The 57,671-nt window shown below is 41.1% G+C and carries 48 protein-coding genes (1 of these 48 cut by a window edge); 22 read left to right on the top strand and 26 right to left on the bottom strand.

Annotated features, from left to right (window positions below):
- On the top strand, nt 1–230 hold the final stretch of the coding sequence (locus MTF67_RS15105; protein WP_248519992.1) for a zinc-dependent metalloprotease. Its footprint begins 2,278 nt before the window's first position; the window shows 230 of its 2,508 coding nt (coding positions 2,279–2,508); the start codon falls outside the window, past its left edge; it ends in the stop codon at nt 228–230.
- 65 nt (nt 231–295) lie between these two features.
- Here MTF67_RS15105 and MTF67_RS15100 read toward each other — a convergent pair whose 3' ends face one another.
- Nucleotides 296–1,084, bottom strand: coding sequence for a PhzF family phenazine biosynthesis protein (locus tag MTF67_RS15100; RefSeq protein WP_248519991.1), 789 nt, complete (start codon nt 1,082–1,084; stop codon nt 296–298).
- Between the two features lie 75 nt (nt 1,085–1,159).
- Nucleotides 1,160–1,774: a SemiSWEET family transporter gene (locus MTF67_RS15095; protein ID WP_008126909.1), complete on the bottom strand. Its 615-nt coding sequence runs from the start codon at nt 1,772–1,774 to the stop codon at nt 1,160–1,162.
- A gap of 284 nt (nt 1,775–2,058) precedes the next feature.
- Between MTF67_RS15095 and MTF67_RS15090 the strand changes: the two genes are divergently transcribed.
- Both MTF67_RS15090 and MTF67_RS15085 read left to right on the top strand, forming a co-directional pair.
- The gene (locus MTF67_RS15090) at nt 2,059–3,192 is read left to right on the top strand and encodes a PepSY-associated TM helix domain-containing protein (protein ID WP_248519990.1); all 1,134 of its coding nucleotides are present in this window, start codon (nt 2,059–2,061) and stop codon (nt 3,190–3,192) included.
- A gap of 48 nt (nt 3,193–3,240) precedes the next feature.
- Complete coding sequence (locus MTF67_RS15085; protein ID WP_006792510.1) at nt 3,241–4,392, top strand: hypothetical protein; 1,152 nt, start codon at nt 3,241–3,243, stop codon at nt 4,390–4,392.
- Nucleotides 4,393–4,458: 66 nt separating this feature from the next.
- Here the strand turns inward: MTF67_RS15085 and MTF67_RS15080 are convergent, their stop codons facing one another.
- The 4 genes from MTF67_RS15080 to MTF67_RS15065 form a co-directional block, all read right to left on the bottom strand.
- Nucleotides 4,459–7,284, bottom strand: coding sequence for a hypothetical protein (locus MTF67_RS15080; protein ID WP_248519989.1), 2,826 nt, complete (start codon nt 7,282–7,284; stop codon nt 4,459–4,461).
- Nucleotides 7,285–7,410: 126 nt separating this feature from the next.
- Nucleotides 7,411–8,970: a PH domain-containing protein gene (locus MTF67_RS15075; RefSeq protein ID WP_248519988.1), complete on the bottom strand. Its 1,560-nt coding sequence runs from the start codon at nt 8,968–8,970 to the stop codon at nt 7,411–7,413.
- Complete coding sequence (locus MTF67_RS15070; protein WP_248519987.1) at nt 8,963–9,496, bottom strand: PH domain-containing protein; 534 nt, start codon at nt 9,494–9,496, stop codon at nt 8,963–8,965. Before MTF67_RS15070 ends, MTF67_RS15075 begins: the two co-directional genes overlap by 8 nt.
- Nucleotides 9,497–9,558: 62 nt before the next feature.
- Complete coding sequence (locus MTF67_RS15065) at nt 9,559–10,410, bottom strand: D-hexose-6-phosphate mutarotase (RefSeq protein WP_248519986.1); 852 nt, start codon at nt 10,408–10,410, stop codon at nt 9,559–9,561.
- Nucleotides 10,411–10,838: 428 nt separating this feature from the next.
- Here MTF67_RS15065 and MTF67_RS15060 point away from each other — a divergent pair, with 428 nt between their 5' ends.
- From MTF67_RS15060 to MTF67_RS15025, 8 genes are all read left to right on the top strand, one after another.
- Entirely contained in the window at nt 10,839–11,321 is a 483-nt protein-coding gene (locus MTF67_RS15060) for a MarR family transcriptional regulator (RefSeq protein WP_008131907.1), read from the top strand.
- 106 nt (nt 11,322–11,427) lie between these two features.
- Nucleotides 11,428–12,741 (top strand): porin, encoded by a 1,314-nt coding sequence (locus tag MTF67_RS15055; protein WP_248519985.1) that lies wholly within the window; start codon nt 11,428–11,430, stop codon nt 12,739–12,741.
- 132 nt (nt 12,742–12,873) lie between these two features.
- Complete coding sequence (locus MTF67_RS15050) at nt 12,874–13,269, top strand: YbaN family protein (RefSeq protein ID WP_006792518.1); 396 nt, start codon at nt 12,874–12,876, stop codon at nt 13,267–13,269.
- A 134-nt stretch (nt 13,270–13,403) separates the two neighbouring features.
- The gene (locus MTF67_RS15045) at nt 13,404–14,036 is read left to right on the top strand and encodes a PepSY-associated TM helix domain-containing protein (RefSeq protein ID WP_248519984.1); all 633 of its coding nucleotides are present in this window, start codon (nt 13,404–13,406) and stop codon (nt 14,034–14,036) included.
- Complete coding sequence (locus tag MTF67_RS15040; RefSeq protein WP_006792520.1) at nt 14,036–14,545, top strand: DUF2271 domain-containing protein; 510 nt, start codon at nt 14,036–14,038, stop codon at nt 14,543–14,545. The genes MTF67_RS15045 and MTF67_RS15040 overlap by 1 nt, the downstream gene beginning before the upstream one ends.
- 35 nt (nt 14,546–14,580) lie before the next feature.
- Entirely contained in the window at nt 14,581–15,426 is an 846-nt protein-coding gene (locus tag MTF67_RS15035) for a DUF4198 domain-containing protein (protein WP_248519983.1), read from the top strand.
- Between the two features lie 292 nt (nt 15,427–15,718).
- The gene (locus MTF67_RS15030) at nt 15,719–18,250 is read left to right on the top strand and encodes a TonB-dependent receptor (protein WP_248519982.1); all 2,532 of its coding nucleotides are present in this window, start codon (nt 15,719–15,721) and stop codon (nt 18,248–18,250) included.
- Between the two features lie 205 nt (nt 18,251–18,455).
- Nucleotides 18,456–19,349: a DUF4097 domain-containing protein gene (locus MTF67_RS15025; RefSeq protein ID WP_248519981.1), complete on the top strand. Its 894-nt coding sequence runs from the start codon at nt 18,456–18,458 to the stop codon at nt 19,347–19,349.
- Between the two features lie 86 nt (nt 19,350–19,435).
- Here MTF67_RS15025 and MTF67_RS15020 read toward each other — a convergent pair whose 3' ends face one another.
- The 3 genes from MTF67_RS15020 to MTF67_RS15010 are packed head-to-tail and all read right to left on the bottom strand — an operon-like array spanning nt 19,436 to nt 23,622.
- Nucleotides 19,436–20,536 carry a lipocalin-like domain-containing protein gene (locus MTF67_RS15020; protein ID WP_248519980.1) on the bottom strand — a complete coding sequence of 367 codons (1,101 nt, stop codon included), beginning with the start codon at nt 20,534–20,536 and terminating at the stop codon, nt 19,436–19,438.
- Between the two features lie 7 nt (nt 20,537–20,543).
- Entirely contained in the window at nt 20,544–22,973 is a 2,430-nt protein-coding gene (locus MTF67_RS15015) for an FtsX-like permease family protein (RefSeq protein WP_248519979.1), read from the bottom strand.
- Nucleotides 22,966–23,622 (bottom strand): ATP-binding cassette domain-containing protein, encoded by a 657-nt coding sequence (locus tag MTF67_RS15010; RefSeq protein WP_248519978.1) that lies wholly within the window; start codon nt 23,620–23,622, stop codon nt 22,966–22,968. Before MTF67_RS15010 ends, MTF67_RS15015 begins: the two co-directional genes overlap by 8 nt.
- Nucleotides 23,623–23,872: 250 nt before the next feature.
- Between MTF67_RS15010 and MTF67_RS15005 the strand changes: the two genes are divergently transcribed.
- Together MTF67_RS15005 and MTF67_RS15000 are read left to right on the top strand one after the other, a co-directional pair.
- Nucleotides 23,873–26,269, top strand: a complete 2,397-nt coding sequence (locus MTF67_RS15005; protein ID WP_248519977.1) for a PKD domain-containing protein — start codon at nt 23,873–23,875, stop codon at nt 26,267–26,269.
- Between the two features lie 119 nt (nt 26,270–26,388).
- Nucleotides 26,389–28,278 carry a monovalent cation:proton antiporter-2 (CPA2) family protein gene (locus tag MTF67_RS15000; protein WP_248519976.1) on the top strand — a complete coding sequence of 630 codons (1,890 nt, stop codon included), beginning with the start codon at nt 26,389–26,391 and terminating at the stop codon, nt 28,276–28,278.
- 97 nt (nt 28,279–28,375) lie between these two features.
- Here MTF67_RS15000 and MTF67_RS14995 read toward each other — a convergent pair whose 3' ends face one another.
- The 11 genes from MTF67_RS14995 to MTF67_RS14945 form a co-directional block, all read right to left on the bottom strand.
- Nucleotides 28,376–28,747, bottom strand: a complete 372-nt coding sequence (locus tag MTF67_RS14995; RefSeq protein WP_008131888.1) for a hypothetical protein — start codon at nt 28,745–28,747, stop codon at nt 28,376–28,378.
- Nucleotides 28,748–28,761: 14 nt separating this feature from the next.
- Complete coding sequence (locus MTF67_RS14990; protein WP_248519975.1) at nt 28,762–29,283, bottom strand: YcxB family protein; 522 nt, start codon at nt 29,281–29,283, stop codon at nt 28,762–28,764.
- A gap of 64 nt (nt 29,284–29,347) precedes the next feature.
- Nucleotides 29,348–30,088 (bottom strand): hypothetical protein, encoded by a 741-nt coding sequence (locus tag MTF67_RS14985; RefSeq protein WP_248519974.1) that lies wholly within the window; start codon nt 30,086–30,088, stop codon nt 29,348–29,350.
- The gene (locus tag MTF67_RS14980; protein ID WP_243532122.1) at nt 30,073–30,423 is read right to left on the bottom strand and encodes a hypothetical protein; all 351 of its coding nucleotides are present in this window, start codon (nt 30,421–30,423) and stop codon (nt 30,073–30,075) included. Before MTF67_RS14980 ends, MTF67_RS14985 begins: the two co-directional genes overlap by 16 nt.
- 836 nt (nt 30,424–31,259) lie before the next feature.
- Entirely contained in the window at nt 31,260–31,988 is a 729-nt protein-coding gene (locus MTF67_RS14975) for a hypothetical protein (protein ID WP_248519973.1), read from the bottom strand.
- A gap of 112 nt (nt 31,989–32,100) precedes the next feature.
- On the bottom strand, nt 32,101–33,891 hold the full coding sequence (locus MTF67_RS14970; RefSeq protein ID WP_248519972.1) for an alkaline phosphatase: 1,791 nt from the start codon (nt 33,889–33,891) through the stop codon (nt 32,101–32,103).
- 11 nt (nt 33,892–33,902) lie between these two features.
- Nucleotides 33,903–35,486: an alkaline phosphatase gene (locus tag MTF67_RS14965; protein WP_248519971.1), complete on the bottom strand. Its 1,584-nt coding sequence runs from the start codon at nt 35,484–35,486 to the stop codon at nt 33,903–33,905.
- 207 nt (nt 35,487–35,693) lie between these two features.
- Nucleotides 35,694–38,135 carry a TonB-dependent receptor gene (locus MTF67_RS14960; RefSeq protein WP_248519970.1) on the bottom strand — a complete coding sequence of 814 codons (2,442 nt, stop codon included), beginning with the start codon at nt 38,133–38,135 and terminating at the stop codon, nt 35,694–35,696.
- 213 nt (nt 38,136–38,348) lie between these two features.
- The gene (locus MTF67_RS14955; protein WP_039038161.1) at nt 38,349–40,088 is read right to left on the bottom strand and encodes a solute:sodium symporter family transporter; all 1,740 of its coding nucleotides are present in this window, start codon (nt 40,086–40,088) and stop codon (nt 38,349–38,351) included.
- A gap of 89 nt (nt 40,089–40,177) precedes the next feature.
- Nucleotides 40,178–42,238 (bottom strand): alpha-xylosidase, encoded by a 2,061-nt coding sequence (locus tag MTF67_RS14950; RefSeq protein ID WP_248519969.1) that lies wholly within the window; start codon nt 42,236–42,238, stop codon nt 40,178–40,180.
- Nucleotides 42,239–42,344: 106 nt separating this feature from the next.
- Nucleotides 42,345–43,112 carry a sulfite exporter TauE/SafE family protein gene (locus MTF67_RS14945; RefSeq protein WP_248519968.1) on the bottom strand — a complete coding sequence of 256 codons (768 nt, stop codon included), beginning with the start codon at nt 43,110–43,112 and terminating at the stop codon, nt 42,345–42,347.
- A gap of 170 nt (nt 43,113–43,282) precedes the next feature.
- On the opposite strand from MTF67_RS14945, the gene MTF67_RS14940 reads away from it, so the two are divergent.
- From MTF67_RS14940 to MTF67_RS14905, 8 genes are all read left to right on the top strand, one after another.
- On the top strand, nt 43,283–44,032 hold the full coding sequence (locus MTF67_RS14940; RefSeq protein WP_010557877.1) for a GntR family transcriptional regulator: 750 nt from the start codon (nt 43,283–43,285) through the stop codon (nt 44,030–44,032).
- A gap of 191 nt (nt 44,033–44,223) precedes the next feature.
- Nucleotides 44,224–45,186 (top strand): aldo/keto reductase, encoded by a 963-nt coding sequence (locus MTF67_RS14935; RefSeq protein WP_248519967.1) that lies wholly within the window; start codon nt 44,224–44,226, stop codon nt 45,184–45,186.
- Between the two features lie 9 nt (nt 45,187–45,195).
- Nucleotides 45,196–46,191 carry a TauD/TfdA family dioxygenase gene (locus MTF67_RS14930; protein WP_248519966.1) on the top strand — a complete coding sequence of 332 codons (996 nt, stop codon included), beginning with the start codon at nt 45,196–45,198 and terminating at the stop codon, nt 46,189–46,191.
- The gene (locus tag MTF67_RS14925) at nt 46,191–47,195 is read left to right on the top strand and encodes a YeiH family protein (RefSeq protein ID WP_248519965.1); all 1,005 of its coding nucleotides are present in this window, start codon (nt 46,191–46,193) and stop codon (nt 47,193–47,195) included. Before MTF67_RS14930 ends, MTF67_RS14925 begins: the two co-directional genes overlap by 1 nt.
- A 292-nt stretch (nt 47,196–47,487) precedes the next feature.
- Nucleotides 47,488–47,697 (top strand): cold-shock protein, encoded by a 210-nt coding sequence (locus tag MTF67_RS14920; protein WP_006792548.1) that lies wholly within the window; start codon nt 47,488–47,490, stop codon nt 47,695–47,697.
- 187 nt (nt 47,698–47,884) lie between these two features.
- Complete coding sequence (locus tag MTF67_RS14915) at nt 47,885–48,094, top strand: cold-shock protein (protein WP_006792549.1); 210 nt, start codon at nt 47,885–47,887, stop codon at nt 48,092–48,094.
- Nucleotides 48,095–48,255: 161 nt separating this feature from the next.
- Nucleotides 48,256–48,501 (top strand): DUF3297 family protein, encoded by a 246-nt coding sequence (locus MTF67_RS14910; RefSeq protein ID WP_006792550.1) that lies wholly within the window; start codon nt 48,256–48,258, stop codon nt 48,499–48,501.
- A gap of 166 nt (nt 48,502–48,667) precedes the next feature.
- On the top strand, nt 48,668–49,570 hold the full coding sequence (locus MTF67_RS14905; RefSeq protein ID WP_248519964.1) for a homocysteine S-methyltransferase family protein: 903 nt from the start codon (nt 48,668–48,670) through the stop codon (nt 49,568–49,570).
- A 168-nt stretch (nt 49,571–49,738) separates the two neighbouring features.
- Here MTF67_RS14905 and MTF67_RS14900 read toward each other — a convergent pair whose 3' ends face one another.
- The 5 genes from MTF67_RS14900 to MTF67_RS14880 form a co-directional block, all read right to left on the bottom strand.
- Nucleotides 49,739–50,590 carry an alpha/beta hydrolase-fold protein gene (locus MTF67_RS14900; protein WP_248519963.1) on the bottom strand — a complete coding sequence of 284 codons (852 nt, stop codon included), beginning with the start codon at nt 50,588–50,590 and terminating at the stop codon, nt 49,739–49,741.
- Nucleotides 50,591–50,694: 104 nt separating this feature from the next.
- Nucleotides 50,695–52,002, bottom strand: a complete 1,308-nt coding sequence (locus tag MTF67_RS14895; protein WP_248519962.1) for a DEAD/DEAH box helicase — start codon at nt 52,000–52,002, stop codon at nt 50,695–50,697.
- Between the two features lie 148 nt (nt 52,003–52,150).
- A complete protein-coding gene (locus MTF67_RS14890) occupies nt 52,151–53,341 on the bottom strand; it encodes an alpha/beta hydrolase-fold protein (protein ID WP_248519961.1) in 1,191 nt (396 codons plus the stop codon).
- A gap of 112 nt (nt 53,342–53,453) precedes the next feature.
- Nucleotides 53,454–55,274, bottom strand: coding sequence for a glutamine--fructose-6-phosphate transaminase (isomerizing) (glmS, locus tag MTF67_RS14885; RefSeq protein WP_121638181.1), 1,821 nt, complete (start codon nt 55,272–55,274; stop codon nt 53,454–53,456).
- A 46-nt stretch (nt 55,275–55,320) separates the two neighbouring features.
- Nucleotides 55,321–56,085 carry a DeoR family transcriptional regulator gene (locus MTF67_RS14880; RefSeq protein WP_248519960.1) on the bottom strand — a complete coding sequence of 255 codons (765 nt, stop codon included), beginning with the start codon at nt 56,083–56,085 and terminating at the stop codon, nt 55,321–55,323.
- A gap of 154 nt (nt 56,086–56,239) precedes the next feature.
- Between MTF67_RS14880 and MTF67_RS14875 the strand changes: the two genes are divergently transcribed.
- Nucleotides 56,240–56,767, top strand: a complete 528-nt coding sequence (locus MTF67_RS14875; RefSeq protein WP_248519959.1) for a sugar O-acetyltransferase — start codon at nt 56,240–56,242, stop codon at nt 56,765–56,767.
- Between the two features lie 55 nt (nt 56,768–56,822).
- Here the strand turns inward: MTF67_RS14875 and MTF67_RS14870 are convergent.
- Nucleotides 56,823–57,671, bottom strand: an 849-nt coding sequence (locus MTF67_RS14870) for a tetratricopeptide repeat protein (protein ID WP_248519958.1), incomplete at its 5' end; no start/stop codon positions are given.

Raw genomic sequence — 57,671 nt, 5'->3', positions numbered from 1 at the left:
ACGCAGAGGCCAGCTCAATCAGTCACAATTTACAAATTGAATATGTAAACCAACTGATTGCAATTGCAGGTTTAGGCAAACCAAGCAAATTCGATAACCTCGCTAAAACAGCCGCGCTTTATCAGTTAACCGAAATAGCGGATACAAGCCTGTCATGGGGCGCAGATACTGCAGCCAAAGCCCATAAAAAGTATATTGATCGCTTAATTGCAAAAGCACTAGAAGCGTAAATAGTTGTAACAAAAAAAGGCCACATTGATTGTGGCCTTTTTTATAAACTTAATTCCTATCACCATTAAAGGTAAATTGTGCCTTTTAAATACCTAACAGCATGGCCTGTTAAAGTTACCGTTGACTCCCCAACATCGCACTGTATATGACCACCTCGGCTAGATGCCTGATAGGCAGTTAATTGTGTCTTCTCTAACAGTTTTGCCCAATATGGAGCAAGCCCTGTATGAATAGAGCCCGTGACATAATCTTCATCGCCACCGCTGGCAGGCCAAAAATAACGAGAAACAAAATCGTATTCATCACTAGGCGCAGTGGCAACTACATCGTGTGGCGCTAGCGTTTTTAAGAGTGCCGAGTCGGTATTTAAGCTCTTTACTTGCTTAGCCGATTCATAAACAGCAAAGTAAGCTTGACGATTTTTAAGTACCTTAATAGGTTGTATAGACAAGCCATTTAACAGTACCTGTGGCGGGTTTTTAACCTCTACAGGTGCTTGTTTAGGGAATGTCATAGCAAAGCTGCCATCGCTGTTTTTATTTACAATCAGCTCACCCACTGCATCAGCGATAAAGCGAATTTGCGATACATTATGTTCTTCACATAATACATACGCAGCAGCCAAAGTGGCATGGCCACAAAAGTCTATTTCCATTAAAGGTGAAAACCAACGAATAGCAAAACGCCCATCGGTTTGCCTACAGGTAAACGCAGTTTCAGATACGTTGTTTTCAGCGCCTATGTTTAGCATTAGGTCATCATCCAACCACGACTCAAGTGGGATAACAGCTGCATAATTGCCTTTAAATAAAGCGTGTGTAAACGCATCAATTTGGTGAATAGTTAATTGCATTAGTTTGCACTGGGTTATTTTTCATAAGTTAAAAATGCCACAATTAACTTAATTAAACACTACACTTTTTTATAATTAAGCCATTACTGGTCGCATTTTATAATATTGCATACAACCAAACTGCACGGCATTAGTCAGCAACAACATGATAAACATAAGTAAGTGTGAAGTACTTGGTGTGGTATTTGTTAACTCAACAACTAAGCCACAAATGCCCGCTATGAACTGCAAACTAAAATAACGAGCACTTAAATTACTTACATCACCTGTGCGCAGCGTTTTGTAGGTTTGTGGCATTACGCGCACTGAGCTCATCACCAATCCTACATAGGTAAGTGCGTTGAGCACCCATGCGGTATCAAAGTTTGGACTTAATAACAGCGAAAACGGCATAAGCGAAAAGCCAAGCATAAGCACTAACTGAAGCCGTTCTTGCTTTGCGGCGTTGTAACGGGCAAAAAAGTACAAGATCAAGCCGCTTAATACGCCTGTTACAAAAAAAGGTAAAGCAATAAAGTATCGCTCAAAATAAATGTTATACGTTATGAAATAGAGACTCTGTGCGACTCCAAATGTCATCATCAGCAAAGATAAACCAGAAACACTTCTGTTTTTTCTAATTTTATTTAGCAATGGTAAAAAGCTAAAAAGTAAAATAAATGAAGACAAAATAGGCAAATAGTGCGCCAAAACAACCTCGCTGTTACATAACGGTTACTTTAATTACTTAATAAAAACATTTATTAAACATCTGTTTTAAAAGGCTTTTACTGTGAGCGCGGCATTGTAGAGTGAAGTTAATTTAACTCAACTAAACAGCAAAAACCCTTTTTAGTAACTGGAAACTTATATTTACAAAATATGTTATGTAATGTGCACAGTTTATCAGTTTTCCGAATTCTTGTACTGCCACTATTAAATACAAATAACAATTGATATCATTTACATATAAATAATTTAGATAACAATAACCCATGAGAAAAACACTTTTCAAAATTCATAGCTGGATTGCTCTCATTGCAATTATTCCATTAATTGTAATAAGTATTACTGGCAGTGTGCTTGTATTTAAAAGCGAGATAGATGGCTTACTTATGCCCGAAAGTCATTTTGTGATTAGCACTCAACCTGAACGTTTGAATATGGATGAGTTAATTTCCATCACTCAGAACGCTTATCCTGAGTATGTCATTGGTAGCTGGGAAATTTTTAACGACGATACTGCTGATCGGGTTTACTTAATCGAGCGCGAGTCGCAAGTTTGGTATAAATTTCATTTAAATCAATATACTGGTGATATTTTATCAACTCCCGTGGGAACGAGCCATTATTTTACAGATTGGTTTTTAGAACTCCATTACACCTTTTTACTCAATGATTTAAAAAGCTTACCAGGCCAAACAGGCACCGTTTTGGGGTTCTTTTTTGCTTTATTTTTATTGGTGCTTGGAATAACCGGCCTTATTATTTACCGAAAGTTTTGGCAACGCCTATTTACCGTGCGTTGGCGCGCAACATTACAAATCGTATTAAGTGATATTCATAAAATGACTGGTGTTATTGGCTCACCTATTTTAATTGTTTTAGCTATAACCGGTGGTTATTTTAATGGTGCCGTTTGGTATCACGAAGTACTTGAACATGTTGAAGAAGAACATTATGCCCTAACCAAAAACCTGTATAGCAAAAATGTTTCCTTCCAAGATATTTTAGATGACAGCAAGCAACAAATAGCCACGTTCAACAGCACTTACTTGGTTATGCCATTAGAACCTGACGACAACATTACTGTATTTGGTGAAGTAAATTCTAATAACCCACTGGCAAGTGAATACGCTAATACCGTTTCGTATAACAAAATCACTGGTGAGCATATTGCCAATTGGGATATACGCCAAGTAGGTCTTGGCTGGAAAGTGCTAGACAGCTTTCGTAAGCTTCATTTTGGTTACTTTGCTGGCCTAATAAGTAAAATACTTTGGAGTTTTATAGGCCTAAGCCCACTATGGCTAAGCGCTACTGGCTTTTATTTATGGTTCACACGCCGCAAACGTAAAAAACAATCGCAAAAAAATCGTCATAATAAACAACGAACAATAACCGCTTGATTAAAAAGTCACCCCAATGTAATGTTAAAAATCACATTGAGGTGGCTTATGAAATCTATAGTATTAGTTACATTATTTTTGGTATTTTTAAGTGCATGTAAAAGCACTCCAACAACGCCTACAGTAGAGCAACCCCAGCTTACTGCGCTTATTAATCACACCCGCTTTAAACAAATAGACACTCCCAGCGAGTTGAGTATTTTTGAATTGCCAAACGCCGAAAAAAAACGCTTTTTAGCTTATGCCGACCAGCAGCAACTAAATGGTGTTAGAACCGATCGTATTATTTACAACTATTTAGAAAACCAACTTAGCGATTTTAGTTACCATGGTGACACATTAACTTCTTCGCAAACTCTTACTCGCGCACACGGCAACTGTATTAGTTTAGCGGTTCTTACACAAAGTTATGCAAATGCGCTGGGGCTAGAAACAAGCTTTCAAGAAGTTACTAGTGAACCTGTGTACGCAAAAGAAAGTGGAATGGTCTATGTAGCTAATCATTTCAGAACCATGGTATATGCACCAAAAGTTGAGAAAAAAGAGAACGTTATTCAAGTTTTTCGCCCAGGTACCCTGATTGATTATTTTCCTACACGCGGTAGTTTTTATTCTGGCAGCGCCAGCTACAACGACTTAGTTGCGAAGTTTTATGGCAACTTAGCAGCTAAAGCATTTGCTGAAGAAAATCTTAACGCTGCTTATTCTTTTATTTTACAAGCCAATAAATTTACCCCGAATGATCCTGAGCTTTTTAACATGGCGGGTATGTTACATCGCCGTGCGGGAGATTTAAAAAACGCAGAAGTAATTTACGAAACAGCAATAAACAATAATTTATCGAGCGTCAATTTAGTTAATAACTATCAACTATTAGCTAAACAACTTGGTAAAACTGTACTTGTAGAGCAACTAACCAGCCAATTAAATTACAAAGAAAGAGATCCTTATGAACTGCTTGCTCTAGCAAAAAACGAATTACAAACCGGTTATATTAATCGAGCAAAAGACCACTTAGAGCTCGCTTTATTTAAAGCCCCCTATATCTCTGAGCTATACCTAGAGCTTGCTAAAGTTCGCTACCAGCAAGGTAAAACTGAGCGTTCAAAGCGACTTCTCAAAAAAGCAATTGAATACGAACGAGACGATAAAAAGTTAGACGTATATCAAGCCAAATTGTTGTCGCTACAATATAAATAGCAGGCTAAATTGAACTGTGGTTAATCGATTTACTACCCACAGTTCAACTAAGCTCATTAAATTTATTTAAAGCGAATAATAAAAGCTCAGCCATGCACGCATTTCATCATCAAAGCTGCTGCCCTCAACACGCGACACCCCCACATTAAATGTTAAATCGTTAACACCCGCAGGTCCCATGCCAAAGCTAAAATCACCTTGGTATTTTAAACCGTAACTTTGTGCGTAAACGCTACCATCTAATTGATGTTGAGTGTAATACAGCCACGGCATACCTTCTTTATATGCAACTCCGCCGCCATACCCTTGGTAACGCTCGGCAGTTGCACTATAAAAAGGCAGATCAGCAGCAAGCACAAATTCGCTATTGTAGTGTTGGTTTATAAGGTTTGAGTTAAACCCGCCTAGCGCAAGGCGTGCATCGTCTCGCTGCTTTTGTGTAAAGTTAATGTACAAAGGAGCGTAATACACCTTCCCAAATACGCTCGCATCGAGATCATAACCTTGCCAATTGTTTTCACTTTTACCTTCGTACCAACGGGCATTAATACGCTGTCCTATAGCAAACGTTTGGCGGTCATATTGCCAACTTTGAGCAAAACCGACACGCGTCCAACGAGTATGGCTTTGTTTGTAATCAGTATAGTTATAAGCAAGCTCAGGGGTTAAGCTTAATTGGCCAAACTTAAGTGGATAGCTCATTGCTACAAACCCACCAAGAGCATCTATTTCGTTATTTAAATTGCTTGGGCTTAAAGCTTGATATTGGCGTGAGGTATCTAAGTTGTAGTCATACAAAGCGAGTTTAAACTTAACATCAAGCGCATTGTATTTAGCGTTTACAAACCCGCCATGTAATGCATCATCGTTTAAGTCAATGCTATAACCGGCTTGCAGGTCTAGCTGCTTTAATAAATCACTGCTTTTAATACCCATACTTAATAAGCTGGTCGATGCAGAATAATACTGAGAACCCAACGCAAAGGTTGCATGCTGATCAAATATTGCATAATCGCGCTGTTCGCCAGCCTCTTGCGCGTATACTTTAGCCTCTGGCAATGTGTGCTCATTAACCATTAATAGCGGGGCTTTGCTATTAGCAGCTAAATCGGTCACCGTCGTTTTAATACTGGTATTCGCTAGGCTTTTTATATCAGGGCCGTCGGCATTAATCGATAAATAAAGCAGCGTTTCATCTTGCATTTCAATGGGGTGAGCAACCGCTTCTTGCCCATGTGTTAAACGCTTTAAGGTATTACTGGCTATATGGTAATTATAAATATCAGTCGCTTTATTTAATCCCGCAACAAAATAGATTGATTCGCCATTGTCACTAAAACTAGGTTGGGTTAAATATTGATACCCGTTTGGCATAGGTACAGGCTGGCTAATACCACCATCAACATCTTGTATATACATTTGCCAGTTTTCGTTTAAAGAAGCTGATAAATAAACTAATTTTTTATTATCGGGGCTAAGCGTGGGGTAATCGTATGCAGTATTTAAGCTTTTTTTGAACAACGGCGTTATGGTGCCGGTATTAATATCTACCTTTACTAATTCAGAATAGCCATCACGTATTTGCTCTGCATACAAAGTGTCACCGTCGCTTGTTGCACTAAAGCGTCTTAGCCCTGCAAACTCGGTTAGCTTTTCTACGTTGCCGGTTTCAATATTATAGCTAAATATATCAGACACCCGATTATAAATACCCGACTCTTCAGTACTATAAGCATTAAAATACAGTGTCGTGCTATTTACCCATTGCGGGTTGGCTATACCTGCCCGGTTTATTTGATTAAGTATTTGTTTTTGTTCACGCTTAAACACGCTCGGTGGCGTATCTGGTATATCGAGTGGGTCTTGCTTAATTAACTCATTTTGTGCCTTTTCAAAGCTCTCCATCGCTTTGGTGTTATCTTCGGTGCTATAAATAACGAGCTTAGTATTACGCTTGGCATCACGCTCTACTATTGCAAGCTTGCTGCCATCATGTGAAAGTGCTGGATTGCTTGCGTATAAATCAAGCTCTAGCCATAGCTCACTATCAAGTGGTTGCTCTCCTTGCTCTTGCTGCATGGCATTATACGTATATTCAGCAATAAAACGGCGATATAGCTTCGCTGCGCTTTGGCCAAACACACCTTCAAATGCTTCATCAAAATCACGCGACTTAACTGCCTGCATTCGGGTCCATATACTATCAAGTATTTGCTCAGAAAATGTTTGCTCTAGCCAATATAAAAACCGACTGCCCATCAAATAGGCCATAGAGCCACCCATAAAACCATTATCACTATTCAATTGCCCATAGGTTGGTAGCGCACCTTGTTGAGCAAATTCACGTAATATCGACTCAGAGTAATTATCAAATAAGCGCCCTCGTCCGGTCATTTTAGATTCAATTAACGTTGCATACCCTTCAGCAACCCAGCGCGGCGTATCACTGTAGGTTAAATCGTAAATATCCCACAAACCGCGCACTTTTTGCTGCCAGTGGTTGCGTGTAGGCTGGGCCAAATGCACTAAATGAATGTATTCGTGCAACACCAGTAACTGCTGCCAACCAGAACTGTTTGAAATCACCGTATCAGACTGCGGCGGGGTAGTAAAAAGTGCCATTACTGGGTTGCTTGATGTAGGCAAGGCAAACCCGTTCGCCGCATTTAAGGGGTCAAACACGACAACATCGACTATTTCATCGAGTGCACGATTTTGTTGTTCAAGCACTTTCGTGCGAACTATTTCAAGTTCAACCGCGGTCGATTTAGCAAAATCAATATGCTCAATGCTGTAGTGCACATTAAAATGCTCGGTATGAATGGTTTGCCAATCCGCAGCGAACGCGGGGGCAGCGAGCAACAAAGCTGAGGCAATGAGTGACTTTTTCACAATAATCCCTTAAGTAGCATCTTCAATAATGCTTAGAGTATTATTAAACTCACTGAGTTTGCAGTAAAAAAGTGTAATAAAGCATGTGCAAATGTGTTTTCGCACATACTTTATTGTTTGCAGAAATTACATCCAACTACGAGTGTCTGACTCAGCCTGTTTAAGCGTAAAATCAATCACAAAATCAGCGTCTTGCTCTTTTATGTATGGCATAAACGCAAAGCCATGAGCAAGTTGTATATACAGGCTTTTTAACCCTGATCGTCGCATTAAATAGGTACTTTCGCTGCTAGCACTTTGTACTTTATATAGTTCAAACACGCGATAATGTACGCCAATCATGCCTTTACGTACAACCATGTAAAATCGGCCATCATCTTCATGTAAATAGTAACCATAACGTTGATACGACAAGGTAACTAAGCCAGCAAATACAGCAAGCACACCCACGCTGATAAGGTAATTAAACTCATTAAAATAACAAAACACAGCAACAAGTAGACTAGGTAACAATGCATACAAGACTAAGTTTTTATACCAAAGTGCTCGCTCTGCCTGCTTAAATGCCAGTGCGCTGTTGTTAAACCACGGGTAAATCCACTGGCATACGCTGTTTACTTGCTCGTTATCTAATACAGGTAAAACTAAGGTTTGTTTATTTTTTTTAGCGGCTATACCCGCCATTGCACCACCGCTACTCGCTTGCAAAAATTCAACGGTAAAGCGCTTAAGTAACCGGGCAATAATATTTTGCTTAATGACAATCGACTGCACTTTGTCTAAGCTCATAGATAACTGGTGGCGCTCTAATAAACCGGCAATGCGTTTAAACTTTTTACCTTTAAAATAAAGCTGATAGTTATAAAAACGAATCAGCGACATTCCCACCGAAAGCAAAACAGCAATAAGTACCACAAGTACAAACATTGTGAATATAGCAAATAACGCTGCACTGGCTACAAGTCCAAGTTCTTGCTCGTAAAAGCCTTCTACTTTTGTGATTAATTGCTTTTCAAGCACATCGGCTACCACGTTTATGAGTGGTGCAATGGCTGCTAGCGCTAAAATAGCCATGTTTGACATTAAACCAAACTTGGCTATTTCTTTGTTAGAAATAAACAAACTACTTTGCTCAGTAGCCTCGTCTGTTTCTACTTCACTGTCTGGCTCAAGCTGCTGTTGGGCCTTGTAAGCAAATATTTGCTTTCGCATTTGCTCTGCGTAACCTTGGGTTACGCCCGGCAATACAGCTTCTTGAGCCGCGCTACCTGCCGCATCAAAAATACAATTAACCAGCGTTACTGGTTTAAAGTAAAAAGGCTCAGCAATATTTACATTTTGTACTCGCTCAAATTTAAGCGTTAAACGTTCTTTTTTAAAAACGCCTTTATTAAGGAGTATTTCGTTATCGCTTGAAATACAAAACCTAAAGTTTCTGTAATATAAAACCGAGTATAAAAGCAAAGCACTTACAGCCACTGCTGCTGCAATTTGCCCCCAGAATAGTTTGTTTTCTACTTGTGTAACAAATACAAAACCAAGCGGTAATAGGTTAAATATACCGTCACGCACAAAACGCACACCAAAATGGACAACAAAATACACAAGTGCCCAAGGCGATACCTTTTGCCACAATGTCACCTGGCCAGCATCCGTTTGTGTGGTATGAGGTGTAAAATCACTCATCGCCTGGTACAGCCTGAGTAGACGTTTGTTCTTGGCGGTAATCTTGAACAAACTGGCGCATATTTTTACAATCCATGTGTGTAAGCCCGCTTACTTGCAAATCGGCACTCATGCCACCGGCGCTATACAATTTTAAACTGGCTAAACCCAGCTTTCGCTCAATGGGGCCGCGGTGTATTTCAATGTGCTGTACGCGTGCTAGCGGTAAAATAGTAATCCGCTGCCAAATAATTCCTTTTTTAAACGCAATGTCGTGCTGACGCATAGCCACACCTTGCAATTTAATACTCGCAACGCTGTAAAGCATAGAAGCGAGAATTAAAATAGGCATACCAATTAATAAATACGTTTGCGCGTTATTCGCAAAATTTTCGTTGAAGTAACAAATTGCGGCTAATATTGCGCTAAAGGGAACATAAAACACTAACCAGTTAAGTTGTGCATGCAGCAGCGCTTTATCGGCAAGCGCTTTAAATTCAATGTTTTTATGCTGTGGTAAATCCGTTATTTGCTGATTGTTAAACACACTATTTCCTATACTGTTTTTATTATTTTATTCGTACACAAAGCCTAATTAGGCATATCTTATTATGCCCATTCTATAGATGTTACCAACGTATGGCTTTGCTGTGGTGCAAGGGTAACCGCATCATCTAATACATTGGCGGCTTCAAGGCATAACATGGTTTTGTATTCATCGTCAGCAAAATTAGACAAGCGCTTTGATTTTTCAATCCACGGATTCCAAAGCACACACGAACTAGAGTTTGCTCGCCCAACTTTAATAACTCCCTCGGGGGTATTTATGTATTGAATAGGTGCGGCTTGGGTATAAACCATATCGGTTTCACGTTCAAATCCAACAACCGCTTGTTGCGTAAAAGGTCCTTCAGCAAATTCAATATATTGCGCGCCTTGTAAGCCGTCAACATGTGTATTAGTAATATCTGACGTTGGAAAATATGTATGCAACGCTTGTGTATAGCTAAACGCCGTATCGCCTAAGTTTGTTGTGGTTAGTCTCACTTCAAGCGAATCACTTAAAACAAATTCCACCTTCAATGCCGACTGATGCGGCCAATATTCAGCGTTCACCAACTTCATGGGTAGTTTTAAGCTCACAGTAATACATTCCTCAGTTTCATTAACCTCATCAGCTTGCCACAAGCTGGTTCGGGCAAAACCGTGTGCGGGCCAACCACCGTTAGCATGTGTCCCAAACCAAGGCCAACAAATAGGAATACCACCGCGAATACTCATGCCTTCTGAGAACGTTTCATTACCCGACACCCAAATAAGAGGTTGCTTACCCTTAGGTGTAAATTGCGTAATTTGACCACCTTGCAAAAATATTTTTGCATCGCACAAATCACTTTCAATATTAATAAATTCAAGACCGGTTTCGGTGTGTTCAATGCTCACTGATGGCGATAATTTCATGCCTTTCCCTTTAATATTAATAATCACAACGTTCAATACTCTTACATATAACGTAAAGTATAAACCAAGCAAATAAGTTTTTGCTTATTCAGACAATCATTGTGAGCATATTGATAGTTGTATATCATGCACTTACTTAGTTTACACTTTAATTAATTACACACTAAACGCATAAAATGAATTGTAAAAAAGCAATTTGAGCAGTGTATTTAATAGTTTAAACGTAGCTAAAATGCTTAACTAAGCACTCCCACCTATTAAAAACCCTTAATTAAAGGGGGCTTGCTTTAAGGTAAATTAGTTTCTACTCTAATTAATAAAAACGAGTAATAGCAGTAAAAAATTAAATTTTTAATTTGAATTCAATTTATTTGATGTGTAACATTTCGCGATTATGGCAAAGCATCGCTTTTCGACGAGATAAACACATGCAAAAATATGACGAGTTATTGGTATCTTTACGTAAAGTGATCCGAGCGATTGATTTACACTCAAAGCAACTAAACAAAACAGCCGGCTTAACTGGCCCACAACTGCTTATAATGCACGAAGTGTCTCAAACTGATGGCATCACTGCTAGCCGCATTGCGCAAAATGTAAATTTAAGCCCAGCGACCGTAACTAATATTCTCGACAGAATTGAAAGCAGAGATCTGGTTACACGCGTTCGAAGCCAAATGGATAAACGTCGAGTGAGCTTACACCTCACCGAAAAAGGGAAAGAATTACTACTTAAAGCCCCTCAACCATTACAAGAACACTTCATAGAAAAGTTTTCTGGTCTGGCTGAATGGGAGCAGTCTTTATTACTTTCATCTATGCAGCGCATTGCAGCCATGATGGATGCAGACAAATTAGATGCATCTCCTTTGCTTGAAGTGGGTGCACTTACACAAGCGCCTAAAGAATAAAAAACAAACAATAAAAAATATAATGGTTTTGTACTAAGCTCTTAACCCAAGGTGTTATTAATATCTTGGGTTTTTATTTTTAACCAAACGAAAAGAAGCAGCTAATATGACCAAACTCTCAAAATTATCGCTCGCATTTATTTTAAGTAGTGTTTCGAGTACTTCTTACGCCACCGATATCGACACGCTTCAAAGTCAATTAAAACAACTACAGCAGCAAATGAAGCTGCTTGAACAAAAACTAGTTGAAGAAAAATCTAAACAGCAAAAAATTAACGAAAAACACCAAGAGCAAGTTGCACTTATCGAGAAAAAAGCTGACCAAAACGTTGTGGTGGCAGAAGCTCCGAAAGAAAAAAGCAGCGGCATAAAGGTCGGCGGTGCTATTCGTACTAACTTTAGTTATGCATCGTATGATGACGATAACGAAGACCGCGGCGGCGACTTCGATTTTGACGTTTTTAGACTTAATTTTTCTGGTGATGTAGGCGACGTTATTCTTAACGCAGAAATTCGCTTTTTTGATTACATGACCGCAGTAAAATATGCTTATGCAGCGTACGATTTTGCAGACGATTGGCAAGTACAAGCAGGTATCACCAAAGTACCCTTTGGTAACTGGCCTTATAATTCGCACAACTGGTTTTTTAACACCACCTATTACATCGGTTTAGAAGATGATCACGATTTAGGCATCATGTTTAAACGTAAAATTGCAGATAACTGGCAATTAGATCTTGGCTTTTTCAAAAACGATGAGCTTGGTGGCGTAGATGGCTACGTTGACAACCGCAGCGATCGCTATTCATACGATGTAGTTGGCGTAAGAGCCCCAGAAGACGGCATTTACGCAGAACCTGTAACCCAAATAGGCGAATACAATACGTTTTCGGGCCGTTACGGTTACCATTTTGAACATGACGGCGGCACAACCGAGTTAGGTTTTTCTGCGTTATCTGGCGGGTTACATGACGGTAATGACCGCGCAGGCGACTATTATGCATGGGCTATGCATCTAAATAGCAATATTGATGCATGGAACTTTCAGCTTCAACATGGTGAATACAACTACGACATAGATAATATTGATCGTATGGCCGTAGGTGCTTACTCGTTTTACGACAGTATTGCCGCAGAAGCAACCATGACCAATGCAAACATCGCTTACAGTATGCCAGTTGAGTGGGGCCCAGTGACAGGCCTACAATTTTATAACGATTACGGGATTATCTACGATAAATCTGACAACAGCGCAGATACGTGGATGAACGTGACGGGTGTTTCTGTAGCCGCTGGCGGCTTGTTTACCTACTTTGATTTTGTACATGCTAAAAACCAACCTTTCGTTGGTGGATCGATTGCCGGTGACAGCAGCGAAACAGAAAAACGCTTTAATATAAACATTGGTTATTATTTTTAATAACTACTGTTTAGTCTACAAAAAAGGGCATACTGGGTATGTCCTTTTTTATTGGAATAGCGTTTTAGCTTTATAATAAATGTAAAATTGGCCTACACTTTAAATTAGTCGCCACTCACTATAGCGCCGTCAATGAATATAAAATCGTCACTTATCTGTTACAAAAACATAGGGTTAAAAATGCTAGGCTTAACCTTAGTGGCGCTAGGCATTGTAGGCATTATGCTTCCGGTCATGCCCACGACTATATTTTTTATTTTGGCGCTCACTTGTTTTACTCGCTCATCTCCCGCACTTGCAAATTGGTTACTTAATCACCCTCGCTATGGTGTTACCTTGCAGCAATGGCAAGCTCATAAAGTGGTACCAACCAAAGCTAAGTACTTTGCCGCTATTGGTATGCTTACTGGCTTTATACTTTTACTTAATTCAACAGCACCTATTTGGGTTGTATACCTTGTAGCAGCAATAGAAATTGCGGTTATGATTTACCTTATTTTAAGACCCTCACAACCCCCTCAGCACTAAACCTCATTTAAACGCACTAACATTTAGCCTGAATTCAGGTTATTTAAAATATTAATGTAAAGTTACGTAAGTAAATTTGTAATAAGTAATGCAAATCATTATCATGTAATAAATTTTATTACATTAAATTATTTATGTCGTTTATTAATAAGCGAGCTTTGTACAGTACAAGCCGTGCCCTACATATTTATATTTCTACCGCTTTGTTTTTTTTACTCATTCTATTTTGCGTTAGCGGTATTGTACTTAACCATGTTGACTGGATTAAAAACGATAAAAGTAACGGGCAAGTCACCGCAACTATTCCAGCTGAGCTTGTAACTAAAGCCAACGCACAGCTAAATACACTGCCTTCGCTTTACCCAGAAATAGAAGCATATCTAGCTACACAATACTCACTCACCAAGGTAAAAAGTATTGAATGGGAAAAAGAAGACGCACTAGTCATGCTCGACTACCCCCTTCCGGCCGGTTTTGCTTATGCTGAGCTTGACTTTACAACAGGCGAGCTAAACCTCGATTACCAAACAGGCGGCTTTTTAAGCCTTATTGGCGATTTACATAAAGGTCGCTACACCGGTGAAGTGTGGAGCTGGGTAATTGATATCTCAGCGGTATTGATGATTATTTTTGCCATCACCGGCATGATTATTTTGTTTCAAAACAGAAAAAAACGCTTAGCAGGTATATGGATAACCGTTTTAGGCATCGCAACGCCATTGGTTATTTATTTATGCTGGGTACCACAAATTAAAGGAGTGTCTTAATGTTAAAAGTTAGTACTGTATTTAGCGCAGCATTATTAATGGTTGCCGCACTATTTCAAACAACGGTTCAGGCACAAACGCCACAGCTAGAGATTGAACTCACCCTACCCGACCTTGATGTACAACCTTATCATCGACCGTACGTTGCTGTGTGGCTAGAAACACCAGAGCGCAAACACGTAACAACGCTTGCACTTTGGGTTCAAAAAGCCGAATGGTTTAAAGACTTACGTCAATGGTGGCGTAAAGCAGGTAAAACCAATATTAACTTTGACGGTATAAGTGGCGCCACTAAGCGCGCTGGTACTTATACAATTGATTGGCAAGGTAAAGATTTAGACGGCAACGCCGTAGCACCTGGTAAATACCTTTTAAATATTGAAGTTGTTCGTGAAGAAGGAGGCCGTGATTACAAACGCCTCGAACTCGATTTAACAAAGCCAGGTAAAATTACCATCGATGGTAAAAAAGAGTTTTCAACCAGTTTTGTTACCGTAAACGCTAAGTAGTAGCTATTTATAATTCGAATTTAAAGGACAGAAAAATGAAAATTAATTTATTAAAAACCGCATTAATTGGCGCACTTAGCTTATCAGCGCTGGTATCTACATCAGCCAGTGCACATGGCCGTTGGTTATTACCATCACACACCTCACTTTCTGGCGATAAAGCGCATTATGTAATGATTGATGCGAGTATTTCTAACGAAATGTTTGCCCCCGACAAAGCCTTTAAGCCAAAAGAAAAAGACGCTCAATGGGACGACACATTACTCATGGCGCTTATGCCAAACGGCGAGCCGATTAGCGACACTATTCGTGCTTATTACTTAAAACGCAAAAGCTCAGCCGCAGTTAGTTTAACTGAACAGGGCACCTACCACATTGCAATGACACAAAAGCCAATGTACATGACCTTTTATAAAGATGAAGAAGGTAAACGCAAACGTGTATTTGGCAAAAAAACAGACGCTAAATTACCTAGCAACGCTCAAGGCGTACGCACCACTAAAGTGATTTCAACGGTAGACACGTTTGTAAGCCGTAACGGTACATCTAAGCCTGCATTATTAGGTTTAGGCCTTGAACTAAGCGGCCCAACCCATCCAAACGATTTATTTGTAGGCGAGCAAGCGCGTTTTCAATTACTACAAGACGGGAAGCCTGCAGGCGAAGGTATTGAAGTAAATATTTTAAGAGGCGACACTCGCTACCGTAACGAACGTGGCGAAGTAAAAGTAACCACCGATAAAAACGGCTTCTTTACAACAACATGGAACGCACCGGGTATGTATTTAATTGAAACCGCCACTGAAGTTGATGTAAATGAAGAGGGCGTAGACTCAGGTCGTTATGCATTATTTACAACACTTGAAGTTGCGCCTGAGTAATTTTTTAGGCATTTATTTAAACGTATTTTCTAAGCCAAGTTTTTAACTTGGCTTTTTTATGCCTATCACTTTTTTTCAATCTCTCTTTTACTTTTTATTGATTTCGCAACCATTCGCCACAAGATTACAACAGTAACGATCTAATCGTCTGTAACGTACGTAAACAGTGGCCTTACTTATTAAAAACGTGAATAACATAGATGGTTTTTATCTTTGCACGTAGTTGAGCGCTTCTATATGATTCGCTCCTTTTTCAAACTCACCAAAACAACGACGTTCTTAAGGAACATAAATGACTTTTAAGCGTTTATCAGCCAATAAATTAGCACTTAGCCTGGCCGTAACCTCTGCACTTGGCGGCTCTTTTGTTACAGCTAATGCAGCAGAGCAAGATACTCAGGCACAAGAGAATATCGAAGTAATCTCAGTAACAGGTACTCGCCGTAGTTTGCGAAGTATTGCTGAAAGCTCAGTGCCAGTAGATATTATTACTAGCAGCGACATGGCAAGCACAGGCCAACTTGAGATTAGCCAAGTTCTTGCCAACCAAGTGCCTAGCTTTAACTTTCCAAGTGCCACTTTAGGTGATGGAACAGACCACGCAAAACCTGCTGTACTGCGCGGCCTAGCGCCCGATCACACTTTAGTGCTTATCAATGGTAAACGCCGTCACTCTGGCGCGCTTTTAAACTTAGCAGGTGTTGTAGGTAGAGGATCTACTGCGGTCGATTTAAACATGATCCCTACATCAGCCATTAAGCGCGTAGAAGTACTTCGCGATGGCGCTGCAGCGCAATACGGCTCTGATGCCATTGCTGGGGTGATTAATATTGTTTTAAAGGATGCCTCTGAAGGCGGTAATGTAAGCGTAACCTATGGTGAATACGATACACAAATGGCGGGCGCACCGAACTTAGAAAGCACCTACGCAGATGCAAACGGTGATCTTGCATTTAACCTAGGTGATGACCGCGAAATTAGCGATGGCGCCACACGCACAATTAGCGCTAACTCTGGATTTGCATTATCAGACAGCGGCTTTGTAAACGTATCGATTGAATACCGCGATAACAGCCCAACACAACGCTCTGGTTTTGACCCTCGCGAGCAATATAGCCGCCTTGACGATGGCAGCCTAGACCCGCGCGAATTTACTATTGACCGTTACAACCATCGTTTTGGTAAAGCTGACCTTGAAGATTACGCTTTATTTTACAATATGGGTTACGAGCTAGATAACAGCCTTAACCTGTATTCATTTGGTAGCTACTCAAAACGAGAAGGTAACTCAGGTGGCTTTTACCGCCGTGGGCAAGACAGCCGTAACGTATTAGCACTCTACCCAGATGGCTTTTTACCGCAAATTGAAACCGATGTTGAAGACTACTCATTTGCCCTAGGTCTAGAAAGTGAAACAGGCGACTGGACATGGGATGTAAGTGCCAACTATGGCCGCAACGACTTTGCATTGGGCGTTGTAAATAGCCTAAATACGTCTTTGGGTGCTACCAGCCCCACCGAATTTGATAACGGCGCACTAGTTTATGACCAATTTATAGTCAATGGTGATGCAAGCACAACCCTTGATTTAGGGTTACCTGACGACGTATTTTTTACTCTAGGTGCTGAATACCGCCACGAAAGCTATAAAATAGAACAAGGTGAAGAAGCCTCTTACATTACTGCACTTGATAGCAATGGCAATCCAATTGCTGCCGGTGGCGCACAAGTACTTTCGGGTTTTGGTCCAGAAAGCGTAACCGATGAAAGCCGCCATAACGTTGCACTATTTGTTGAGTTTGACACTTACCTAACCGACAACTGGAACATGGTTTTAGCAAGCCGCTACGAAGATTACAGCGACTTTGGTAACACTTTTACCTCAAAACTTGCAACACGTTACAGCGTAAACGAAAACTTATCTTTACGTGGGGCAATTAGCACAGGTTTCCGTGCACCATCGCTTGCACAAAGCTCGTATCGCCAAATTTCAACCGTACTTGAAAACAACCAAGCGTTTGAAGTAGGCCTATTCCCAACAGATGCACCCGCAGCGCAAGCACTTGGCGCAAAACAGTTAGACGCTGAAGACTCAGTTAACTTAACTGCTGGTTTTGTTTACACCCAAGGTAACTTTAGCTTAACGGTTGATGCCTACCGTATTGATATTGATGACCGTATTGTACTCTCGGAAAACTTAAGCGGTGCCGCAGTACAGCAAATTTTAGCGGATGCTGGTGAGTTAAATACCGAAAGCGTACGCTACTTTACTAACGCAATCGACTCGCGCACGCAAGGCGTAGACATTGTTGCAACTTACCTACTTCAGTTAGATAACTTTGGCGATGTGCGCTTAAACGCAGCGGCTAACTTTAACGATACCGAAGTGACACACGTTGACGATAATCCTGAACAACTAAACTCTTTAGGAGACGACTACGTTGTATTTGCACGCCGTGAAGTAGGTCGTTTTGAAGAAGGCACACCAGACAACAAACTGAATCTGTCGGCCGTGTGGAACTTTAACGAATGGCAAACAACGTTACGTGCAACACGTTACGGTGAAGTTGCTGATATTTCCACAACAAGCGATCGCGATGAATACCTAGACGCTAAATGGATAACCGATTTAGAAGTGGCATATCGTCCTAATGACGAATGGAAATTTGCACTGGGTGCCAATAACTTATTTGACCAATACCCGCAAGCTACGGTTGATAACATTGGTTACTCTACCTTTAGCCAAATATTCCCGTACACACCCTATACACCGTACAGTTTAGATGGCCGCTTTTTATACGGTAACATTACTTACAGCTTTTAATTTGTATAATTAAAACCAGTCGTTAAAACAAAAAGGATGCGCTATGCATCCTTTTTATTAATAGTTAGTAATTTTAACCACTAATTAGTCTTTTAATTTTTAGCAAAAAACTAAATTCATTATAAAACAAACACTTAAATTTAGGCCCCATTATTGCTCTAGTCTTGTTATATTAACAAATAACGTCACATTAAAAGGACTAACCATGAGCTCATCAACTGTATCTACCATTGCTAAACCACTTTCGCTAATTAGCGGTATTTTATTATTAAGTGGCTGCGTGTTTCATATTTCGCCAAGCGTTGCATCGGTAAAACAAACACAACAACTTACATTACCTAGCAATAACCTTGAATACCTAGACGTATTAAGCGGCGCAGGTTCACTTAAAATAATGGGCTCATCAACAGCAACCAGTATTAATGTTGACGCCACTATTTACACAGCCGATATTGACGACGAATACGAACTCACACTCGATCAGAGTGGAACTAAAGCAAAGCTTGTTGCCCAAAATACAAGTAATAATGGAATTAGCTTTTACAGCGGTCAATCGCCAAGCATTAATTTAGTGGTCACAGTCCCTAACAACCTTAAGCTAGATATTGATGATGGCTCGGGCGATATAACTATTAACGCCATGACAAATAATATTGATGTAAAAGATGGCTCTGGCAGCTTATCAATCAATGGCGCTAAAAACCTAAACATAGACGATGGCTCGGGCGATATTTCGCTTCAAAGCATCACTGGTAACCTAGATCTTAACGATGGTTCGGGCAGCATTACTATTAATAACGTTAATGGCAATGCAAATATTGATGATGGCTCAGGCGATATGAATGTAAGCAATGTGCGCGGTACATTAACCGTTGAAGACGGGTCGGGAAGCATAGCAATACAACATATTAATGGCGCTGTAGACGTTGAAGATAACTCGGGCGACTTAACCATTGAGCATGTTGATGCAAACGTTACCATTGAAGATGGTTCGGGCAGTATTCGTGTTAATCATGCAAAATCATTGACTATTACTGAAGCAGGTTCTGGCGATGTAAGCATTGATAATGTGAACGGCCCTGTAAAATACAACCAATAAGATCAGGTGTATCACCTCAGCTTTAAATAATAAAATGCACTTAGCATGCGCTTAAGTGCATTTCTTTTTAAAAACTTTATAACCCACTAATAGCCAACTAACTCTGCATAACCTTTACCTTTAAAACCACCTTGGGTTTTAATTCGCCCCTCCCAGTAGGGAATACTCAATTGATTACGTGAATCGGGGTTGCGCGCTTCAATTATAATAGGTTCGAACCCTTTAATCTTGAGGTGCCATTTAACTGGGTAGGTTTTACTACTGGCAGTTGTTTGGGTTGTAAGCTCAGATGTTTTTAATACCTGTAAGGTCACGTCATTATTTGCAATAGCGCGCACAACCCCACCGGAAGTAATGTGCGATGCACTGCAGTAATCATAACTTTGCTGGCCATTACGAATACAAAATGCCATCAAACCACCCTGCTTTTTATCATCAGCCTGAATGCTAAACCAGTCCCACCCATTTTGGCTCGGATCGATTAACGCCGAAGACCACTCTCTGTCTAACCAAGCATCTCCGGTTACTTTATACGTTTCACCTGCAAATGTGATGTTGCCTTTGGCTTGTAAAAACGGATAGCTGTAATAATAAGAGGCATGCCCTTGGTGAGTTTTTTGGCTATAACCTCGCTCGCCATGCTTTACAAGCGGGCTATTAGCCAGCACCAAATTAGCACTGTAATTTTCCTGCTGCGCCTTTAAGTTAAGCGGTAAAAATGTTGCCTCTTTACTTACTAACTGCCAATCATCTAAGCGAGCCTCAAATGGCTGCGCAGTAATATTAACTTGCCCCGAGCGACCGTACTTTTCAAACGCATGGTGCTGGGTATCTGATTGTATTGCAAAGTGAGCAAAATACAGCTGCCCGTTCCACCATGGCGACGTTTCAGTTGCAGTGTTTTTATCATCAACAGAGAGCCTAAATAAAGTCCATTGCACACCAAAGGTGTCGCCATTATCGGCCTCTAAATTAGCAGTAACGTACCACCATTCAATACCTTGCTGATGATGCGCCCCATGGTCGCGTGGAAAGCTCAGCCCTTGGTGTTTATTTACAGGTTCACCAAATTGCTGTGCAAATCCGCTATGCATTGGTTTATTTTTACTTATTTGCTCTACTTCTGGCTGGCACGCGCTTAATGTGCCAATAAAAACAAAGATAACGGCTGCTTTTAGTCTATTCATGTAAGTCCTATAACTTGGCGACATTATCGGCAACTGCGCTTCGCGTTAATTTTATTAGCGGTAACGCACTCACAAATAAGGCTAAAATAAATATAAGCACAGTAAAACCACCTAATTGCAGCCAATTAACGGTCATGGCCATGGTCCAACCAAAGGCAATGGGCATTACGTAAGTTAATAATACCCACCCAAGGCAGAGCCCCAAAGGTATAGCCAATAGCAAGGTGGTTAAAATAATAAGTGCGGCTTGCAATACTTTTGCACCCAATAATTGCAGTTGAGTCACACCCAGCGTTTGTAATACTGCCATAGGCTGCAATTGCCCCCGCCCCAGGGTTAAAAAGCTCACCCACATACCAAATAATGCAATCAGCATAATAAATATATTAAGCGCCTGAGTAACATAAAAAGTTTTACCAAATAACTGCTTAGCAAAGCGCTTAAACTGCTGATTAGCAATGACTTGTTGGCTATCTAATTGGTGCTGTTTTTGAATATATTCGGCTATGGCGTCAACGTCACTATTGAGCTTTAGCCAAAGCGATAAACCATACTCGGTGTAACTTAAGCTGCTATTTAATAGTGCTGTTGTAGTGACTACCACATTTAAACCTTGCTCGCCGTAATCATAATAGGCAGCGCGTACTTGGCACGTTAGTGTATTAATATGCTGCCTTAGGGTTATTACGTCACCAACTGTAAGCGAGTACTGCAGCAAGGCAGGTTCATTCACTAAGCAACCCACAATCCCATTTTTGTTTTTTTCAAATACTGTAGATGTAGGTGCTTTATTGTTTAACAAAGTAAGATGTTGGTTGTAACTGGCCGTTGCACCAAATGCCATAACATCAACAGCAACCATGGTTTTAGGTGTTTTAAGCTCACTCTTAGCTGACCAATATACGCCCACCTTTTCAACTTCTGGGAGCTCACGCAATTTAGCCCCTAATGCTTGAATGTTTTGATCGGGCCTTACGTACAAATCGGCGCTTAGGCGTTTTTCAAGGTGTGTATCTAAGGTGTCGCTAAAACTGCCAACCATAATTTGCATGCCTACAGCAGCACCCATCGCCATTAAAATAGCGAGTACTGAGCTCAACAATGCAGGTAATTGCACTATGCTATCGGCTTTTAACCACTGAATAATCGGGTTTTGCGTAGGCCATGGCAGCTTAAATACGGCTTTAACTATCGGTGGCGTAACCACAAAAAAGAGCAGTAGCACACAAACACACAGCAACAAGGCGCCCATTTTGGTATTTGCCGTTAGCGCTAAATAACTGGTTGCTGTAATGGCGAGCATTAACATTGGCCATTTAATACGCGCTAAAACAGTACTTAATCGAGTCGACTGGCTGGCTAAAAATCCTAACAAAACAAAAATATTAAGTGTAAAGCCACTGGCAACCATGCTGCTATCAAGGCTGACTACAAAGCTTCTATCTAGTTGGTAAAGCCCTCGAAGAGTGGCCGATACATCCATGACCAAGGCGTTTGCTAGTGCCGCGCCTAATATCGCACCTAACACAGCCGCAAACAAACTAAGCAACGTTAATTCAATAGCCAGCGCCTTAATTAACGCCGACCGTTGACACCCCAACACCCACATTTGCTGCTGTAAGTGAGCGCGCGCATTGTATGCCAGTTTAATTGCGTTAAAGCTTAAAAACGCACCTACCACATAACCCAACAATGCCAGCGCTTGTAAATTAAAGAAAAACGCCTCCGATAGCGCGTCAAAAGCTTGCTCTTGCGCAGCTTCAAGGCGTGCTTGATCGCCTAGCAATGCGTTTAATTTAGCTGCTTGTTTACTATTTAAACCACTTACTTCAAAGTAACTGATCACCCCATTTGCGCGCAGTAACTTGTCAGCAAGACTAATGTCCACCAGCATGGTCATGCCTAAACCTTGCAGTTCACTTACCGTTAAAGTGCGGTTGGCATCGCCCATTTTTATATTAATACGGCTGTTTTTTAAATTTAGCCGCTGCATTAATTTAGGATCGATATAAACAGTATTTAGTAGCTGTTCAAAACCGGAGTAACTATTGTTTGCTGTTGATGCTGAGCTGTCGGCATTTTGTGTAAGCCACTGCAATAAATTGACACCTCTCAGTGCGAGCTTTTGCTGCTTATCGGTTTCAATTACACCTTCTAAAACGGGTTGAACCTGCGTAAAACCAACGGCCCTAATGCGCGACCACATACTGTTGGGCAACCTGTTTTCACCTAATACAGGGCGTATAAAATGCGTCACGGGGTTTGCAATTAGTGCTGTCGTTTGTTGATAGCGCTTACCGGCCTCCAGGTTTAAACCTTGTATTGCAGTAAGTAACGCCGCACCTAAACTAAAACCAATAAAAAACAGTAATAACAGCCCTACATGACGGCGATAAAACTGCATATACGTTATTAATATAAGTTTAAGCTCAGCCATTAATTTGGCCATCTTTTAAAAATAGTTGCGTAGTAAATTGATTAGCCAATTGCTGACTATGAGTGACCATAATTAGTATTATTTGCTCTTCTTCACACAAGCTTTTTAATAGCGTAACGATATCGAGTGAGCGAGCGGCATCAAGGTTGCCGGTCGGTTCATCAGCCAATATTAGCTTGGGCTTATTTAATAGCGCACGGCCTATTCCTACTCGTTGCTGCTCACCACCCGATAGCTGTTCAGGCATCGCTGTTAGCTTATTCTCTAAGCCTAGCTTTTTAGCCATTGTATTTACTTCATCGTCGCTCGGCGATAACCCATTAAGCCTTGCTTGAAAGCACATGTTGTCTTTTACATTTAACGGGCTGAGTAATTGGTAATGCTGAAAAATAATCCCTATTTTACGCCTATAAAGCGCAACCTCACTGGCACTCAATTCACTAATTTTTTGCTCATTAACCGTAATAGTTCCTGCATCAGGAGACAGTAAACCGGCTAATAAATTTAATAATGTTGTTTTGCCCGAGCCACTATCGCCCAGTAAAGCAATGTGTGCAGCGGGTAAAATAGTTAACGATAAATCATTAATTATTTGTCGTTTTGTGCCACCATCTTGGCGTGTAAAAAACACATTATTTAGCGAAATCATAAAAGAAAGGTTATTCCTGTAATAAAAATACGGCCCGTTATATAAACGATACCATAACAGTAATACGGTCACTTAAGCTGATTTTTGATTAATTTTTTGACACATAGTAAATGCGTTTATTTAACTAAATCAGCAACTAAAACCCAAATAACTGCATAGCGCCTAACAGTAACTACAAAAGTTTGTTTTTATTTTTTGCTTTATATCTATTTTGGGTACATATTAATATCAACTTTATAAGGATATTAATATGAAACGGACACTTTTAATTATATTACCCACTTTGTTTACATTGGCTGCTTGTGGCTCAGGTAGTTCTGACACAAAGCAAGTCACTCCTCCTGTCAGCACAAATGCGCAACCTGTGGCTGTTATAAGTACTGAACAATCAGAATATAAAATCAATACACCTATTATTTTTAGTGCAGAAAATAGTAGCGATCCTGACGGCGACACACTCACATACCAGTGGCAACTCAGTAGCAGAGATAATCAACAAAACATATCGCTTAATACCAACAACCAACGCACTGTTGAATTTTCGGTATCGCAGGCGCAAGACTACACGTTAGAACTTGTAGTCAGCGACGGCAAAATTTCAAGCTCTGTAGTAAGCAAACAAATTACCGTTACCTCAAACGCACAGCTCATTGCAAACGCAGGCAGCACACAAACTGTAAAACAAGGTGATGTAGTTAAATTAACAGCAGCACAAAGCACCGCTACTAATGCGGTAATTAATAGCTACCAATGGCAATTTATCAAAACACCGACATCAAGTACCACACAGCTTGAAAATAGCACCCGCGTTAACAGCCAATTTGTTGCTGATAAACTAGGCGAATACAGCGTTAAATTAACTATTACTAACTCAATTGGTGATACCGCTAATAGTAACGTACTTATAAAAAGTGAGCAGCTTGCTGTAAATTCTGCGCCAAATGCCGTGATTTCAGTTCAAAACAGTACACTTTCACCCAACCAACTCGTAACATTAAATGGTGAACAAAGTACCGATCCAGATGCAAACGACACGCTAAGTTATCAATGGGCAATAACCTCTAAGCCTGAGAACAGCGATCCAAGTTTATCTGATGCAATTGCCAAAAATGCAGGCTTTGCATCGAATGAGTTAGGTGATTACATAATCTCCCTTAGCGTAACCGATGAAGGTAACCTAAGTGATACCGCACAAGTAACCCTAACCGTTGCCACCGAAAACAAAGCGCCTATTGCTGTTCTTACAGAACAAGCAGACATAACCTTAAATACATTAACTACCCTACAATGCCTGCAATGTAGCGACCCCGATAACGATCCACTAACTTATAATTGGCAACTGCAAGCAAAGCCTGAAAACAGCACTGCGCAATTACAGCAAAATACATCGGCTACTCCTTCGCTTACTGCTGATGTTGAAGGCGATTACGTTGTTACCCTAGTTGTATCTGACGGTGAACTCAGCTCACCACAAGCAACCTCGGTGCTACATGCAAAGGATAATAAAAAACCAGTTACCTTAGTAAGTTACAAACCTTCAATTAGTGTTGACGAGCAAGCTATCTTAGATGCCTCAGCCAGTTACGACCCTGAAGGCGCCGTTTTAAGTTACCATTGGGAAATAGTTTCGTCGTCAAATCAAGCTGTATTAAGCAGTACAAGTAGCTCAGCGCCCACACTTAGTGCGCCGACGGAAGGGCAAGTTGTTGTTTCACTTAAAACCAATGATGGCGAGCAGTTTTCAGACACGCAAACACTCACTATTAATGTTACGCAAAACGCCCAGCCCGTTATTATGTATACCGGTGAGCTAGTCCGTTATAGCACCGTTGGTAGTACAGTTACCTTTGATGCAAGCCAAAGCTATGACCCAGAGGGGACCGCGCTTAGCTATGAATGGGAGCTGTCTACACCAACAGATTCATCTGCTAATTTAAGTAGCACCAACCAAAACATAACCGAATTAACACCTGACCTAACTGGTAACTACACCTTAACGCTCACGGTGACTGATGCCGACAACTACCAAGCTAGCATTCAATTTACAGTTACAGCCACTAATTCATCGCAAATAACGGGCAACATAAAAGGGCAAATTATCAACGTGCAACGAACCGCCATTAGTAATGCCAAACTCACAATTAACGATGTGTTGTACACCACAAATAGCGCAGGTCAGTTTAACGAAACACTTAACTTAGCTGAAGGTGAAAACATTACTATAACCAGCAACGATCCGCGCCTTGCTAATGCCATCTATAACTCTCCCGCAATTACCCAAAATAACTTTACGATAGACCTAGAACAAAACAGTTTACCCGTATTTCAAAGCGTGGAGGTTACCGTATTTGTATGTCCTGAGTTTACCGGGCCAGATACCATTAACGTAAACTTTAACATGACCGAAACACTGCTAGCCTCTGCACGTTTTGAATATCAATTTAACCAAACTCAGGCACTCGTTTTGCAAAAATCAGGAAGCACCTACCTAGATAGCGAACTGCTTATAGACCTACCAGCAACTGCTAAATTTGAGGTGACGGTAACCGAAAGCAACGTTGAGAACACTTATAATTGGCCTATTACTATTTTTTATTCAGCGTCTGACGATCCAAGATCAGCTATTATAAACATATGTAATATTTAGCCTTGTTGTGTGCGTTTTTAAAACGCACACAACAAATAACAGCATATATCCACATAACTCATTGTATTTTATACGCACCTAAGCCATGCTAATTATCTAAACTTTAATAAGGTAAGCATGTGTTAGAAATAGCGTTAATATACTTAGCTGCGGCTATTGTGGCGGTTCCTATCGCCAAGCGAGTGGGCCTTGGCTCGGTACTGGGTTACTTAATTGCCGGCATACTCATTGGCCCCTATGCATTAGGGGTAGTGGGCGATCAAACCGATGTAATGCATTTCGCCGAATTTGGCGTAGTGATGATGCTATTTTTAGTTGGCCTTGAACTGCAACCTTCCCGCTTATGGAAGCTTCGCCACTCAATATTAGGACTCGGTGGCCTGCAAGTAGTGCTAACTGCCGCCGTTATTTTTGCGTTTTGTTTTTGGTTTTTTACCATGCCTTGGCAAACCGCACTCGCTATTGGTTTAATGCTCGCGTTATCGTCAACCGCTATTGTACTGCAAAGCCTTGAAGAAAAAGGCTGGCTAAAGCGCGAAGCCGGCCAAAATGCATTCTCAGTTTTATTATTTCAAGACATAGCCATTATTCCTATTTTGGCACTGCTGCCATTGCTTGCCTTTGCTCCACCAAGTAGCTCTAAAGAAATCAGCCATTCTATTATTGCCAACTGGCCAGTATGGCAACAAGTTGCTGTATCGGTAGGCGTGATCGCAGCCATTATTGCCGGTGGTAAATACGTATCAGCCCCATTATTTAGATACATAGCTAAAACTCACATGCGTGAGATATTCACTATTTTTGCGCTATTTTTAGTGGTGGCTATTGCTCTTGTTATGCAAAGTATTGGGCTTTCCCCTGCATTAGGAACGTTTTTAGCAGGGGTAGTCCTTGCCGAAAGTGAATTTAGGCACGAGCTCGAAGCCGATATAGAGCCCTTTAAAGGCCTACTTCTAGGGTTATTTTTTATAACCGTAGGTGCTTCTATCAACTTTGAGTTATTGGCTAGTGAGTTTTCAACTGTTATCGCACTTGTTGCATTACTTATTGTGGTAAAAGCCTGTATTTTATATGCCCTTGCCATTACCTTTAACATCAGTAAAAAACAGCGCTTACTATTTGCATTAGCCCTTGCACAAGGCGGCGAATTTGCCTTTGTATTATTAAGCGTAACCACAACACTGGCCATCTTAACACCAGAACAAACAAGCTTAGTAACCCTGGTCGTCGCCGTATCCATGTTAGTAGCGCCGCTGTTGTTAATGATGTACGAACAACTCGAAAAGCGCAGCCATACCAGTGCGCCAGAGTTCGACAAGCCAGAGCAAATTAGCACAGCTAAACACGTTATTATTGCGGGCTACGGACGGTTTGGACAAATTATGGGCCGTTTATTACACGCCCAAGGCTACGAAATAACAGTACTCGATCACAGCCCAAGCCAAATAGAATTACTACGCCGCTTTGGTAATACCGTATTTTATGGTGACGCCGCCCGCCAAGAACTCCTTGAAGCCGCAGGCGCTCATACCGCACAAATGCTGGTTGTTGCCATTGATGACCCAGACAAAACCATTGAAATAATTGAGCTTGCCCACAAAAACTACCCACAATTAAAAATTGTTGCCCGCGCAATAGATCGTCGCCACGCTTACAAATTACTTAATTTAAAAGTAGATGCCTTTAACCGCGAAACCGTCGACTCAGCTATTAATTTAGCCGTAGAAGCACTCGAGCTACTTGGAAACAACAAGCAAGACGCCGAGCGCGCCGGTAAGCTGTTTAGAGAACACGATCGCGCTGCGGTTGTACAACTTGCCGAACTATGGGGTGACGATGCCAGCTACGGCGTAGCCGTGCGCCAACGAATGGAAGATTTAAAGCAAGTATTACAACAAGACAGGCAAGCACAAAATGATTTAAATACCTGCGAACACGGCGACTGTGAAGACGGCCTAACAGAACTCGCTGATAAACCTAAAAAGCCTGATGATACTCATTTAGAGTAGTGTCTAAAAATTGATATGTGCTATTAGCATGAGTTAATAGCACTTTTAATAAATACCACACTCACATAAGTTACCTAAAAACATAGCCGTACTTTAGCTAGTGTTCAAAGCGCTTATATATTCCTCCCCAATCTGCGGGTTCTGGATATTTAATCTTATAAGCATTTATTTCAGCTTTAGAAGCGTACTTAAAATAAGTAAAAACATAGTCACTTATGTAGCTTTCGCCTTCCCCCATTCTCCAAAAAATTTCGCTTGGGTGATAATCTGGAAATTTAATCCAAGGCGGTATTGGTGGGTTGTGCTTTAACTCTTTGTCATAGCGCTCTTTTAGCATTTTCTCCCAAGCAGCTCTATGCTCAAGATACTTATCTTGTTGTTCATCGGTAGTGTTAGCTTGTTTTTCACTTCCCATTGATGAAATAGGTATAAGCATTAAAATAAGCGCTAAAGCTTTGTAAATATTCATAAATTAATACATAACTAGATATAGGCTTTAATTAAAGCTTTTAGTTCTTCTTTTTCGGCTTCGCTTGTAAAAGCACTAGCCGGAATTATTAAAGCCAATAGCTTGTCTACAAATATATATAAGTCGCCTTTATTTTCTTCTATTCCTTCAACGGCTTGCCATTTATAAAAGTAACGCCCTAGATGATTAGTTTCGCAAATACCATCAGCTTGAAACTCAATTGTTTTATTGCCAATCATTACGCCATTTTCATTGGGGATTGATTGCTTTTTTATCTTATGATTATTGTATAAAAATACAATAATCAATATTAAAAATGGCACTGCCACAATTAACCCACTTGGCCAATGAAAGTCAGAAAGGCGAATAGACTCAACCTGAAAAAAAGTCATAAAAACAACAGTTAGCACGAACCATGCAATCACATTTTTTATAAACCCTAGACCTTTATTATCTTTAGGCGCACACAACTTTTTTATTATAAAATCAGCGTAGTCGGTATAATTCTTTTTAGTAACAATAATAGATTTGAGCATTGTCATGTCCATATAAAACGCTTTTAGCGCACAATTAGGTTTTTGTGTTTAAGTTAATTACTAACTACAAGCGTGTATCAAGCTTAACTAACTCACCTGATAGTACATCAAAAATATAATAAAGTGTTTCACTCTCCGGCTTGGTATAAATTAAGGCCGTATTATTACTAATTAACTGATAGCCCTCAATATTATCCATAATGGATTTCAAGCCAGAGCCGTCGTATTCAGAAACTAACAACTCTTTTTGGTCATCACTATTTAAAAAGCCATTTTTATTCGTGTCATTTCGTACAACTGAGTAGATGTTTTTACTTAGAACGCTTTGGTAACTGGTTTCTTTTAATTGAACCGGAGAAAAGCCTACAATTAATACGTTATTTTTGAATAACACTTTGTTTTTCTCGCCAGCTTTAGTAAACATTAAATTTACTGCATTACGACTAAAACTCAGTGCTGAGGAAACAATAATCTCAGCATTAGCGCTGTAAGGTTTTTGATTTACTATTTTGTCAGATGTGATTTCTAAAATGTGAACATCTTTGATTTGACCAATATAATTTTTTTGTAACTTTGGTTCTTCATCAAGGGCTGCACTATGTTCTATCACCTGAACCTTAGGCGCAGAATAGCCACTTTTAAAAAGATCACTAATAAGGCTCTTACCAATAGCAAAAATTACAACTATTGCAGCAATAAATAGTAATACCTTATTAGCTTTTTCAATAAAATTCATAATACGCATGTTCGATGCAAACTCCTTATAAACAACTGTTACAGCCTTGGTAATTAGTTTTTTACCCATTTAATATTGGTTTCTTTAATACCTAAACCTTGCTTGAATCTCTCAGGAAACTCTAATGAGGGCTTACCTGCCCACCCTCTCTCAAGGTATAAATTGTAGCCGTCATCATTTTTTTCATATTTAACAGCGGACAACCAAATACCATCCCAATCACCTAAAAAATCCAGTTCGGCTAAAGTGTTTGGATATACGCCATTGCGGGTTTTATGTAATTCAATGAGAGAAATAGCAGATACAAAGTTTTGCGTACCAAACCTTTCATCGGCTCCAGGTACTTCAAAATCACACCCGGCTAATAATAAAACAAATAAAAGACTAAATACGTACTTTCTCATTAAAAGTAACTCCTAACTTTGTTTAAACATTGCGAACAATTAAAGCGCCGAAAAGAACTCAACCAAACTACTTCAAACTTTCTGAGCGACGTTGTAAAAAAGAACATAATTTTTATTTTAACGGCGGTGGTATTGCTATGATCGCTTCTGGCCGATTTGCTCTGAGCAACTCTTTTAAATTTAACTGTATTCTTTCACCACACATCACAATTCCTTTTTTGTCCTGTGTTGTTGAGTAACCGAGTACTATATTTAGTAAATCTAATTTTTCAGGATTAACTTGAAAAAAAGCTTTGTAATAACCTTATAACTATTAGCTTCAGTAAAGTTTAAGTCTCCTAAAAAAGTATCTTTTATCACTAGAGTAAATGACGTTAAATAATAATTATTAAACATTTCAGGTACATATACATTATAGCCTGTAACGTTACCTACGCTATAGTCTTCATTTATTGCAAAAGATACGAGTTGACCTAGTTCATCATCACCGCAGGCGAATAATGAGTTAGTCCAGAAAAAACATATAACTAAAAGTGCTCGCATTTAAGTCCAATATAACAGCTTTGTTAAGAGGCATTTTTGCAAACGTCCCTATTGAGTGGACTTCTATTAGTATCAAATAGCGTAAGTTATTGCCAACTAAAAATATTTTGCTGTAGGTGGCTGCTTATTTATAAGAAGAGCCGATTATTCGAGGCCTTATTTGGGCTGGAGTATTTTATATGCACTTTATTTTACAGGGTGATTGGTAGCTCACCACAGCTTGCTGATTGAAGTATAAATTTATCCCCAACACAGCAAGCTTGTTTTACACCATATTAAAACTCATCTAAACCCTAGTGGTGGTGCCCACCTTGAATCGCTTCACCTTGCTGGTTGTAAAACCCTGTTGCACCGTGCTCTATAAAACCTAGGTTTATCATTTTTGCTAAAAACGGGTCGTTTTCGTTATCGCCAATGTCGGCGTAGTCGGTGGTTTGAAAGCGGTCCCACTGTGCAAATTGCGAAGTAACTTGCTGCTTGTTGTAGCTTACGTTATTTAAGCTTAGTAACGTGATTGCTTGGTTTTTTGTGTTGTTTACACTAAAAGATTTAACAAGCTGGGTTTGGCTATAAAAAGCAAGTGTGTAGGTATTTTCACCCTCTTGGTAAGTGTAGTTTTTTACCTCATCACAGCCTGTGCCTTGCGTTTTTGTAAGGGTCATTTTTTTAATTAAGTGATTATCCACCAGCTGATTTTTAGCACTCCAATTTTGTACGCCGCGCACTTCCGATGGCTGATACTCAATACCGCGTTGTTGGGCATTAAAATATCGTATTGGACGAATTTGTTTATTAGCTAAATGTTGCCACAGCTCAGTAGTAACATCGCTTTGATGTGCGACTTGCTGATTATTACGCCAAAGTGTAAGTACCTGGCTACTTTGCTTATTTTTGTGGGTGTTGGTAATTGTGTATTCGGCTTTTAAATACTGGCTATTTAGGTTGCACTGAGTGGCAACTGCGCTGGCGCTTGTTAGTGTGGCAACCAACATGGTTGCGAGTAATGATAATGCTGTTTTCATGGTGCTCTCTATATTTAACGTCACTGTTATTGCCATAACATAACCACTAACAATGGCATTTTTATGACACAAAAAAGCCCGCAAAATAATGCGGGCTTTTAATAGGCTCTATTTACTGAGCCACTGTTTCATCGGCTGTTTTAACTAGGTCTGCGGCAAAGTCCATTACATGGAATAAAAAGCTTTGCTCGTTTGTGCCTGTTACTAAATGTGCACCTGGGCCCATTGCGTAAACACCTACATCTTCACCCGCGTGGGTTTCTGAACTAAGTGGTACTAACGACTCTTGGTGAAAGCCCGGTGTGGTTGTATCAACATTTGTTAAATCAACACGCCCTGTAACCGGTGCAGCTAAGTAAGAAGCGTCGGCATTGGTTTCATCGCCTAAGTCTCTGTAGCCTAAACCATTGGTGTAACCTACTGTAGTATATGGCATGTCGTCGGCTGCAAGGCTTGGCTCGGTTTGACCAACTGCAACTACTTTACCTAATATTGGGTTACCACGTTTTGGATAGCCTGCAATAGTAAACACGTGGCTGTGATCGGCAGTCACCACAATCAGCGTTTCTTCTGGGTTAGTGCTGTCCATAGCGGCTTTAACGGCTTTAGCAAATTCAATGGTGTCGTTAAGCGCGTTGTATGCATTGCCTGCGTGGTGTGCATGATCTATTCGCCCGGCCTCTACCGATAAGAAAAAGCCGTTTTCGTTGTTGTTAAGCACGTTGATTGCTTTTTCAGTCATTTGTGAAAGCGAAGGCTCGCCCGCTACATCGTTTGCACGGTCAGCTTCGTATTGCATGTGAGATTCGTTAAATAAACCAAACACCTTTGTAGCATCGTCGCTAATTGCATCAAACCCTGTTTGGTCCATTACGTAGTTGCCATTAGGGTAAGTAGCTTGCCACTCGGTTACTAAGTTACGGCCATCGGTACGATCCCCTTCAACTGCGCTGATTGCATCGCTTGAATTAGCCGTGGCATCTTTTGGTAAAAAGTGACGACGACCGCCACCCATTACTACGTCAATACCATCTACATCAATGCCTGCAAAGCGTGCTTCTAGGTTAGCTTCAAAGTTAACAAGTTGCGATGCAATGTCTTCACATGCGTCTGAACCTGCTGGCATATCAGAGTTATCTTCCCAGTTACGATCAGCCGACTTCGCATACGTTGCCGCGGGTGTTGCGTGAGTAATACGTGCCGTTGAAATAAGGCCTGTTGCTTTACCTGCTATTTCAGCAAGCTCAAGCGAGGTGACCAGCTCATTACCTGCAACGGTTGAACAAACACCGCGCTCAATGTCTTCGTCTACACCGATTACGCCAACATCAGTTTTAACACCTGACACCATCGCCGTCATTGTGCCTGCTGAATCAGGTGTTTGTGCATCTACGTTGTACGTTTTAACAAAGCCTGAGTAAGGCATGGTTTCAAAACTAAGTTGGTAGTCTTCACCCATGCCGCCTTCAAGCTGGCCCGCTAAAATACGTGCAGCCGTAACGGTAGAAATACCCATACCGTCGCCAACAAATAAAATAACATTTTTCGCCTTGCCCGACTCTGTAACCGCCTCGGTATTAGCTTGCTGTGTTGCTGATAACTTTGTTTGCGCGTCGCTATACCAGGCATTACCTGTAAGGTTAGCTAATTGCTCAGTAGTTAGCGACGTTGCCGGCGCATTACACACTAGGTTAGATGAGTTAACTTCGTCGCTATCGAGTACACCATTTTCGTTTGTATCTACGCCCACTTGGGTTTCTACACCGCCATTAATACATTGCGCTGAGCCCACGGCTATGGCGTTGTCTACTGCGATAATGTTGTTATCACTTTTATCGTCATCACTTGAACAACCCGCTAGCGCGACCATTACTGCTAAAGAAAGTACTGTTAATTTTTTCATGTTCGCCGCCATTATTGCTGAGTTAATTCAAGAGCTTGGTTAATTAGATGAAATACAACGTTTTGCTCAATAACACCTTGAGCAAGTTGTGCACCTGGGCCTTTAGCATGCAGTGAAATATCTTCACCGGCATGTGTTTCAGAACCGAGTGGCACGGTTGTTTCTTGGTGAAAACCTGGGGTTGTTGTATCAACACCATTTAACTCAACGCGCCCAGCTACTGGGCCGCTTAAGTAGGTTGCATCAGCGTTTGTTTCATCACCTAGGTCTCTAAAACCTAAACCATTTGCATAACCTACTGTAGTGTATGGCATGTCATCGGCAGCAAGGCTTGGCGCTGTTTGGCCTACGGCCACTACTTGGCCTAAAATTGGGTTACCGCGCTTAGGGTAACCAGCAATAGTAAATACGTGGCTGTGATCGGCAGTCACTAAAATAAGGGTTTCTTCTGGGTTGGTATTATCGATTGCTGCTTGAACTGCATTGGCAAATTCAATGGTGTCGTTAAGTGCGTTGTAAGCATTGCCTGCGTGGTGCGCATGGTCAATACGGCCCGACTCAACCGTTAAGAAAAAGCCATTGTCGTTTTTACCCAGCACGTCGATTGCTTTTGTGGTCATTTCACTAAGTGACGGCTCGCCTGCTACGTCGTTTGCTCGGTCAGCTTCGTATTGCATGTGCGATTCGTTAAATAAGCCAAATACTTTCGTAGCGTCATCGGCAATAGCATCAAACCCAGCTTGATCCATGACGTACGTTGCATTTGGATATTGTGTTTGCCACTCTGTGACAAGGTTACGCTCATCGGTACGATCGCCTTCAACGGCGCTTGTTGCATCGCTTGAATTAGCCGCTGCATCTTTTGGTAAAAAGTGACGACGACCGCCGCCCATTACAAAATCAAGGCCGTCCACGTCGGTACCTAAAAAGCGCGCTTCGAGGTTTTTTTCAAAGTTAACCAGTTGAGATGCAATATCTTCACAGGCTTCTGACCCTTCTGGCATATCTGAAATATCTTCCCAGTTACGGTCTGCCGATTTAGCATACGTGGCCGCTGGCGTTGCATGGGTAATACGCGCTGTTGAAATAACACCGGTTGCTAGGCCTTTAATCTCGGCAAGCTCTGTGGCTGTTAAAAGCTCGTTACCCGATAAAGTTGAACACACACCGCGCTCAATGTCTTCGTCTACACCAATTACACCTACATCAGTTTTAACACCTGAGATCATTGCAGTCATTGTGCCTGCAGAATCCGGCGTTTGCGCATCTACGTTATACGTTTTAACTTGCGCAGAATACGGGAACTCTTCAAAGCTTAAATAGCCTTCTTCACCTGGGTTGCCTGCTCGTTGGCCTTTTAAAATACGTGCTGCCGTTAGGGTAGAAATACCCATGCCGTCACCCACAAATAAAATTACGTTTTTTGCTTTTGTAACTTGCGCACTTTGTGCCTGAGTATTTTTAGTAGCTAACGTAGTTTGTGCGTTTGTATACCAGTTATTGTCTGTTTGGCTTTGTGGTAATACATTGGCATGACTTGCAGCGCTTAACATAAATGTTAGCCCAACCGCCGCAGCGACTTTTTTAATTTTCATCCTTTATTATTCCCATTATGTAGTGGTTATTTTTGCTTGAAGCTAAAACCTCAAATAAGTAACCGCTGCACTATAGAAAATACATATGACTAATAAAGGACGTTTTAATGAAGAAAAAGTGACCAAAGATTTACAAAAATAAGACACAAAAAAGCGCAGCGGTTTAACGCTGCGCTTGTTGTTATACAAGGGAAAATTTTTTAACTATTAAAAGCGCGCCTTAAACGACACCCCAAAGTAGCGCTCTGCATCACGCGGTATTTGGTAACGGAAATTATCGCCACTGTAGGTTGTTGCATAGCTTTCGTCTGTTAGGTTTTTAGCAATAAGTGATACTCTAAAGGCATCGTCTTTAAACGATAAACCTACGCTTGCATTTAAAATACCGTAATCTGGTAATAAGGCTGCTGGGTTAAACTCGCCTACATTATTAGGTAGGTCAGAGTATTGCTCGTCAGTGTATATGTACGAGCCATTTACGTGCACATTAAAGCCGTGTTCGGTTTCAATAAAGTAGTCAGCACTTAATGAGTACTTTAAGTCTGGCGAAAATGGAACATCTAGCCCTGAGCGGTCAGTACACGAGCCTGCGGCCACTTCTGGCGGACAATTAAATTCATCAATTTCGGCTTTAATATAAGCAATACCACCGGTTAGCGTAAGTGCATCGGTTGCGGCCCACATAAAGTCAACTTCTGCACCTTGTGTACTTACGTCGCCTGCGTTTGTTAAGCGAGTAATACAGGTGCCGTCTGAACAATCAAAGTTGTTTGCTTGGAAGCCTTCAATTTCGGTTTTAAATACTGCAAAGTTAAACACAAAGTCGCTGCTTGCATACTTATAGCCAAGTTCAAACGCGTCAGACTCTTCCGGCGCTATTTCACGGCCGTCGTTGTCAGGGTTAAAGTTGTAGTAAATATTGAAGCCAGGCCCTTTGTAACCTTGCGAGTAAGTACCGTATACCATTTGGCCATCGCCTAAATCGTATTGCATACCTAAACGGCCCGATACGTTAGTTTCTTCAGCTTTACCCTGCTCGTCAGTATTTAATGTTGCAGGGCGTACACCTACACCACGACGGCCATATACATCATTGCTGACACGGCGGTGCGTGTACGATACTTCGTCATCGGTATAACGCAGGCCAAATAGCATGGTTAAATCGTCAGATAACTCATAAGTACCATCGGCAAAGGCTGCCCAGTTATTAAACTCTGTACTCATGTATGCAGTAGCCGACACAATGTCGTTCGCATTACAGCTAACGCCTAAGCCCTGTGCGTAACCATCTAAGTCAGCAAGCGCTGCGTCTAGTTCTGCACCCGACAAGTTATTTTGCGCGTAAAACGCCATGGCGCTATCTAACTGGCCTGCGTTATTTTGGCAACTGGCATCGCGAGTAAAGTTACGTTGTGAGTCCATGTTCCAGTAAAATAAACCAGCCACGTAGTTAAATGCCCCACTTAGGTTAGACGTTACACGAAACTCTTGTGAAAACTGATCCCATTGCTGCTCACCAATATCATGTAACTGAAATGGCACACCAAATACGGGTTGATTGCTGTCGCCGGCAATAGAGGTAAAATCACCTTCACGAAACTCGGTGTTATCCCACGAGCGCTGTGCAGTAATTGATGTATACGTGTGGTCGCCAATGGTTTTATCAACTTGTACTGAAAACGCGCTGTGTTTATCTATTGTGCGCGACTCATAGTCGTGGTCAACTTTACGTTGATCTAGGTCTATGTCAGCAACACCATCAACAATACCGTTACTGTTTGGCGCCGCTTTTGAATCAGGATTACGGCCACTTGGTAGGGCTTCTAAATCGGCACAACAGTCGTCATCGGCGTTGTAGTATTCTGCAATAAATTTAACGTTTAGGTCGTCGGTTGGTTCGTATTTAAATACAGCACGCGCACCTTCACGATCGTAGCCGTTTACTTTTTCGTTGTTATATACGTTATCTATGTAACCATCAAACTTACCTTTAAATACGGTTAAGCTTGCTGCTAAGTCGTCGCTTAGGCCGCCACTTACAACGCCTTTAAAGCGATATTCGTTGTCTTGATAAAACGAGGTTTCTATACTGCCAGTAGTGTCGTAAGACGGATCTTTTGTTGTGATATTTACCACACCAGCCGAGGCATTTTTACCAAAGAGTGTGCCTTGTGGGCCGCGCAGTACCTCAATACGGTCTACATCATATAAATCAGCAAAAGCTTGACCAGAGCGGCCAAGTACTACGCCATCAACAACCGTTGCCACACTTGGCTCGGCAGCAATACTAAATGAAATTGTACCAATACCACGCACGGTGAGCGCCGAGTTACGGGTTGTGGTGCCTTTTCTAAAGCTCACAGACGGCACAAGCGATTGCAAACCTTCCATATTATTAGCAAACGCTGAATTAATTTGATCGCTATTTAGCACCGATACGGCAACCGGCACTTCGTTTAAGCTTTGTGTGCGCTTTTGCGATGTCACCACTATTTTTTCAAATGAATCGTTTTTATTATTTTGCTGTTCTTGTTCCGCTTGCGTTTGATTTACTTGTTCTTGCGCAGCATTAACTTGCGCGCTAACAGCTAAACCAGTTGTCATTGCTAACGAGACAGCCAAGCTTAAGATAGACTTTTTAGCTCTCATGTCATTCTCCATATTGTGCGTGTGTGCTGTGTGGTACCGCGCTAGCAATTGTGTGGCTTGCTAAATTACGGTGACAGTGTGTATTAAGTATTTTCCTTACCAGCTCTTATATCTTATATAAGAGCTACAAATTTAAACAATCAAACTTCGTAATGCAAACATTATGTGAATAAAATGTGATTTAAAATCACGTATAGTGGTTATAACCTGTGTTTATGCGGCCTTTGTGACACCTATATGGGCGAGGCTGTTTTCGTATCGCACATGCCAACGACGCACGCTCCACCAGCTAAACAATGCAGCTAATGTCCAAACAGTAATTAGGCTAGGCACAAAATAAACACTGGTACCGCCAACTAGGCCTAAAGGAGAAAATACAATATATAAGCTCACTATTAAGCTAACCAATACAATGGCGCACGGCAGTGCGTACTTCCAAGGGCTTAAGTTTACTTCGGCTTTGCGGGTAAATTGCCACGGTTTTGCAAGTGGCTTGTAGTAACCAATTCCTAGCATTATTGCCAATTCAATAAAGAATAAAATGGCGTAAATATGGATAAAGTTAATATCAACATCCCACACAAATTTAAGTAGCGTGTAGGCAATAACATGAAAAATAATCGCCACTTTAGCGCCCAATGCAGGCACTTTACGAGTAAATAAACCCACTAACACAATTGTGATGACCGGAATGTTATAAAAACCGGTAAATACACGAATAATGTGCCATAAACCTTCTGGCGCAAACATGAGTAATGGCGCGGTTATAAACGACAAAACAGCAATAACAATACTGGTTATTTTGGCCACTTTAATGAGCTTTTCGTCGCTTACTTTGTCTTTTTTCATGGGTTTATAAACATCTAAACAAAACAGCGTTGCGGCGCTATTTAGTAATGAATTAAACGAGCTAAATACCGCACCTAGTAGCACCGCTAAAAAGAAACCTGATAAGTACTGAGGAAGTACATCTTTCACTAAGTGTGGGTAGGCTAAATCAATAGTTTGTAGGCTTTCGTGCTTATAAAGATGGTACGCAATAACCCCTGGGATCATCATCATAAAGGGGACTAGTACTTTAAAGTACCCTGAAAACAACACTCCTTTTTGCCCTTCAACTAAATTTTTAGCACCTAATGTGCGCTGGATCACGTACTGATTTGTACCCCAATAAAATAAATTAGCGAGGATCATACCGGTGAAAATAGTGCCAAATGGCACGGGATCATCCTCGCTACCAATAGCATTAAGCTTTTCGGTATCGGTATTTACTAAAGTACTTAAACCATCAGCAAAGCTGCCATCGCCAAGCGCAATAAGCCCAAGCGTTGGCACTAAAATACCAATAATAAGTAACCCAACACCGTTAATAGTATCGGATACGGCAACCGCCTTTAAACCGCCGAATACCGCGTATATAGCGCCCACGGAGCCGACAATAATAATGGTAACAATAAGGCTTGCTTGATAACTCATGTCTAATAAGGCGGGTACATCAAATAGCCTAAGCACGGCGATTGATCCTGAGTACAAAACCGAAGGAATAGTAATAAAGCAGTATCCGACCATGAATAAGATCACGGTCATGCGGCGTACGGTATCGTCAAAACGATCTCGTAAAAACTCGGGTAAGGTAGAAAATGCCCCAGCTAAATAGCGCGGTAAAAAGATCAGCGCCATAATAATGGTAGAAATACCTGCGGTTACTTCCCATGCCATTGAACTAAGGTTGTAACCATACGCTGAGCCATTAAGGCCAATAAGTTGCTCGGCCGATAAATTAGTGAGGATCATCGACCCTGCTATAAATGTACCTGTTAAACCACGGCCCGCTAAAAAGTAACCGTCTTGGGTGTTAACTTCCCCTTTGGTTTTTTGGTACGAGATATATCCCACCAGCGCCATAAACGCCAAGCACGATAGCAGTGTCATGGTAATGTTCATACCTTCCATACTGTGTTCCTTTAAGCTTACTTAACTCGTTAAAAAGTAAGCTAATATCTTTATTATTATGTGTGTTGTGTGTGTTTTAAAACGAGTTTTTAATTTGGCCACGCAGTTAACTGGCTCATGTCTTGCTCTGTGTGTTGAACATCTGGGCCTAGCAATAGCGTATCGCCTTTACGAACGAACACGGCCATTTGTGTAAGCTCAAGCGTGTCTTCGTAATACTTTCCGCCTTGGTATGCCTGCCTATCAGGAAAGCTCAACCATTCCCCTTGCGGTAAGTAAAACTTCACTTTACCGTTTGGTACAACGCATGGCACAACAAGGAGTTTTTCGCCGCACATAAATTGCTGATCAAAACTATGTGCTAATACATCATCAGGAAATGCCAGTGCCATAGCGCGCTGAATAGGCAGCCCTGTTTGCTGCGCTTGCTCTGCACATGTTTGTAAATATGGAATTAACTGATAACGCAATTTAAGCGCTGCAAATACCGCGTCACTTGCTTGCTCGGTGTAAGACCACGGTTCGCGTGGGCCAATGCCATGTAAACGCATGTGCGCACTAAATACCGACGCTTGCGCCCAGCGTACATAAAGCTCTGCATCGCGCGTATCTTTATAAAAACCACCAATATCGGTTGCAAAAAATGGCCCGCCCGACATGCCCCACGCTAAGCTGCCGCGAATACTTGCTGCTAAGCCTTGCCAATCGGCTTGTGGATCGCCGCCCCACTGAGCAGGGAAACGTTGGCTACCCGTCCACGCTGAGCGGCTAAACAAAAAGGGGCCTGTTTTACAGTACTTTTCGGCAGCTTCATAAACGCAGCGGTTGTACAGCATGCTATAAACATTATGCAGTCTAATGCCGCTGTCGCCACTATGCGATACCATGTTTTCGTCTTCTAGCTGTTCGCCAAAGTCTGCTTTTATCATATCAACGCCAAGCTCAAACAATGGCTTGTGCGATTCGAGCCAGTATTCGTAAGCATCGGGGTGTGTAAAATCTAAAATACCCGACTCTGGCAATGGCGTAAGCACTTCGCCAAAGGGGCTTAAATCCCACTCGTATTGATACGCTTTACCTGTGCGTTTATCTTTTATTAGCCAGCCGTTCTCGGCCGCTTTAGCAAATAATGGGTTGTTTACCGAGATCATCGGGTATTCCCACACACAAATTTTAAAATCCATGGCTTTTAGTTCATCAAGCACAGGTTTTGGGTCGGCGTAACGTGTTGGGTCCCATTCAAAAGCAAAGCGGGTGTCGGTGTCTTGCCATGCTCGGCCATCAAGGGTAATGACATCACACGGCATATTTTTAGCACGTACTTCGCGGGCAACACTTAATAGCTCATCAGCATTTTTGTAGTACGCTTTTGATAAAATAACGCCAAAGCTCCACTGCGGTGGTACCGGTGCAAAACCAGTTAGCTCGCAGTAGCGATTAATACTTTGCGCAGGCGTTTGCTCTTGGTATAAAAATACATCAAGTGCGTCATCTTCAACTAAACACACGTAAGCACGTTGCGACCAAAGTGCGTAACCTACGCCATGGGTAACGGGCGCTGGCGTGTGTACAAATAAGTTCCAGCCCTCAGGGCTCCATGCGTATGGCGTATTTTTATAAGATTTTTCGGCATTTACGCCCAATGCATCATGATTGTATGAGCGAATAAGTTGGCCGCGTTTATCAAGCTTGCCCCATTTTTCACCAAGGCCATATACGGCTTCGTCGTAATTAAGTTCCAGGCTTAAAATCCAGCCGTGATCAGTTTTAGCCAGTGGCGGTAAACGATGCTGGCGTACAAAGTGGCCATCGGTTGCTGATTGCTGTACTAATTTGTCGTTTTTATAAAGCTTAAAATGAAATGGGTCGCTGTAAAATTCTAAACGGTACTCACCGGCTGTTGCTGCAAAGCCTTGGCCCAATGTATTAAGTAATAGCGGTAAATTAGTTGGCGTTGCGTTGAGTATATTAAACGCGTGGTCTTGCGTTATGCCTGCATTTAAACGTAAACCAAACTCGCTTATGGTAACGCTGACCTCACCAAATTGAGTCGGTAAAACTAGCACATGGCCTTGCAATTTAGGCTCTGCAATTAAGCGCGCTGGTTCTATTGCGTTCCAGTCTGGCTCACGTAATTCAAATGCATTCATGGGAGTTCCTTACCAACTATAGTCTTGTATAAGACACAAGTTAAATAATTGTGATCCCTATGTCAATGTAAATAAACTTAACTTTAATTAATTAACAGCACTCGCTTTAAACTAGGGTAGGCGCCGAGGTAACCACCAGCGATACACCACTTACACCCAGTAGCGTGATGGCAATAATGCGTATCCATTTTGCATCTACGTATGGGGTTAAGCGTCTTGAAAAATGAGTCACAAGTAATACTAAAGGAATTGCAGCCGCAATTAAAAACATAATATCGAGATCGGGCAAGGTGCCAAATAAAGCAATACCCACCCGCACTATGCCACCAATGGTAAACACTGCAAGTAACGTACTACGAATTGCTTCAATAGACCAAGCTTGTTTATAGCACTGAAACACCAGCGGCGGTCCCGACGTTGAAAACAAACCGCCCAGTAAACCACTTACCCCGCCTGCAATTAAAAAGGACCGAGGACGACTTTGCCTGTCGGTTCGCTTTCGTTTTACTAGCATTAAAGCGCAGCACAATAAAATGCTAATGCCCAATATAAAATTTAAAAACTGAGTTAAATGCGCCGACATATATTCAAGTAAAACAAACCCTAGCAACATTAGCGGAATGCCCGTATACAGCATGAGTTTTAGCTCGGGGATTTTTACTGCATTGCGGTTTTTAACAACCACAGTGGTTGAGTTAACAAGCCCTAACAAACTGACTAAAAACGTGGTTGCCGTTAATGGCAATACATCTAATAGCGTAAAACTGGCTACCACTAAAAGCCCAAAACCAAACCCACTGAGTGTTTGCAATAGTGTGGCTGCACTTAAGCAAAGCGCCATAACTAATATAAGTTCGAATGAAATACTGAACACTTTAAATTTCCTTGGGGTGCGCTATTGTAGTGTAACGATTTGTTTTTAGGCATAATGTAAAAACAAGCTGTAATACAATAGCTCACAATTAACTGATAGCACGCAAAAATGCGCAAAAAGTACCACTTATGTTATAACTACAGGTGGATTGAATTTAACGGTAAATAACAATGAGTAACTCTATGTTTGATCACAAATTAAGTGGCCCAAGCTTGGCTTTTCAACCACTTTACTTACAAGTGGCTGATTATATTAAACAGCTCATTGTTGAAAGACGCTGGGTACCTGGCGAAGCATTACCTAGCGAGTTTCGCCTTGCTGAAGAATTTAATGTAAGCCAAGGCACTGTTCGTAAAGCCCTTAACTTACTAACCGACGATAAAATAGTCACTCGCCGACAAGGTGTAGGTACGTTTGTATCTGAGCATACCGCACAAGACGCACTGTTTAGATTTTTCCCGCTTCAGGCCGATGGTAAAGGTGCAGACTTACCCAAAGCAGAGCTGTTATCGGTTGAGCTATGCCCCGCACCACACGATGTTATCGATGCCTTACAACTTAATAAAAAAGACAAAGTAACTAAGCTTGTGCGTAGGCGTATTCTTGATAACGAATTTTGTATGAGCGAAACTATATACCTGCCACAAAGCTACTTTCCTGATATACATCAAAGTAGTGATATTCCGCATACATTGTACCACTACTACCAAACCAAATTTAATCAAACCGTGCACAAAACCCAAGACAGCATAAAAGCGGTATTAGCCGACGAAACTGATGCAAAAATGCTTGCAATTAAAACTGGCGATCCACTGTTATTAGTGTCACGCATTACCGAATCAATTGAAGGTAAACGTATTGAATACCGCCAAAGCAAGTGTCGAAGCGATCATTACCATTACCAAATTGAGCTTGATTAACAGATGTAAAACCACTCACAAATAAAAATTTTTTAAAGGCAGCAATCGCTGCCTTTTTGCTATCTGCAGCTTTTTTAATTCGCTGTTTTAACACCTAGCTGTGCGCACAGTGTTGACACTGTTAGATTCGTATAATAACTTATGTCTTATACAAGACCAAAGTCATTATGCAATTTTAACAGGAATTCCCAATGAGTTCATTAAATAACATCCCGCCAGTCGGGTTCGGTTTATGGAAAGTAGCACAAGAAGATTGCGCGCAAACGGTGTATCAAGCCATTAAAGCGGGTTACCGCCATCTTGATTGTGCCGCAGACTACGGTAATGAAGAACAGGTTGGCGATGGCATAGCCCAAGCAATTAACGACGGCCTGTGCACCCGAGAAGAGCTATGGATAACGTCAAAACTTTGGAATACCTTTCATGCGCCCGAGCATGTAGAGCTTGCGATTGATAAAACACTCAGCGATTTAAAGCTCGACTACCTCGATCTATACTTAATTCACTTTCCGATTGCGCAAACCTTTGTACCAATCGAGACACGCTACCCGCCAGAGTGGTTTGTAGACCCAAATGCCCAAAGCCCACACATGGAGTTGGCAAAAGTACCACTACATTTAACGTGGCAAGCAATGGAAGAGCAAGTACATAACAACAAAGCAAAACGCATTGGTGTATGTAATTACTCAAGCGCATTACTCCACGATTTAATGACCTACGCCACCGTTAAACCCGCTATGCTGCAAATTGAATCGCACCCTTATTTAACGCAAGAGCGCCTTATAAGGTTGGCAAAACAATACGACATTCCAGTTACTGCATTTTCTCCACTGGGCGCGCTTTCGTACCTAGAGCTTGAAATGGCCGATCAAACAGAGTCTGTGCTTGAGCAAAGCGTAGTGAAAGCTGCGGCGCAAAACCATGGTAAAACACCAGCACAAGTTGTGCTGCGCTGGGGCGTGCAACGCGGAACAGCCATCATCCCTAAAACATCAAAACTTGAACGCATGACAGAAAATCTATCGCTGTTTGATTTTGAACTCAATGAGCAAGAAATGGCCGATATTTCTGCACTTAATATTAACCGCCGCTTTAACGACCCTGGTCACTTTTGTGAAGCAGCGTTTAACCGTTTTCACCCTATTTACGATTAGGAAAATACAATGTCAGCTACCGAACTTAACTACGCCGCAGTGCCTACTCAATTAACCTTCGATGACTCGGTTTTTCCGTGCATTGTGGTTAATAATAATAACGCCAGCACCGTTGAAGAGGCGGTGGCTTTCATTCGAGCAAATAAATCCGAACTAGAAACCAAACTGCGCAGCGCTGGTGCTGTACTGTTTCGTGGTTTTCCGATTAATAGCGCTGAAACCTTTGATACGTTTTCAGCAGGGTTTGATTACGATAATTTTACTTACCAAGAGTCGCTATCTAACGCGGTACGTATTAACTTTACCGAGCGTGTATTTACCGCTAACGAAGCGCCAAAAGATGTAGAAATTTACTTACACCACGAAATGGCTCAAACGCCTATTTCGCCAAGTAAATTATTCTTTTTTTGTAAATCGGCAGCGGAGGAAGGCGGCGCAACACCGCTTTGCCGCTCAGATAAATTATTTAGCGCTTTAAAGCAATTTGATAGCCAATTAGCCGATGACTTTGAACAAAAAGGCTTAAAGTACACCACTTACATGCCTGCAGCCGACGATGCAACATCGGGCCAAGGCCGCAGTTGGAAAAGCACGCTCAGCGTACAAAATAAAGATGAAGCGCACAGTAAACTTACCGAGCTAGGTTATGAGTGGGAGTGGCTAGAAGATGGCTCTTTAAAAGCAATTACCCCGGTTTTACCTGCGGTAGTTACCCTTGAAAACGGCGTACAAGTTTTTTACAACCAGCTTATTGCCGCTTACATGGGTTGGAAGGGCGTACGAGAAAACCCATCGGTTGCCATTACTTTTGGCGATGGCAGTGCTATTCCTAAAGCGGGACTTGATAAAATTGTTGAGCTTTCAAAAGAGTTTACCTTTGATTTAGCCTGGCAAGATGGCGATGTAGCACTGGTTGATAACGAAATGGCTATGCACGGGCGTCGTCCATTTACTGGTGAGCGAAAACGCCAAGTACTTGTTGCATTAACCGCAGCTAACGCCTAATGCGGCGAGTAAGTAATGCATTAAAAGCGTATGTATCGCCACTTTGGCAAGGTGCAAGTATTGCAGCAATGACTGGGCTTGCAGCCTTATTTTTAAGTGAACATTACGGCGCACCCGCTATGTTATTTGCTTTATTGCTCGGTATGGCGGTATCGTTTTTGTATCAAAGTGACAGCCCTTGCGCAAAAGGGATCGACTTCACCGGCTCCACTATTTTGCGAGTCGGCATTGTACTTTTGGGTACACGTATTGCTTTAGGCGACTTAATTACACTGGGCTGGCAAACTGCACTTATGCTTGCTGGTGCTATATTCACCACCATTATTTTAGGGGTAATACTTGCGCGCGTATTTGGCTTACAAAAGCGCTTCGGAGCTTTAACTGGCGGGTCTGTGGCTATTTGCGGTGCATCGGCAGCATTGGCTATTTCGTCTATTATGCCTAACAGCGAACACAAAGAGCGCGATACGTTACTTACCGTTATTGGCGTAACAGCTATGTCGACCATTGCTATGATTCTCTATCCAATCATTGTTAATTACCTAGAATTTGATGCCCATAACGCAGGGGTATTTTTAGGTGGTACCATACATGATGTAGCCCAAGTTGTGGGCGCGGGCTATTCCGTATCGCCAGAAACCGGCGACATTGCCACACTCACTAAACTTGTACGTGTAGCTATGTTACTGCCTGTTGTACTTATAATGATGGTTATAATTAATCGCTCCAATCAAAGCAATAAAAGCGACTTACCTAAGGTACCTGGCTTTTTAATTGGTTTTGTTATTTTAATGGTAATTAACAGCTGTTTTTCGCTGCCAAGCGTATTACTCGAAAGCACTAATGAACTGTCAAAGTTCTTTTTAATTACAGCTATTGCCGCCATTGGCATGAAAACTAACTTGGGAAAGCTTACTGAAGTGGGCATAAAACCCATTATTTTAATTGTGGCTGAAACTGTGTGGATAGCGTTATTAATACTGTGCTTTATATTCTTTAACTAACTGAATAAAAAAGGTTTAAGCCGTAAATTTTAAGATCAATATACACCATGTTAAACACGGCTTTTTAATTTAATTCTTTCTAAGGCTAAAAAATAAAATGACAATAAAGCTTGGTGTATTATCAAACATGCTGTTATCCTGCTCGGCATCGGGTTGATGAAAACCCAGTTTATTTGTAAGTACCTCGTTGATATTAGTAATAATCCTTCGCGTTATCCTCAGTTAAATGCACGTTTTCTTCCTGTTAAATTGCCTATTTAGGGCACACTTTTATTTATTTTTAGGATCTATTATGTCTAATACAACAACTGGTACAGTTAAATTTTTTAATGAAGCAAAAGGTTTTGGTTTTATCGAGCAAGAGTCTGGCCCTGATGTGTTTGCACATTTCAGCGCAATCTCTGGCGACGGTTTTAAAACCCTTGCTGAAGGCCAACGTGTACAGTTTACTGTTACTCAAGGTCAAAAAGGCCCACAGGCTGAGAACATTGTTAGCATTTAATTGCTAAACAATTAAATGGGTTAGCAATAACCCATTTTGAATACTAGTTTGAAAGAAGTTTTGTTTTATTTGTTAGTACCCCGTTGTTTTAGTAATAATCCTGCGCGTTATCCTCAAGTTAACTATTTTTTCCGGCTCAATCGCCTCTTTTCAGGCACACTTATATTAATTTTTTAGGATACATATTATGTCTACTACAACTACTGGTTCAGTAAAATGGTTTAACGAAGCAAAAGGTTTTGGTTTTATCGAGCAAGAGTCTGGCCCTGATGTGTTTGCACATTTCAGCGCAATCTCTGGCGACGGTTTTAAAACCCTTGCTGAAGGCCAACGTGTACAGTTTACTGTTACTCAAGGTCAAAAAGGCCCACAAGCTGAAAACATTGTTAGCATTTAACATGTTTTAAATAAATGCGTTTTTTAACGCATTTATTACCCCCTTAATTACCTCTTATAAGTATTAGTAAAACCCCTTCAAACATTTATTTCAGTCTTGCTTGAGCATAACTCCTGTATTGCCTACAATAGCGCACAATATATTCTATACAGATCCCTATTATGACTGATACAAACAAACCTGAATTACCAGATCAACTTTCTATTAATCCACGCAGCAAATTTTATGTAGAAGAAGTGTTTGAACATGAAATTGGTATTACACTAAATGGCAAAGAACGTTTTGACGTTGAAGAATACAGCATTAGCGAAGGTTGGATTAAAGTAGCAGCACCTAAAGCGTTAGATCGCCGCGGTCAGCCATTGCTTATGAAAGTAAAAGGCAAGGTAGAAGCGTTTTACAAATAAGCTAAACCTTATTTAAAAGTAAGCGACTCCTCTAGGCAGTCGCTTTTTTTGTGCCGATTAAAAAGTATTGAGCTATTTTCATGTTAAACCTGATGAAGTTTCACTATATTTTTAAGCAAAACATGCTTGAATGACGTCATATTGTATAGAACAGCGGAAGCTTATTATGAAAAAAGTAATTATTTTAGATGGTGGCATGGGCCGCGAACTTAAACGCATTGGCGCTCCGTTTACGCAACCTCTTTGGAGTGCGCAGGCACTTATAGAAGCGCCACACTTTGTTACTCAAGCACACTCTGGGTTTATAGATGCTGGCGCTGAAGTAATTACTGTAAATAGTTACGCCTGTGTACCGTTTCATTTAGGCGAAGCGCTTTATGATGCACAGGGTGCCGAGCTTGCTAACCAAGCTGCGATCATTGCAAAAAAAGCGGCTCAAAGTGCAAATAAAAATATACTGGTAGCAGGTTCGCTTCCTCCGGTATTTGGCTCTTACCGCCCGGAGCTATTTGAACGTAAGCGTGGTTTTACTATTTTAAATACACTTTACGAAGCACAAAACGAGTATGTAGATTTATGGATTGGCGAAACTATTTCTAGCATTGAAGAAGCACAAGTAATGGCAAGCGTACTTAAAAATTCAAACAAACCATGCTATTACGCATTTACCTTAAATGATGAAGTTAGCGAACTAGCAACCCTGCGCTCAGGCGAATTGGTAACTGACGCCGTAACCGAACTGCTTGATCACAATATTGCAGGTATTTTATTTAATTGCTCGATCCCCGAAGTAATAGAACAAGCCTTAATAGATACTAATAAGGTATTGTCGAAGCTTAATAAAACCATGGCTTTGGGCGCCTTTGCAAACGGTTTTACGCCTATTGCCCACGACTATCAAGCCAATCAAGGATCGCAAGCGTATCGTGATATTTCACCTTCAGAATACCTAGGCTTTGCAAAAAAGTGGCACGCTCTGGGTGCAACTATTATTGGGGGTTGCTGTGGTATAGGCCCAGAGTTTATTGAAGTGCTGGTAAACTGGAAACAGGAACTTGAAAGCGCTTAAGCTTTTAGTGCCCTTTAGGGCTTATTGGCTGCACCAATCGTGTTAAGTTATTAAGCATTTATAGCGACAGATAAATAGCGTGATAACAAGGCATAAATATCGACATGCAGTTGTTCTACATGAGAAATTCATAACGCTGTTAGCGCTCTATTTAGCACGCTAGAATGATTAAATATTTGAGTCGTTCGGTGTTATTCCCAGCACCCAATCAAGCCCTTGTATTGCAGTAGTAGGAAATGCCGTTGCATGGCTCGCTCCTTCAATAACAATACTTTTTAATTGTATGTTGTTACTGTTAAGTGCATTAATTTTTTGTACCAATAGCTTGGTACCCTCAACCATATTTTGCCCTTCACCAAAAGCAGGGGTTTCCTTTGCTCCCACCGATATATAAACCTTTGTAGGCACTTTAGGTTTATTTGCTTGTAGCGCTAAGATTGCGTTGCTATCAAACCAAACAGACGGGCTACCAATAATATAATGGCTAAATAAATCGGGCATCGTAAATAAAACAGTGGCACCAAATAAGCCGCCTAGCGAGTTACCTATGTAGGTTTTTTGTGTGTGACTTGCTCGGTAGTTTTGCTCAATATAAGGGAACACGGTGTTTTTAATAAACTTAATGTGCCCTTGCGCATTACCTGTTTGTTTTTTCCAATCCTTTGCAAAGGTAGGTGTGTAGTCTCTAATTCGACTAGCTGATCCAATAGACCCTTTTTCATAACCAATGGCAACAATAATTGCCTGCTGCATTTTGCCGCTATTCATAGGAAACCGTGTAGCCCCTGCCACTATAGGAAAGGTATACGGCGCATCGGTTAAATAAATAACTGGGTATGTTTTATTTGGTTTATTTTTATATGACTTAGGGAGTTGAATAAAAACAGGGTAAACACGCTTACTAGAAGGTTCTGTTAGCTGAATAACGCTACTTCTAGGAATTTCGTAAGGCGTATTTGCACTTAATTTAAAACAAGTTAATACACAAAGCAGTAATAACCATTTGGTTGGTAAATTCACTTAATTTCCCTTTATAAACTACAGCTACACTTATATTTGCCCAAACAGTAAAGAAGGCAGCGCCTCATAAAGGTAGCTGCCTAATATAAAGTGACTATAAAACCTTACTTAGAACGGTTTCGCCAACCACTCCATGCATCATCTTCTGAGTTAACTTTGTTTTTCTTCTTTTTCTTACCTGTGCCTTCTGGTTTTGCCATTGGCTTGTCGTTTTTAAGCGCATCAGCTGCATCAAGGTTTGCTTGGTTAACTGCAAAACCCGTTACTTCTTCACGCTCTAAGCGAAGTTTGTTTTTCTTTTCGATTATTCTAAAGTGATGAAAGTCTTCATAATCAATCAACGATAACGCTAAGCCAACTTCGCCAGCACGGCCGCTTCGGCCAATACGGTGCATGTAATCGGCGGGGCTACGCGGTAAGTTAAAGTTAATAACAACGGGCAGTTTGGCAATATCTAAACCACGGGCTGCAATATCGGTAGCAATAAGTACTTCTATTTCACCGGCTTTAAATTTTTCAATTACGCGAGTACGCTCACTTTGGCCTTTATCACCATGAAATACTTGTGCGTTAATACCACGCTTTTCAAGCTTGCCCGCTAAGTGCTCACAGTCTTTTTTAGCGTTTACAAAAATAAGTGCTTGGCGCCATTTATGCTCTTTAATTAAATGCGCTAAAACCGTGGTTTTTTCGCCTTTATTAACCGTAAATACGCGCTGTACAAGCGTGCTTTCGTCTTTACTTTGAACTTGTATTTCAACTGGGTTGGTTAACAGCTCTTGCGTTAATTGTGTGACTTGCTCTGGGAAGGTTGCTGAAAACAACATTGTTTGTTTTTTAGCAGGCATTAACGCTAATAACTCAGAAAGCTCTTCGGTAAAGCCAAGGCTTAGCATGCGGTCGGCTTCATCAAGTACTAAGGTTGTTACTTTATCGAGCTTAATCGCATTGCTTGAGATTAAATCGAGCAAGCGCCCAGGTGTTGCCACAATAATATCAGCGCCGCCGCGTAGAACCTGCATTTGTGTATTAACCGACACACCACCAAATACCGCCACCGTTTTAATGGCGCCATTAAAGTTAGCAGAATACGATTTAACGCTATCGGCCACCTGCGTTGCAAGCTCACGGGTAGGTACCAAAATAAGCCCAGTGACAAAGTTACCTTTGTTCGCTGCTTTTTTAGCGCTTTGCTCTAAAAATAGGGTTTGCAGCATTGGTAATGCAAACGTTGCTGTTTTACCTGAGCCAGTATTTGCACCCGCAATTAAGTCACTGCCCGCCAAGATACTTGGGATTGCTTTTGCCTGAATCGGCGTAGGTTGCGTGTATTCAAGATCAGACAAACGAGCAATTAGCTCTGGAATAAGGCTAAGTTCGTTGAAATTACTAGGATTTGCGGCTGAGGTCATAAAAGGTGCGGGCTCATTGCTAAAAATAGCCTGTAATTTTAGCGTATTTAGCAGCTATTAAGTAGAGGTTAGTGATTTAAATAATATTTAGCTACAGGTAATAAAAAGACGCTTGCGCGTCATTTTTATTTAACAGTAACTAAAAACTCTAGTTACGTTTATCTAGCTCTACCTGTAACCTAGCTTTTGTTTCTTTTAAGTAATTTATATAAGGATATGAGTCATCTGCAATGGCTAATGCAGACTCCATCTGTTCAAGCGCTTGGCGAGTATCGCCTTGCATTTCATAGCCATAAGATAAGGCTGAAAACGCATCGACTGACTTTGGGTGGTTTTTTATATTGTACTTAAACACTTCAATAGCACGGGTAAATTGCTTGCTGCCCGTTAAGTTATAACCGAGTGATCTAACAGCGCGATCCGATGGCGCAATCTGCTCGCCCCATTGTTGAGATAAGCTTTGATAATAAGTATCAATAGAGGTTACATCGTCAGTTAAAGCACTTATGGGCATTTGTTTAGGCAAAAATAAGTTATGATAGGCATTAAATGAACCAGCAACCGAAGTCAGGTTATGCGAGACACCATCAAACGCATCACTAAAGAAGCGTAAATTTGGCAAGCTATTAGATTGCAAAGCTTGCTGAAGTTCATTGTATCGCTCACGCATTATGCCTGCTTCTTCGCCTATATTAATGTAAACATAGTTATTTAGGTCTTTTGATGTATTAATAAACGCCTTAGTTGCTTTTACCGATGCACCATAGTTCCACCAAACCGCTGGGCTATAGGCAATATGCGCTTGGAAAAGATCTGGGTTAGCTTGCATTGTATAAAGTGCAAACACGCCTGCCGCAGAGGCCCCTGCAATCACATTATAATTGTGCGTACGATAACTTTTATTAATTAAGGGCATAAGTTCTTGCGCAATAAATGCTAAAAACTTTGCTGCACCACCGCCTTCACCTACCGGGCCTTGTGGCTCTTTATTAACTGTGGGGTATAAATCCCTTAAGCGATTGGTGTTTTCAATAGCGACAATAATAACCTCTGGTGCACGATTATCATTTTGCAAGCGCTCCATCACAGCACTTATAAGCGGTATGTTACCCGCGCCATCAAGGCGATAAATGACCGGATAAACTTTGTTTGGCTCAGCTTGGTAGTTCTTTGGTAGCTGGACTACAACAGTACGCTCTTCGTTTAAAACAGCCGATTTAATAGAGTGCATGAACTGAGAGTAATCTACACTTTGCTGTTTAGTGCCAGATTGGGCAAAGACACTTTGTGAACTAAAAGCAAAAAAGCTAACAAAACAAATAACGGCTAATAAACGCATTACTAATCCTTTTGAAAATAATGGGTTATTTAATCTAACAGGCTTTGAGGTACAAAAAAAGGCGCGTTGAGCGCCTTTTTAGTTTTAACTAACAAACAATAACTTATTGATTTTACTCAACCGTAACCGATTTAGCTAAGTTACGTGGTTGGTCAACGTCGGTACCTTTAATTACGGCTACATAGTACGACAATAACTGTAATGGCAGTGTGTAAACAATTGGCGCAATAATGTCGTCAGTGTGGTTTACGTTGATTACACGCATTGTGTCGTCTGACTCAAAGTGTGAATCTTTATCTGCGAATACGTAAATAATGCCGCCACGTGCGCGTACTTCTTCTACGTTTGATTTAAGCTTTTCTAATAGCTCATTGTTTGGTGCTACAACAATAATTGGCATGTCAGCATCAATAAGTGCAAGTGGCCCATGTTTTAGCTCGCCCGCTGCGTAGGCTTCTGCGTGAATGTACGAAATTTCTTTAAGCTTAAGCGCGCCTTCCATTGCAATTGGGTATTGCGAACCACGACCTAAAAACAGTGAGTGATGCTTGTCGGCAAACTCTTCTGCAAGGTCTGCAATGCCATCAGCAAGCAGTAATGTTTCTTCAAGCTTAGCAGGAAGTACTTTTATAGCATTTACAATGGCACTTTGATCGAGCTGTTTTTCTTGTGCTATAGACGCAGTAAGCATTAACAAACCAACTAATTGTGTTGTAAATGCTTTAGTAGAAGCTACACCAATTTCAGCGCCGGCTTTAGTCATAAAGGCAAGGTCAGATTCGCGCACAAGCGATGAACCCGGCACGTTACAAATGGTCATTGATGCCATGTAACCTTGCTCTTTAGCTAAACGTAGTGCAGCTAGCGTATCGGCTGTTTCACCCGATTGTGAAATAGTCACAAGTAGGCTGTTTTCGTGTACATACGATTGGCGGTATCTAAACTCAGAGGCAATCTCAACATTACAGCTAACGCCTGCAAATTGCTCAAGCCAGTAACGGGCAACCATACCTGAATGATATGACGTACCACAGGCAATAATTTGTACGTGTTTTACGTCTTTAAATATTTGCTGAGCGCTGTCGCCAAAGGCATCAATTGCTACGCGGTCGTCGTTTAAACGCCCTTCAAGGGTATTGCGTACCGCAAGTGGTTGCTCGTAAATTTCTTTTAGCATGTAGTGGCGATAGTCGCCTTTGCCTGACGCGTCTTGCGTGATATTTGATTCAACAACCTCACGTTCTACAGCGTCACCATTTTCATCAAAAATTTCAACAGTGTCGCGGGTAATACGTGCTACATCGCCTTCTTCTAAAAATATAAAACTACGAGTAACAGGTAATAGTGCTAACTGATCAGACGCAATAAAGTTTTCGCCAAGGCCTAAACCTATAACAAGCGGGCTACCTGAGCGCGCTACGATGATTTCGTTGTCGTTTGCTTTATCAAATACAACGGTACCAAATGCACCTTCAAATTGCTTAACCGCTGCTTGAACAGAAGCAAGTAACGTAGTGTGTTGCTTACGAAGCTTATGAATTAAGTGCACCATTACTTCGGTATCTGTTTCAGATAGGAACTCGTAGCCTTCTTCTTTAAGCGATGCGCGTAGGCTTGCATGGTTTTCAATAATACCGTTATGCACAAGTGCTAGCTGGTTGTTTGATACGTGCGGGTGAGCGTTTTCTTCTGTAACGCTTCCGTGTGTTGCCCAGCGTGTGTGTGCAATACCTGTATGGCCGCTAACGCCTGCTTTCTCAAGTGCAGCTTCTACGTTTACTACTTTACCGACTGCTTTTACAGTATTTAGCGTAGAGCCTTCTAAAAGTGCTACACCGGCAGAGTCGTAACCACGGTATTCAAGACGTTTAAGGCCTTCAACTAAAATTTTGTTTACTGGACGTTCTGCAACTGCCCCAACTATTCCACACATAGTGTCTCCATTAATTTTTTAATTCTAGTAACTCACTTTGTAGTTACTAATCAATAATATCTGCACAAATTAGTTTTACACCACACGCCTCAATCGCTTTGCGTTTATCATCTGCTAAGCCAGTATCGGTTATTAAAGTGGTTACTATTTTCCACGGTAATTCTAAATTTGGTATTTTTCGGCCAATCTTATCTGATTCAACCATAACGATTACTTCGCGGGCGGCCTTTGCCATAACTTGGCTTAAGCCGACTAACTCATTAAAGGTAGTCGTGCCGCGCTTTACATCTATGCCATCTGCACCAATAAATAGTTGATCGAAGTCATAAGAGCATAATACGTTTTCGGCAACTTGCCCCTGAAACGACTCAGAATGTGGATCCCATGTACCACCGGTCATTAAAAGTGTTGGCTCGTTTTCAAGTGATAGTAAACGGCTCGCCACTTTAATCGCGTTGGTCATTACAACTAACCCTCGCTTATTTGCAAGCTCTGGGATCATAGCGGCCGTAGTGCGCCCGCTATCAATAATAATGCGGTTATGATCTTTTATGAGTGCTGCCGCAGCCTTAGCTATTGCTACTTTGCGTTTAGAGTCTATTTCGTCACTTACAATTTCTTTAGGCAGTGCAATAGCTCCACCATAACGGCGCAGTAACAGGCCGCTTTTTTCAAGCGCAGTTAAATCCTTTCGAATGGTTACTTCAGATGTTTGAAACTGCTCAGCGAGCTTTTCAACAGCCACTTCACCTAGCTCATTTACCTGAGTAAGTATTAAATGACGGCGTTGCTGTGTGTTTCGTTTAGTCATAAAGCTCGTAGATTAAGTTTCGTTTCGAAAGATATTTAATTTTAAACGAAACTAGTTAAATGGCAAGTGAACGAGCAAAAATAAAGCAGCTTTCAACAAGTAATAATAAAGGTAAAATAGCTTTAGCACTTTTTAACTAAACACAGAAACCAAAATGCAGTCATTTAATAGCTTAAACAAAGAGCTTTTAGCCCTACGAAAGCAAACCGGCGAAATATGCCGACTCTTTAATAAAAGCCCAAGTAAAGGTAATTTAAAACGCATTAAAGAGCTGTTCGATCAATGCGGTGAAGGGGTAATTATAGAATCAGGTTTTCATTGCGATTATGGTAATCAAATAACGATTGGTGATCGTAGCTTCATAAACATTAACTGTACGGTATTAGATGCTCCAATTAGTGAGGGGGCAATTACTATCGGTGATGACTGCTTAATAGGCCCCAATGTTCAATTACTAGCGGTATCCCATGCGGTTAACCCTTCACAGCGACTGAATAAAGAAAACTTTGCTGCTCCTATTTCAATAGGAAATAACGTTTGGATTGGCGCAGGTGCAATTATTTTAGCAGGCGTATCTATTGGCGATAATAGTGTTATTGGTGCGGGATCGGTAGTAACAAAAAGCATTGCATCAAACACTGTGGTTGCTGGCAATCCGGCGATAAAGCTCAAGGATATTTAACACGCTAAAGCCCGCCCTAAATCGTCGTTTACGGCGATATTTAATTTATATTGAGCTAGCCTTTAATTCCTAATTCACCCCCTAATTGCTCAATATCTGTATGTTGCTCAAAATACTGCACAACTGCTTGAATCTGTTGTTGCTTTATACCTTCAAAATTATCGATTAGGTAACCTTTAATCTCACTAAAGTTCCACGTTAAGCCCATCTCTATTGGAATTTTGGTTAGGGCAGTGAAAACCTCTTCAATCGTTTTATCGTTAAGTAAAAAACGAATAAACTGCATTACAGCTAAGTTCTCTGGGTTATCTGAGTATTTCTCAGCCTCTGCAACACGAGTCAGGACTTGTTCTGGCGTTTCATAAATCAAAGCAAGTTCAGCTATATTTGCTCTTGAGTTAGCTATAGTTTTTTGAATTTCTTCATTCGATGAGCCTTTGAACTGCTCAATCAAGGTTATAAAGCTGTTTAGTGCATCATCAAACTTGCCTTGCTGACCATAAGTAATGCCTTGGTTACACATCGCTTTAGCCACTTGGATTTGAACCTCTTCATTCGATGAATCTTTGAACTGCTCAATCAAGGTTGCGTAGCTGTTGAATGCATCCTCAAGTTCGCCTTGCTGATCATAAGTAACGCCTTGGTTACCCATCGCGTTAGCCACTTGAATTTGAATCTCTTCATTCGATGAGTATTTAAACTGCTCAATCAAGGTTGCGTAGCTGTTTAGCTCGTCATCAGGCTTGCCTTGCTGACCATAAGTAACGCCTTGGTTACACATTGCTTTAGCCACTTGAATTTGAATCTCTTCATTCGATGAGTCTTTGAACTGCTCAATCAAGGTTGCGTAGCTGTTTAGCTCGTCATCAGGCTTGCCTTGCTGACCATAAGTAACGCCTTGGTT

This window comes from Pseudoalteromonas sp. 2CM32C (assembly GCF_023161925.1).
Taxonomy (GTDB): Bacteria; Pseudomonadota; Gammaproteobacteria; order Enterobacterales; family Alteromonadaceae; genus Pseudoalteromonas; species Pseudoalteromonas marina.
This window is presented reverse-complemented; position numbering and strand designations above follow the sequence as displayed.

What these genes read in the sequence shown, in the direction of transcription:
- MTF67_RS15085 (WP_006792510.1), top strand. Translation starts at nt 3,241, where the DNA reads ATGAAATCTATAGTATTAGTTACATTATTTTTGGTATTTTTAAGTGCA.
- MTF67_RS14950 (WP_248519969.1), bottom strand. Translation starts at nt 42,238, where the DNA reads ATGAATGCATTTGAATTACGTGAGCCAGACTGGAACGCAATAGAACCA.
- MTF67_RS14930 (WP_248519966.1), top strand. Translation starts at nt 45,196, where the DNA reads ATGTCAGCTACCGAACTTAACTACGCCGCAGTGCCTACTCAATTAACC.
- MTF67_RS14935 (WP_248519967.1), top strand. Translation starts at nt 44,224, where the DNA reads ATGAGTTCATTAAATAACATCCCGCCAGTCGGGTTCGGTTTATGGAAA.
- MTF67_RS15010 (WP_248519978.1), bottom strand. Translation starts at nt 23,622, where the DNA reads ATGATTTCGCTAAATAATGTGTTTTTTACACGCCAAGATGGTGGCACA.
- MTF67_RS14890 (WP_248519961.1), bottom strand. Translation starts at nt 53,341, where the DNA reads ATGCGTTTATTAGCCGTTATTTGTTTTGTTAGCTTTTTTGCTTTTAGT.
- MTF67_RS15065 (WP_248519986.1), bottom strand. Translation starts at nt 10,410, where the DNA reads ATGAAATTATCGCCATCAGTGAGCATTGAACACACCGAAACCGGTCTT.
- MTF67_RS15015 (WP_248519979.1), bottom strand. Translation starts at nt 22,973, where the DNA reads ATGGCTGAGCTTAAACTTATATTAATAACGTATATGCAGTTTTATCGC.
- MTF67_RS15100 (WP_248519991.1), bottom strand. Translation starts at nt 1,084, where the DNA reads ATGCAATTAACTATTCACCAAATTGATGCGTTTACACACGCTTTATTT.
- MTF67_RS14920 (WP_006792548.1), top strand. Translation starts at nt 47,488, where the DNA reads ATGTCTAATACAACAACTGGTACAGTTAAATTTTTTAATGAAGCAAAA.
- MTF67_RS15025 (WP_248519981.1), top strand. Translation starts at nt 18,456, where the DNA reads ATGAGCTCATCAACTGTATCTACCATTGCTAAACCACTTTCGCTAATT.
- MTF67_RS14875 (WP_248519959.1), top strand. Translation starts at nt 56,240, where the DNA reads ATGCAGTCATTTAATAGCTTAAACAAAGAGCTTTTAGCCCTACGAAAG.
- MTF67_RS14905 (WP_248519964.1), top strand. Translation starts at nt 48,668, where the DNA reads ATGAAAAAAGTAATTATTTTAGATGGTGGCATGGGCCGCGAACTTAAA.
- MTF67_RS15075 (WP_248519988.1), bottom strand. Translation starts at nt 8,970, where the DNA reads ATGAGTGATTTTACACCTCATACCACACAAACGGATGCTGGCCAGGTG.
- MTF67_RS15055 (WP_248519985.1), top strand. Translation starts at nt 11,428, where the DNA reads ATGACCAAACTCTCAAAATTATCGCTCGCATTTATTTTAAGTAGTGTT.
- MTF67_RS14980 (WP_243532122.1), bottom strand. Translation starts at nt 30,423, where the DNA reads ATGAGAAAGTACGTATTTAGTCTTTTATTTGTTTTATTATTAGCCGGG.
- MTF67_RS14910 (WP_006792550.1), top strand. Translation starts at nt 48,256, where the DNA reads ATGACTGATACAAACAAACCTGAATTACCAGATCAACTTTCTATTAAT.
- MTF67_RS15045 (WP_248519984.1), top strand. Translation starts at nt 13,404, where the DNA reads ATGTCGTTTATTAATAAGCGAGCTTTGTACAGTACAAGCCGTGCCCTA.
- MTF67_RS14895 (WP_248519962.1), bottom strand. Translation starts at nt 52,002, where the DNA reads ATGACCTCAGCCGCAAATCCTAGTAATTTCAACGAACTTAGCCTTATT.
- MTF67_RS14975 (WP_248519973.1), bottom strand. Translation starts at nt 31,988, where the DNA reads ATGAAAACAGCATTATCATTACTCGCAACCATGTTGGTTGCCACACTA.
- MTF67_RS14925 (WP_248519965.1), top strand. Translation starts at nt 46,191, where the DNA reads ATGCGGCGAGTAAGTAATGCATTAAAAGCGTATGTATCGCCACTTTGG.
- MTF67_RS15020 (WP_248519980.1), bottom strand. Translation starts at nt 20,536, where the DNA reads ATGAATAGACTAAAAGCAGCCGTTATCTTTGTTTTTATTGGCACATTA.
- glmS (WP_121638181.1), bottom strand. Translation starts at nt 55,274, where the DNA reads ATGTGTGGAATAGTTGGGGCAGTTGCAGAACGTCCAGTAAACAAAATT.
- MTF67_RS15040 (WP_006792520.1), top strand. Translation starts at nt 14,036, where the DNA reads ATGTTAAAAGTTAGTACTGTATTTAGCGCAGCATTATTAATGGTTGCC.
- MTF67_RS14965 (WP_248519971.1), bottom strand. Translation starts at nt 35,486, where the DNA reads ATGAAAATTAAAAAAGTCGCTGCGGCGGTTGGGCTAACATTTATGTTA.
- MTF67_RS14940 (WP_010557877.1), top strand. Translation starts at nt 43,283, where the DNA reads ATGAGTAACTCTATGTTTGATCACAAATTAAGTGGCCCAAGCTTGGCT.
- MTF67_RS14985 (WP_248519974.1), bottom strand. Translation starts at nt 30,088, where the DNA reads ATGGGTAAAAAACTAATTACCAAGGCTGTAACAGTTGTTTATAAGGAG.
- MTF67_RS14960 (WP_248519970.1), bottom strand. Translation starts at nt 38,135, where the DNA reads ATGAGAGCTAAAAAGTCTATCTTAAGCTTGGCTGTCTCGTTAGCAATG.
- MTF67_RS14970 (WP_248519972.1), bottom strand. Translation starts at nt 33,891, where the DNA reads ATGAAAAAATTAACAGTACTTTCTTTAGCAGTAATGGTCGCGCTAGCG.
- MTF67_RS14915 (WP_006792549.1), top strand. Translation starts at nt 47,885, where the DNA reads ATGTCTACTACAACTACTGGTTCAGTAAAATGGTTTAACGAAGCAAAA.
- MTF67_RS15035 (WP_248519983.1), top strand. Translation starts at nt 14,581, where the DNA reads ATGAAAATTAATTTATTAAAAACCGCATTAATTGGCGCACTTAGCTTA.
- MTF67_RS15060 (WP_008131907.1), top strand. Translation starts at nt 10,839, where the DNA reads ATGCAAAAATATGACGAGTTATTGGTATCTTTACGTAAAGTGATCCGA.
- MTF67_RS15030 (WP_248519982.1), top strand. Translation starts at nt 15,719, where the DNA reads ATGACTTTTAAGCGTTTATCAGCCAATAAATTAGCACTTAGCCTGGCC.
- MTF67_RS15005 (WP_248519977.1), top strand. Translation starts at nt 23,873, where the DNA reads ATGAAACGGACACTTTTAATTATATTACCCACTTTGTTTACATTGGCT.
- MTF67_RS15050 (WP_006792518.1), top strand. Translation starts at nt 12,874, where the DNA reads ATGAATATAAAATCGTCACTTATCTGTTACAAAAACATAGGGTTAAAA.
- MTF67_RS15090 (WP_248519990.1), top strand. Translation starts at nt 2,059, where the DNA reads ATGAGAAAAACACTTTTCAAAATTCATAGCTGGATTGCTCTCATTGCA.
- MTF67_RS14995 (WP_008131888.1), bottom strand. Translation starts at nt 28,747, where the DNA reads ATGAATATTTACAAAGCTTTAGCGCTTATTTTAATGCTTATACCTATT.
- MTF67_RS14990 (WP_248519975.1), bottom strand. Translation starts at nt 29,283, where the DNA reads ATGCTCAAATCTATTATTGTTACTAAAAAGAATTATACCGACTACGCT.
- MTF67_RS14955 (WP_039038161.1), bottom strand. Translation starts at nt 40,088, where the DNA reads ATGGAAGGTATGAACATTACCATGACACTGCTATCGTGCTTGGCGTTT.
- MTF67_RS14880 (WP_248519960.1), bottom strand. Translation starts at nt 56,085, where the DNA reads ATGACTAAACGAAACACACAGCAACGCCGTCATTTAATACTTACTCAG.